The sequence below is a fragment of the Acidobacteriota bacterium genome, from assembly GCA_035529075.1.
In the GTDB taxonomy this organism is placed as follows: domain Bacteria; phylum Zixibacteria; class MSB-5A5; order GN15; family FEB-12; genus DATKXK01.
Genome location: DATKXK010000018.1, coordinates 115,344 through 173,014, shown reverse-complemented (window position 1 = coordinate 173,014; position 57,671 = coordinate 115,344). Strand labels below are relative to the sequence as shown.

50 protein-coding genes and 1 tRNA gene (2 of these 51 cut by a window edge) are annotated in these 57,671 nt (G+C 59.8%); 12 read left to right on the top strand and 39 right to left on the bottom strand.

Annotated features, from left to right (window positions below; translation table 11 throughout):
• The 4 genes from VMY05_12355 to VMY05_12340 form a co-directional block, all read left to right on the top strand.
• Positions 1-632, top strand: partial view of a hypothetical protein gene (locus VMY05_12355; protein HUV31865.1) — the 3' portion only. 172 nt of this gene lie to the left of the window's left edge; the window shows 632 of its 804 coding nt (coding positions 173-804); its start codon lies beyond the left edge, outside the window; the stop codon is at positions 630-632.
• A 169-nt stretch (positions 633-801) separates the two neighbouring features.
• Positions 802-1,443: a hypothetical protein gene (locus tag VMY05_12350; GenBank protein HUV31864.1), complete on the top strand. Its 642-nt coding sequence runs from the start codon at positions 802-804 to the stop codon at positions 1,441-1,443.
• 64 nt (positions 1,444-1,507) lie between these two features.
• Positions 1,508-1,783, top strand: coding sequence for a hypothetical protein (locus VMY05_12345; protein ID HUV31863.1), 276 nt, complete (start codon positions 1,508-1,510; stop codon positions 1,781-1,783).
• Positions 1,784-1,943: 160 nt separating this feature from the next.
• Positions 1,944-2,168 (top strand): helix-turn-helix domain-containing protein, encoded by a 225-nt coding sequence (locus VMY05_12340; protein ID HUV31862.1) that lies wholly within the window; start codon positions 1,944-1,946, stop codon positions 2,166-2,168.
• Here the strand turns inward: VMY05_12340 and VMY05_12335 are convergent.
• From VMY05_12335 to lpdA, 3 genes are all read right to left on the bottom strand, one after another.
• Positions 2,161-3,255 (bottom strand): site-specific integrase, encoded by a 1,095-nt coding sequence (locus VMY05_12335; protein ID HUV31861.1) that lies wholly within the window; start codon positions 3,253-3,255, stop codon positions 2,161-2,163. The genes VMY05_12340 and VMY05_12335 overlap by 8 nt on opposite strands.
• A gap of 102 nt (positions 3,256-3,357) precedes the next feature.
• A tRNA-Met gene (locus VMY05_12330) sits at positions 3,358-3,431 on the bottom strand.
• Positions 3,432-4,486: 1,055 nt separating this feature from the next.
• The gene (gene lpdA, locus VMY05_12325; protein ID HUV31860.1) at positions 4,487-5,953 is read right to left on the bottom strand and encodes a dihydrolipoyl dehydrogenase; all 1,467 of its coding nucleotides are present in this window, start codon (positions 5,951-5,953) and stop codon (positions 4,487-4,489) included.
• Positions 5,954-6,247: 294 nt separating this feature from the next.
• On the opposite strand from lpdA, the gene VMY05_12320 reads away from it, so the two are divergent.
• The 4 genes from VMY05_12320 to speE are packed head-to-tail and all read left to right on the top strand — an operon-like array spanning position 6,248 to position 9,332.
• Positions 6,248-6,787: a cupin domain-containing protein gene (locus VMY05_12320; protein ID HUV31859.1), complete on the top strand. Its 540-nt coding sequence runs from the start codon at positions 6,248-6,250 to the stop codon at positions 6,785-6,787.
• Between the two features lie 35 nt (positions 6,788-6,822).
• Complete coding sequence (speD, locus tag VMY05_12315) at positions 6,823-7,239, top strand: adenosylmethionine decarboxylase (protein HUV31858.1); 417 nt, start codon at positions 6,823-6,825, stop codon at positions 7,237-7,239.
• Positions 7,240-7,252: 13 nt separating this feature from the next.
• The gene (locus tag VMY05_12310; GenBank protein HUV31857.1) at positions 7,253-8,422 is read left to right on the top strand and encodes a type III PLP-dependent enzyme; all 1,170 of its coding nucleotides are present in this window, start codon (positions 7,253-7,255) and stop codon (positions 8,420-8,422) included.
• A 7-nt stretch (positions 8,423-8,429) separates the two neighbouring features.
• Positions 8,430-9,332, top strand: coding sequence for a polyamine aminopropyltransferase (speE, locus tag VMY05_12305; GenBank protein ID HUV31856.1), 903 nt, complete (start codon positions 8,430-8,432; stop codon positions 9,330-9,332).
• 87 nt (positions 9,333-9,419) lie between these two features.
• Here speE and VMY05_12300 read toward each other — a convergent pair whose 3' ends face one another.
• Positions 9,420-10,649, bottom strand: coding sequence for a hypothetical protein (locus VMY05_12300; protein ID HUV31855.1), 1,230 nt, complete (start codon positions 10,647-10,649; stop codon positions 9,420-9,422).
• 393 nt (positions 10,650-11,042) lie between these two features.
• Entirely contained in the window at positions 11,043-11,852 is an 810-nt protein-coding gene (gene mazG, locus VMY05_12295; protein ID HUV31854.1) for a nucleoside triphosphate pyrophosphohydrolase, read from the bottom strand.
• Between the two features lie 153 nt (positions 11,853-12,005).
• Here mazG and VMY05_12290 point away from each other — a divergent pair, with 153 nt between their 5' ends.
• Positions 12,006-14,684, top strand: coding sequence for a valine--tRNA ligase (locus VMY05_12290; GenBank protein HUV31853.1), 2,679 nt, complete (start codon positions 12,006-12,008; stop codon positions 14,682-14,684).
• 193 nt (positions 14,685-14,877) lie between these two features.
• On the opposite strand, the gene VMY05_12285 is transcribed toward VMY05_12290, so the two are convergent.
• The 13 genes from VMY05_12285 to serS all read right to left on the bottom strand — a co-directional run bounded on the left by VMY05_12285 (position 14,878) and on the right by serS (position 28,459).
• Positions 14,878-15,330 carry a hypothetical protein gene (locus VMY05_12285; protein ID HUV31852.1) on the bottom strand — a complete coding sequence of 151 codons (453 nt, stop codon included), beginning with the start codon at positions 15,328-15,330 and terminating at the stop codon, positions 14,878-14,880.
• A gap of 283 nt (positions 15,331-15,613) precedes the next feature.
• A complete protein-coding gene (locus tag VMY05_12280) occupies positions 15,614-17,035 on the bottom strand; it encodes a sigma-54 dependent transcriptional regulator (protein HUV31851.1) in 1,422 nt (473 codons plus the stop codon).
• 100 nt (positions 17,036-17,135) lie between these two features.
• Complete coding sequence (locus VMY05_12275) at positions 17,136-19,277, bottom strand: GAF domain-containing protein (GenBank protein HUV31850.1); 2,142 nt, start codon at positions 19,275-19,277, stop codon at positions 17,136-17,138.
• Position 19,278: 1 nt separating this feature from the next.
• A complete protein-coding gene (locus VMY05_12270; protein HUV31849.1) occupies positions 19,279-20,664 on the bottom strand; it encodes an ATP-binding protein in 1,386 nt (461 codons plus the stop codon).
• On the bottom strand, positions 20,661-21,581 hold the full coding sequence (locus VMY05_12265) for a Mur ligase family protein (GenBank protein HUV31848.1): 921 nt from the start codon (positions 21,579-21,581) through the stop codon (positions 20,661-20,663). The genes VMY05_12270 and VMY05_12265 overlap by 4 nt, the downstream gene beginning before the upstream one ends.
• A complete protein-coding gene (locus VMY05_12260) occupies positions 21,581-21,937 on the bottom strand; it encodes a hypothetical protein (GenBank protein ID HUV31847.1) in 357 nt (118 codons plus the stop codon). Before VMY05_12260 ends, VMY05_12265 begins: the two co-directional genes overlap by 1 nt.
• A complete protein-coding gene (gene accD / locus VMY05_12255; protein HUV31846.1) occupies positions 21,937-22,779 on the bottom strand; it encodes an acetyl-CoA carboxylase, carboxyltransferase subunit beta in 843 nt (280 codons plus the stop codon). Before accD ends, VMY05_12260 begins: the two co-directional genes overlap by 1 nt.
• A gap of 2 nt (positions 22,780-22,781) precedes the next feature.
• Positions 22,782-23,270, bottom strand: a complete 489-nt coding sequence (gene rimI, locus VMY05_12250) for a ribosomal protein S18-alanine N-acetyltransferase (GenBank protein HUV31845.1) — start codon at positions 23,268-23,270, stop codon at positions 22,782-22,784.
• On the bottom strand, positions 23,245-23,934 hold the full coding sequence (gene tsaB / locus VMY05_12245; GenBank protein ID HUV31844.1) for a tRNA (adenosine(37)-N6)-threonylcarbamoyltransferase complex dimerization subunit type 1 TsaB: 690 nt from the start codon (positions 23,932-23,934) through the stop codon (positions 23,245-23,247). The genes rimI and tsaB overlap by 26 nt, the downstream gene beginning before the upstream one ends.
• Complete coding sequence (tsaE, locus tag VMY05_12240; protein HUV31843.1) at positions 23,931-24,362, bottom strand: tRNA (adenosine(37)-N6)-threonylcarbamoyltransferase complex ATPase subunit type 1 TsaE; 432 nt, start codon at positions 24,360-24,362, stop codon at positions 23,931-23,933. The genes tsaB and tsaE overlap by 4 nt, the downstream gene beginning before the upstream one ends.
• Before the next feature lie 7 nt (positions 24,363-24,369).
• On the bottom strand, positions 24,370-25,929 hold the full coding sequence (locus tag VMY05_12235; protein ID HUV31842.1) for a response regulator: 1,560 nt from the start codon (positions 25,927-25,929) through the stop codon (positions 24,370-24,372).
• 2 nt (positions 25,930-25,931) lie between these two features.
• Positions 25,932-27,194 (bottom strand): HAMP domain-containing sensor histidine kinase, encoded by a 1,263-nt coding sequence (locus tag VMY05_12230; protein HUV31841.1) that lies wholly within the window; start codon positions 27,192-27,194, stop codon positions 25,932-25,934.
• Positions 27,194-28,459 carry a serine--tRNA ligase gene (gene serS / locus VMY05_12225; protein ID HUV31840.1) on the bottom strand — a complete coding sequence of 422 codons (1,266 nt, stop codon included), beginning with the start codon at positions 28,457-28,459 and terminating at the stop codon, positions 27,194-27,196. Before serS ends, VMY05_12230 begins: the two co-directional genes overlap by 1 nt.
• A 201-nt stretch (positions 28,460-28,660) precedes the next feature.
• Between serS and rpmB the strand changes: the two genes are divergently transcribed.
• A complete protein-coding gene (gene rpmB / locus VMY05_12220) occupies positions 28,661-28,882 on the top strand; it encodes a 50S ribosomal protein L28 (protein HUV31839.1) in 222 nt (73 codons plus the stop codon).
• Between the two features lie 176 nt (positions 28,883-29,058).
• On the opposite strand, the gene VMY05_12215 is transcribed toward rpmB, so the two are convergent.
• From VMY05_12215 to mraZ, 15 genes are all read right to left on the bottom strand, one after another.
• On the bottom strand, positions 29,059-29,826 hold the full coding sequence (locus VMY05_12215; protein HUV31838.1) for a flagellin: 768 nt from the start codon (positions 29,824-29,826) through the stop codon (positions 29,059-29,061).
• A 327-nt stretch (positions 29,827-30,153) separates the two neighbouring features.
• Positions 30,154-31,419, bottom strand: coding sequence for a cell division protein FtsZ (gene ftsZ / locus VMY05_12210; protein ID HUV31837.1), 1,266 nt, complete (start codon positions 31,417-31,419; stop codon positions 30,154-30,156).
• Positions 31,420-31,451: 32 nt separating this feature from the next.
• Positions 31,452-32,672: a cell division protein FtsA gene (gene ftsA, locus VMY05_12205; GenBank protein HUV31836.1), complete on the bottom strand. Its 1,221-nt coding sequence runs from the start codon at positions 32,670-32,672 to the stop codon at positions 31,452-31,454.
• Position 32,673: 1 nt separating this feature from the next.
• The gene (locus VMY05_12200) at positions 32,674-33,393 is read right to left on the bottom strand and encodes a hypothetical protein (GenBank protein HUV31835.1); all 720 of its coding nucleotides are present in this window, start codon (positions 33,391-33,393) and stop codon (positions 32,674-32,676) included.
• Complete coding sequence (gene murC / locus VMY05_12195) at positions 33,390-34,769, bottom strand: UDP-N-acetylmuramate--L-alanine ligase (protein ID HUV31834.1); 1,380 nt, start codon at positions 34,767-34,769, stop codon at positions 33,390-33,392. The genes VMY05_12200 and murC overlap by 4 nt, the downstream gene beginning before the upstream one ends.
• Positions 34,770-34,815: 46 nt before the next feature.
• The gene (murG, locus tag VMY05_12190) at positions 34,816-35,973 is read right to left on the bottom strand and encodes an undecaprenyldiphospho-muramoylpentapeptide beta-N-acetylglucosaminyltransferase (protein HUV31833.1); all 1,158 of its coding nucleotides are present in this window, start codon (positions 35,971-35,973) and stop codon (positions 34,816-34,818) included.
• Positions 35,970-37,067, bottom strand: a complete 1,098-nt coding sequence (ftsW, locus tag VMY05_12185) for a putative lipid II flippase FtsW (protein HUV31832.1) — start codon at positions 37,065-37,067, stop codon at positions 35,970-35,972. Before ftsW ends, murG begins: the two co-directional genes overlap by 4 nt.
• On the bottom strand, positions 37,048-38,439 hold the full coding sequence (murD, locus tag VMY05_12180; GenBank protein ID HUV31831.1) for a UDP-N-acetylmuramoyl-L-alanine--D-glutamate ligase: 1,392 nt from the start codon (positions 38,437-38,439) through the stop codon (positions 37,048-37,050). Before murD ends, ftsW begins: the two co-directional genes overlap by 20 nt.
• A complete protein-coding gene (gene mraY / locus VMY05_12175) occupies positions 38,436-39,524 on the bottom strand; it encodes a phospho-N-acetylmuramoyl-pentapeptide-transferase (protein HUV31830.1) in 1,089 nt (362 codons plus the stop codon). Before mraY ends, murD begins: the two co-directional genes overlap by 4 nt.
• Positions 39,524-40,918, bottom strand: coding sequence for a UDP-N-acetylmuramoyl-tripeptide--D-alanyl-D-alanine ligase (murF, locus tag VMY05_12170; GenBank protein HUV31829.1), 1,395 nt, complete (start codon positions 40,916-40,918; stop codon positions 39,524-39,526). The genes mraY and murF overlap by 1 nt, the downstream gene beginning before the upstream one ends.
• Positions 40,915-42,381, bottom strand: coding sequence for a UDP-N-acetylmuramoyl-L-alanyl-D-glutamate--2,6-diaminopimelate ligase (locus VMY05_12165; GenBank protein HUV31828.1), 1,467 nt, complete (start codon positions 42,379-42,381; stop codon positions 40,915-40,917). The genes murF and VMY05_12165 overlap by 4 nt, the downstream gene beginning before the upstream one ends.
• Before the next feature lie 28 nt (positions 42,382-42,409).
• A complete protein-coding gene (locus VMY05_12160) occupies positions 42,410-44,470 on the bottom strand; it encodes a penicillin-binding transpeptidase domain-containing protein (protein HUV31827.1) in 2,061 nt (686 codons plus the stop codon).
• Between the two features lie 11 nt (positions 44,471-44,481).
• The gene (locus tag VMY05_12155; protein HUV31826.1) at positions 44,482-44,976 is read right to left on the bottom strand and encodes a hypothetical protein; all 495 of its coding nucleotides are present in this window, start codon (positions 44,974-44,976) and stop codon (positions 44,482-44,484) included.
• A 3-nt stretch (positions 44,977-44,979) separates the two neighbouring features.
• Positions 44,980-45,924 carry a 16S rRNA (cytosine(1402)-N(4))-methyltransferase RsmH gene (gene rsmH / locus VMY05_12150; GenBank protein HUV31825.1) on the bottom strand — a complete coding sequence of 315 codons (945 nt, stop codon included), beginning with the start codon at positions 45,922-45,924 and terminating at the stop codon, positions 44,980-44,982.
• On the bottom strand, positions 45,905-46,378 hold the full coding sequence (gene mraZ, locus VMY05_12145) for a division/cell wall cluster transcriptional repressor MraZ (protein ID HUV31824.1): 474 nt from the start codon (positions 46,376-46,378) through the stop codon (positions 45,905-45,907). Before mraZ ends, rsmH begins: the two co-directional genes overlap by 20 nt.
• A 424-nt stretch (positions 46,379-46,802) precedes the next feature.
• On the opposite strand from mraZ, the gene VMY05_12140 reads away from it, so the two are divergent.
• Positions 46,803-49,100 carry a C25 family cysteine peptidase gene (locus VMY05_12140; protein HUV31823.1) on the top strand — a complete coding sequence of 766 codons (2,298 nt, stop codon included), beginning with the start codon at positions 46,803-46,805 and terminating at the stop codon, positions 49,098-49,100.
• A 127-nt stretch (positions 49,101-49,227) separates the two neighbouring features.
• Positions 49,228-51,051: an asparagine synthase-related protein gene (locus tag VMY05_12135; GenBank protein HUV31822.1), complete on the top strand. Its 1,824-nt coding sequence runs from the start codon at positions 49,228-49,230 to the stop codon at positions 51,049-51,051.
• Positions 51,052-51,057: 6 nt separating this feature from the next.
• Here the strand turns inward: VMY05_12135 and VMY05_12130 are convergent, their stop codons facing one another.
• The 6 genes in view from VMY05_12130 to lnt are tightly spaced (each overlapping or abutting the next) and all read right to left on the bottom strand, a layout consistent with a single transcriptional unit that may run on beyond the window.
• Complete coding sequence (locus tag VMY05_12130) at positions 51,058-51,972, bottom strand: glycosyltransferase family 2 protein (GenBank protein HUV31821.1); 915 nt, start codon at positions 51,970-51,972, stop codon at positions 51,058-51,060.
• On the bottom strand, positions 51,969-53,207 hold the full coding sequence (locus VMY05_12125; GenBank protein HUV31820.1) for a hypothetical protein: 1,239 nt from the start codon (positions 53,205-53,207) through the stop codon (positions 51,969-51,971). Before VMY05_12125 ends, VMY05_12130 begins: the two co-directional genes overlap by 4 nt.
• A complete protein-coding gene (locus tag VMY05_12120) occupies positions 53,204-54,283 on the bottom strand; it encodes a glycosyltransferase (protein HUV31819.1) in 1,080 nt (359 codons plus the stop codon). The genes VMY05_12125 and VMY05_12120 overlap by 4 nt, the downstream gene beginning before the upstream one ends.
• Entirely contained in the window at positions 54,271-55,206 is a 936-nt protein-coding gene (locus tag VMY05_12115; protein HUV31818.1) for a GNAT family N-acetyltransferase, read from the bottom strand. The genes VMY05_12120 and VMY05_12115 overlap by 13 nt, the downstream gene beginning before the upstream one ends.
• Positions 55,203-57,437 (bottom strand): gliding motility-associated C-terminal domain-containing protein, encoded by a 2,235-nt coding sequence (locus tag VMY05_12110; protein ID HUV31817.1) that lies wholly within the window; start codon positions 57,435-57,437, stop codon positions 55,203-55,205. The genes VMY05_12115 and VMY05_12110 overlap by 4 nt, the downstream gene beginning before the upstream one ends.
• Positions 57,392-57,671, bottom strand: the 3' end of a protein-coding gene (gene lnt, locus VMY05_12105) for an apolipoprotein N-acyltransferase (protein ID HUV31816.1). 1,244 nt of this gene lie beyond the right edge of the window; the window shows 280 of its 1,524 coding nt (coding positions 1,245-1,524); the start codon falls outside the window, past its right edge; it ends in the stop codon at positions 57,392-57,394. The genes VMY05_12110 and lnt overlap by 46 nt, the downstream gene beginning before the upstream one ends.

Below are 57,671 nucleotides of genomic sequence, written 5' to 3'. Positions count from 1 at the left end.
GCAGGGGGCGGGCCAATTTTCACTTCCACAAGTTATTCCCGCAGATCGAGCTTGAAGCCGTGCGCGTCATCACCACGTACTTCCAGCACACACCTTTTGTCGCAGTCTCGCCGACGTCCGGGCGATCGGTTGAGAAGGCTCAACGCCACGAACAGGTAGTGCAGCACTACCTGGAGCACGCGCCGACGTTCTTTCTCGAGGTCTGCCGGCTGGTGAAGTACTCCTTCCTGTACGGGACGGGGTTCATGATCCCGAGCTGGCGACGGGATGTAGGCAAAGTCCATCGGAAGGTACCGGTGGTGCTGTCGGGTCAGCACGTCGGGACGGTTGACCACGAAGTCGATGAAGTTCTGTACGAGGGGCTGTGGTTCAAGACGTTCAGCCCGTTCGACGTCTTCCCGGCTCCGTTCTCGTCCTGGATCAGCCAGGCGCCCTGGGTGATCGTGGTGGAGTTTGTCCCGGTCGGTGAGCTCGTCAAGCGGGCCGAAATGAAAGTGTACGACAAAGCCAAGGTGATGAAGGTGGCGCTGAACTGCCACGAGCAGGAGGAATGGGAGATCAGCTGCCCTTTTGAGAATGCTGACCGAATACGTCAGAGACGGCGAATCCTCGGAGCGGAGTATGCGGCGTAAGGAACGACAAGAGGCGATGACCCCGGTTGTCCGGCGTAACGACACGTCCCACCGATCCGGGCAACCAAAGCCTGACGTGATCACACCTGACATGACTCTACAAGGGTTAGCAACCTCCTCACATTTGTCCCGCACTATCGACCATCCGGGCCAGGACATCCGACCGTGTGTGGCCACCCTGGCCGACACCCCTCTATCCAAAGGAGAATTCCCCGATCGGAACACATCGGCTGTGGTTATAGCATCGGAGTTGAAGCGAGTCGGCAAGAACTACGAATTCATTGCTGATTACCTGACAAGGTGGAATCGATTCAACCATCCCCCGCTGACACCGACTGACCTCAACAGAGCTGTAAACAACAGTTACGCCAGCGAATATAACTACTCGTGTACCAACGCGATACTACAGTCGTTTTGCGTAGGTGAGGACATGTGCCCGTTTGCATCCCGCGTTCTATCGAAAAGAAAAGCTTACAGGAACTTCACCTTCATTGACTATGGATGGCAGAAGCACTTAACCAACCTGCAGGTACTCGTCTACATGGTGGCACTCCCCGGCCTTGAAGTCAAACGTCGGGTAGGGCCCGGTGGGCTGATTCACGCCGGCCACCGCGAGATCGCCGACGCCTGCGGCTGTACACCACGTCGCCTTGGGACGCTGTTAGAGACGCTTGCAGCGGTCGGCCTCGTCGAATACCAGCCCGGCACTCCGCGCAGGTGGGAGGTCAAAGCATCCACGGTCCGCAGGATTCTCCCCATCCCGAGGCCCACTCGCGAGGCGTTAATTCGCGTGACGAAGAAGGCAGGTTAGCAATGGTATCAGATACTCTATTCATGTGGCGACAAAACGCAGTTTCATGTGGTGACAAAACGACATGAAAGCCGACATCTGGAAATGGTTCGATGATAAGTACAAAGTGCATTGCTGCAGCAGAGATGACTACGATCACATCATACGCTGGCAGCACAGCCGTCCCGGCGGCGTCTACTACATGCCGGACGGCTCACACGAATACGACGTGATTATCCCTGAGGAACATGTTCAGCGGGCCGGAGCCTTGGTGCAGTCAAACAAGCAGTCTCGGACCCCTGAAATGGGGACAAATCGCACATTGAACGACAACGACTTACGGGAAGTGAAATCGCCGTAGAGCGACGATATTTCGATTTAAGAGATAAAGCATGGGCAGACACAAAAAACAGGCTCAGCATCGATTTCGCAGAAACCTGGCGCACGAGCGAAGCTGAGCCAGACCTAAGGAGTTTTGACGGCTACTGGTGACAGATGCTGCCAACAGAGACACTGCACCTATGGAAAGGCTCCTGACACCGGATGAGATAGCGCGACTTCTGAACGTCCAGAAGGCCACCATCTACGCGTGGACCCATTTCGGGTTTATCCCGCACATTAAGGTCGGGCGTTTGCTCCGATTCCGGGAGAAGGACGTGCTCAAATGGCTTGAGGCCCGATCGACTAAAGGCAGTAAGTCACGCGTACCAGATCTGCGTATTGTTGAGAAGCGAAAAATCAGCTGAATGACAGCTTCTCGACGGCCCCGGAAAGGTGATCAGGTGCTAGATGGGAGTAAATCATAGTCGTTTGAATGTCGGAATGCCCGAGCAACCGCTGGACAGTCGGCAGGTCGACACCGCTCATGACCAGATGGCTGGCAAAAGTGTGGCGAAGGCTGTGAATCTTCGTAAGATCGTCAAGACCTGCCCTCCGGGCGATTCGAATCAGAGCCTGACGCAGCTTGGCGCCAAGTTTGCCGCCGTCGCGACGCGTAAAGACATAGGCATGCTTGTCGGCCTTTTTGGGCTTCAGGCTCGTCAAGAGCACGATCATTTCGGAGTTGAGCGGGATGTCTCTTTCCCCCGACTTGGGTTGCCAATCTTTCTTTTTCCGAACCCGCAGGATTCGGCGGCTAAAGTCGATATCTCGCCACTGAAGATTGACCAGCTCTCCGAGCCTAAGACCGGTGTTCAGGAACGTGAAGAAGACCGCGTAGTATTTCTTATCCGAGTTCTCGAGGAGCAGCTTGCACTCCTCCTTCGTGAGAAACCGCGGCTCCCTGGAATCGATCACCTTGAGATAGGTCAGACCTTCGGTGGGATTCTCGTGGCAGAAGCCCCGCTTCTTGCCAAAGTTGAGAATCAACCGGAGAGTTTTCAGCTCATAGTTTATGGTCCTGGCCTTTCCCGCAAGAACGTTTTGCGGGACCTTCTCCTGATATTCGTCCGGTACTCTGACCGTCCTGGGGTCAACCATCCGGCGGTACCGCTTGTACGCTTCGAGGAGTTCCAGCTTGATCTGCGAGATCTTTGTAAGCTCCGGGTACTTTATTGCCAGAAAGAGCCGGAAATTCTGGATCACCTGCTGGTACCGGAGCGTAGTTGTCGGCGCATGGTTGGTCTCGGAGTATTCCATGAAGGCCCGGAACAGATCATCGATCCGACCGTCGGGCACATCCAGGTTGAATTCCTTGCGTACGATCTTGACCTCGAGATCTTTGAGAGCCAATTCCGCAATCTTCTTGGATCTGCCGACCCGCCTGCGGACCCGTTTTCCGTCGGAGACGATGTTGATGTAATAGACTTCGTTTCTTTTGTAGACTGTGCCCATCCATTATCCTCCCCAAAAACGGCGTCACAAAATCGTCACAACGCCTTTTTGAGTAAAATAGTGGCTTTGTAATGTATTGTCAATAGGGAAGTTAAAAAAATATAGCGGTGCAGGGACTCGAACCCCGGACACGCGGATTATGATTCCGCTGCTCTAACCAGCTGAGCTACACCGCCATACTCTACAGCCTGCAGGAGATTGAATCTAATAAAAACCTCCGGCAAGTCAAGAGGTTCCGCACACCATGCATGTAAGATCGGCCGAGCACGCCAACAGGTTTACCGACCAGCCAACATCTCAGGACCAGCCTGAATCTCGACCGGCAGCGTGCCGACACCAGGCTGCATCGCGACAGGCAGCGTATCAGCTCGAGATCGGACATCCGCAGGCAGCATTCCCGGGCGGGATCAAATACCGACGGACTGTGTCAGCGGACCAAACCCGTTATTGTCCGGCGGAGCGTCGGCTCGAGACCGAGTGCCGACCGCCCGTGTTCCAGCGTGAAGCCGAATATTATCCGGCGGAGCGTCGGCTCGAGACCGAGTATTGACGGATGGCATTCCCGGACCAAACCGGATATCGCGCGGCAGGGCACCGATTAGCAATGCGCCGGCACCAGACCTGATCGTGTGCGGCAGGGCTCGGTAGAGGTGGCAGTCGCCGTCGAAGGGGCAGGACTCGGCGGCGGTCGTCGACACAGGCAGGCGACGGCGGTATCGAGCCGTCACCACCGGGAATCAACTCCGTGCGGCAGGATCAAAGCTGGAGAGTCATCGGAAGAGGCTTGTGGGGCCGCACACGGCCTCAGTCAGCGTGCAGCAGAGCACGTGAAATAAAAAAAGGCGGCTATGCGTAACCGCCTAAGAAAAAGGAGCTCCCCCTCACTAGGAACTCCTTTGTCCCCACCTCTTACGTACCCTTCACCGCCATACTGCGTATATAAGAGTAACTAACTACGTGCGTATGTAAGAACAACATTTGTGCCGATCTCCCACTCTTCGGGGTTGTTTCCTGTATCTGGTTGCAGCCTGATACGATAAGTGCGCCAGCCTGTATTCATCCGGTGGGCACTACCGTCCAGTAACGCAGTTTGTGCGCCAGCGTCGGCCTGTCCGCTTACGATACAGTGACGCAATGCTTTGTCTAACAATGAAATGCCCCGCGCAGAAAGTGCGAAGGGCCTTTTGGGCTGAAACGGGGCGCCTGGACGCAGAGCCGTCAAAAACTGCGCCTAGGACTTTTTTCGAGCCAGATGTACCGATGTCCCGTGAAGATCATGGGCCGCCTCCATAATCGCCTCCGAGACTACCGGGTGGCCGAATATCAGCCTGCCCAGTTGCGTCACCGTCAAACCGCGATTTATGGCCAGAGCGGCGACATGGATTATTTCGGTGGCATGGATGCCCACAATGTGGACGCCGAGCAGTCGGTCGGTCTTCCTGTCACCGATTACCTTGACCTCGCCGGCGATTTCGTTTTCGGCGTGCGCTTTGCCCAGCGCCCTGAGGGGGAATTTGCCGACAGCAATGTCGTACCGGGCAGCGGCCTGGTCCTCCTGAAGCCCGACCGACGCGACTTCCGGGTGGGTGAAGATCACCGAGGGCACACCGCTGTAGTCCTTTTCGGCCTTTTCCCCAAGGCAGTTGTCCACGGCCACGGCACCGTCGTGCACGGCCGTATAGGCCAGCAGGATTTCGCCCCGAACGTCACCCACGGCATAGATATTCTCGACGCTGGTCCGCATATCGCCCCCGGTTTTGATGGACCCGTTCTCGTTGAGTTCAACGCCCACGTCATCGAGACCTATCTCCTCGGTGTTGAAGGCCCGACCGACCGCCACCAGCACCTGGTTGGCGTCGATCGTCTGACCATCGGACAGCCGCGCCTGGACACCGCCTTCACCCGGCACGACCGACTCCACTCTGGTATTAACGTGAAGCGACACTTTCCGCTTTTTGAGTTCACGTTCTATCAACTTCGAACTGCCCTTATCCTCCATCGGCAGGGCGCGCTCGAGCATCTCGACCATGTGGACCTCGACATCGAGCAGGGACAGCATAAAGGCCCACTCGCAGCCGATCACCCCGGCACCGATAATCAGCATCGACTTTGGCAGATGGTCCAACTCCAGCAGATGATCCGAGGTCAGTATACTCCGGCCGTCGACCGGGAAAGCGGGAATACTGATCGCGCGGGAGCCGGTGGCGACGATGATATTGTCAGTCTCGAGGGTGATCTCCCGGTCGTTCTCGTCCACAACGGTGACGTGCCGGGGATTTTTGATCGTGCCAAACCCGTGGTAATGCGTCACGGCGTGCGATTTGAAAAGCTGGCCGATACCGCCCACCAGCCCGCTGACAATCTTGTCCTTGCGGGCCCGCATAGCGAGCCAGTCGTACACCGGCGGTGAGCTCAGCCTGATTCCGAAGCTGTCGGCGTGTTTCATACGCTGATACTGGGCCGCCGAGGCAATCAGCGCTTTGGACGGGATGCAGCCGCGGTTCAGACACACGCCCCCGAGATCGCGCGATTCCACCACCGCCACCTTTGCGCCCTTGATCGCCGCACGTATCCCGGCCGTATAACCTCCCGGGCCACCGCCAATTATGACGATATTGTACTTTTCTATGCCGACGCCTCCTTTCGACTGGACCGCATGATATGCGCACCAATTTAGTCGAATCTGCCTGTTGCGCAAGCCTCCCCCCTGAAAAAGCGGAATGTAGCCGGCGGTTCGCCGGTGCCGGGCGCAGGCTGTCCCCGGCGGCAAAAGGGCCGTTTTGCACCGGAGGCTCGACCGGTCGCCGTCGCCCCGGGCTTCCCTCCCGATTCAGGCGCGAGCCTGATGTGCCGCTGCCGGTGCGCGTCACGAAAGAAATGGTCAGATTCGGGTAAAAATGGCTTGACATTTTTCGGCACGGGATTATACTGTGCCCCACTTATTAAACAAACAGTTAGTCTTTATTAAACTCGGTTGTGAAAGGCGGGCACGCTGGATCTTCATATTGGCGAGAAAATACGAGCCTTACGGTTGGCTTCGGACCTGACCCAGGCGGAGTTGGCTGACCGGGCGGGGCTCACCAAAGGGTTTATCTCGCAATTGGAGAACGACCAGACGTCGATACAGATCGATTCGCTGGCCGGCCTGCTCGAAGCGCTCGGCGTGACGTTGCCGGAGTTCTTCAGCGACGCCGTGACCAAAGTGGTCTTTTCTCCGTCCGAGCGCGTGGAGCTTGAGAGCAGAGGAGTCAGCAGGTTCGATCTCCTTATCCCGGGTTCGACCAATTACCTGATGGACCCCATCATGCTCGAGCTGAAACCCGGAGAGCAGCTCGACGAACAGGAACCGCACCCCGGCGAGCAGTTCGGATACGTACTTCAGGGGACGGTCACGCTCCGGCTTGACGGCAAGTCGTACAAAGTAGCCAGAGGACACTGCTTTTACTTTGAAGCGGATAAAACCCAGCAGTTGAGCAACGAAGGAAAGACCGCGGCCAGACTGCTGTGGGTGGTGGCCCCACCCCAGATGTAAACCATCAACCCTGAAACCATGAAGGAGGGATCAAAATGAAGACGCTCGGACGCCATCTCATTGTCGAATACTCTGAGTGCGACAGGGCCGTGCTGGACGATGAGCACCTCATTGAAGAATACATGAACGAGGCTGTCCGACAATCCGGCGCCACTGCCGTCGGCTCAGTCTTTCATCGGTATTCCCCTCAGGGTGTTTCCGGGGTTGTGGTGATTGCCGAATCGCACATCTCCGTACACACGTGGCCGGAGTATGGATATGCCGCGGTTGATTTCTTCACCTGTGGTGACAGCGTAGATCCCTACAAGGCCCACGAATACATACGCGAAATGCTCGGCAGCAAGCACCCGGCCGTTAGCGAACTGAAGCGCGGCATCCCGTCCGAAACTGACGAGATCATCGACCACAAGCCGGTATCACCGGCGGTAGGCATCACCTCTTCACCTCTCTAACGAGGAGGTCACTGTGACTCATGCCGTCAATGTCAGCAGTATGACGGGGGCTCCCGTCTCGCGTCATCTGGACACCGAACTGATCCGGGACCTGTTCGCCTCAACGAGTGCCGCCACGCCGGCCCTGCTGCTATCCCGTTCGGGGGTCCGTCGCAACTGCCGGGCTCTCCAGGCGGCGCTTCCGCGAGCCGACCTCCACTACGCCGTCAAGTCCAACGACCACCCGGCCATCCTCAGGCAGGTGCAACGGTGCGGCGGCAGTTTCGACGTGTGCTCGGTGCGGGAGATTGACGCCGTCCTGGCCACCGGTATCGACCCGGCGCGTCTGATTCATTCGCACCCGATCAAGTCGCTCCGGGAGTTTGACCAGGCCGTGGCCAAGGGGGTCAGGGTCTTCGTGGTGGATAATGTCGACGAGACCGAGAAGCTCCGGCGCTACACAAACGAGAAGCTCAGGATCCTCATACGCTTTCGGATAAACACCAATACGACCGCCGTTGTCAACCTGCAGTACAAATTCGGCTGCACGGTCGACGAGGTCCTGCCTCTTGCCGAGAAAATACGGGCAGCCGGCCACGAATACGACGGACTCTGTTTTCACATCGGCTCGCAGTGCATCTACCCGGAGAACTACGTAAAAGCCATCCACGCCGCGCACTTGCTGATTCACCGGCTGGACCTGGCGGGTTTCGACACCACCGTTTTCGACATCGGCGGCGGCTTCCCGGTCGAATACGTGGAGCCGGTGCCGGCTATCGACGAATTCTGTGCGCCTATCGCGGAGGCGCTCCAAAAGGAGATCCGTCCGGGCATCAGGGTTATCTGCGAACCCGGACGGTACATTTCAGCCAGCCCGGTGACGCTGCTTTCCACCATCATCGGCAAATCATCTCGGGACGGGAAAACGTGGTACTATCTGGACGACGGCCTGTACTCGACGTTCAGCGGAATAGTCTACGATCAGTGTCAGTATCCCGTGATCAGCCGCGGTGAAAGGCGGGAGTTGCTGTCGGTTCTGGCCGGCCCGACCTGCGATTCGTTCGACGTCATGTATGACGGGCTCATGATCCCCGAACAGCAGGTCGGTGATATGCTGGTCTTTCCGCTGACGGGGGCGTACTGCGCGGTTTCCGGCTCCACCTTCAACTCGCTGGCCAGACCGGAGTACAAGGTCATTGACTGAGGCAGATATGGCGGAGAACAAGAACAGCGAGGGCAAGCGCGTGGCCGTCCAGGAAATGGACGACCTCTGGAACGTGTGGTACTCGGAGCTGCACGACGGCTGCTGCGGGCTGACCCTGAAGGTCGACCGCATTCTTGAATCGTCGGAGTCCCCATTCCAGCGGATCGACGTAATCGAAAACCGGTTCTTCGGCAAACTCCTGGTCCTGTATGGATCTCTCATGGTAGCCGAGAACGACTGGAACGCCTATAACGAGATGATCGTCCACGTGCCGCTGTTCACCCATCCGGATCCCAGACAAGTGCTGATCGTCGGCGGCGGAGACTGCGGCGCGCTGACCGAGGTGATGAAGCATCCCGAAGTCGAGCGGTGCACCATGTGTGAGCTTGACGAGCAGGTGGTCGAGACGTCCCGGAAGCACTTCCCGCGGCTGACCGCCGGGCTCGAGGATCCGCGGGCCGAACTGGTTTTCCGGGACGGCAAGGAATTCATCTATCGCGGCACCGACAGGTACGACGTCATCGTTCTTGACCTTTCCGACCCGGTCGGGCCGGCCGCCGAGCTGTTCCAGAAACCCTTCCACCAGGCGGCCTTCGACCGCCTGAACGACGGCGGGATTCTCGTGGCCCAGGCCGAGTCACCCTATTTCGACCGGGGCACGATCGCCGCCATGCACGCCAATCTCGCCGACATCTTCCCGGTCGTACGGTTGTATACCTGCTTCATGCCCATATACCCGTCGGGTTACTGGGCGTTCATGTTCTGCAGCAAGGGACCGGACCCGCTGGCTGACCTGGACGGCGAGCGCTGGGATCGACTGAAACTGACGACGCGTTACTACAACCTGGAAACGCATCGCGCCGCCTTTGCCCTGCCTCAGTTCGTACAGGAAATGATCGCGCAAAAGTAGACTCCGGCACACTCCGGACGTGACAAAGAAAAAGCCCGACCGCCAACGGGGTCGGGCTTTTCGTATCCGTGTTGCAAATCCGGATGATCAGAACATCTCGTACAGCGCGCTCACCATGAAATTCATATTCCTGGTGGTGGAATCGTAGTTGCTGCCCGAAATGAAGTTGAACCCGTCAATCACAAGTTCCGGATCGGTATACGTGTCGACGTGGAGCCGGCCCCAGTGGAAACCGAACCCGAGGTAGGTGTCGTTGCTGGCGTAACTGCGCTTTGCACCTTCCTCCTGCTTGAAGCTGGTCCAGTTGGAGATGGCGCCGAACCGCACGTCCATCCATGAAAACACGTCCGCTTCCAAACCGATCTTCCAGAACGGCAGAACAAGTTCATTCTGCTTGACTTCGGATGTTTTCGGATCGGCAGCTTCGTGATTATCGGTCTTCTCGTTCTTCTTGGAGTCGAGCTGGAAGCCGAAGTCCAGAACGGCCAGGACGTTGCTGGCCGGGGTGTAATGCATGCCGACACCGAGCTCGAACATCGTATGCGAACTCTTCAGCGCGGTGGAGTCAAGGGCCGGATCGATCGCCGGCGGAGCCGCCAGTTCCGGGTATACCCGTCCCCGGCTGCCCATCGTGACCTCGCCGTGCGGCACAAACGTGAGGGTGGGATTATACTGGTAGAAGAACCGGCCGCGCGCATAGAAATCCGTGTATCCGTCGGCTTCGGTCACGTCGTCGCCGGCCGCGTCCTTATCACTGAACGAGCCGAAGTATGCGGCCACGGCCAGATCCCAATCACCCTTATCCGAGGTGAGACCGAGACCCACCTTGTACTGGTTGAACTTCTCCTCGGACTTGTCGTCAGTCACGTCGGAACTGCGTGAGCTGTTAATGTAACCGAGGTAGAAACCGAAATTGACCGTGCCGAGCAGCCGGCCGTATAACAGATCGAGGCGCCTGTTATATGGTAACCCCGGCGGGGTGCCCATGTCCCAGGTCACCAGATTGTTGCCGTAGTAGTCCATGGGATTCGCCGCCGCCTCGGTGGAGAAATACGTGCCCAGCACCCACGGCTTGTCTTCGCCAAACTTCCAGTTGATCCCGAAGTCCAGCATATCACCACTGGGTTCACCAGGGACAAAGTCAGCCACGGCGATATCCGGGTAGTTGAACGTCCGTCCGTAGAACTCCATCACGTTGGCGTCGTCCACCAGGATGGTTCCATTCTGACCCATCGTCAGCACACGAGTCTGGGTCGCGAATGAACTGGCGCTCATTACGAGCAACAAAACGAATCCGACAGTTAGTACTCTCTTCATACCTGATCCTCTATTTACTGTGAAGCTTTGGTTTTCGTGTTACGAAGCAGCCGAACAGCACCACCGGCCTATCACTTCCAGGGGCGTCTGACTGCATGGTGTCTTGCACATTTGCGTTTACTACGACACATCATACCATAGGCATCCCTCCTTGGCGCGTAACGTCAGCGCGCCTCCGGCATATCTTCATCCGTGAACAACGAGTATCCTGATAATGTATCAACAGAACAGGTCACGCCCTTTGGCACCTACGTATTTTCCGCCGGAATAAAAAGGCCGCCATGTGTCAAAACAACTAAAAAATGCGCCATTTTTGAGATCCGCGCCCTCGGTTGCGACCGACCAAAAGCGGACTTTATAACAATATATGGCCCATTATTGCCACCGGCTGCGTCACTCGGTCCGCTTCAACTCCTGCCACAACTGCTCCAGCTGTTCCAGCGTGTACTCATCAAACGTCCCGCCCCGACTCGCGATCTCCCCCTCCATACGTTCAAACCGGCGGCGGAATTTGTCCAATGCTCGTTTCAGGGCCAGTTCCGGATCGACGCTCAGCTTGCGGGCAAGTGAAGCCGTCGCAAATAACAGGTCTCCGACCTCACTCTCGATGCGGTCGCCACCCTCACGTGATGGGGAAAAAATTTCCTGCCTGAGCTCCTTGAGTTCTTCCTCTACCTTCTCCATCACCTCAGTCGGATCAGACCAGTCGAAGCCGAATCCACCCGCTTTCTCACCCATGCGAAAGGCCATCGTCAGGGCGGGCATCGACCTCGGCAATCCTGACAGCACTGATGGCTTCTCCCCGGAGTTGACCTTGATCTTTTCCCACTGGTCGCGTACCTCCTGTGGGCTGAGATCGCGCGGCCGACCGAAAACGTGCGGATGCCGGCGAATCAGTTTGTCCACGAGGTGAGTAACGGCATCATCAATGTCAAACTCACCGCGCTCGCGGGCGAGTTGGGCATGAAAAACCACCTGGCAGAGGAGATCGCCGAGTTCCTCCTTCAGTTCCGCATATCGTTGATACGCAATGGAATCGACTACCTCGTACGTCTCTTCGATCAGGTACGGCAGAAGAGTCTCGTGGGTCTGTTTTCGATCCCAGTTACACCCCTGCGGCGAGCGCAGCATTTCCATCAGAAGCGTGAGCCGCTTGAACGGCGGCAGGCTTTTGTCCAGCACTTGCGCTTTCAAATCTGACATTTTTGCCGATACAACCTTGTGTTCAGCCGAATAACCAGCAAGCCTCCCCGAAAGTTTCAGGCCTTGACAAAATCACGGGGAAAGGCCTATTATGGAAAGCTTTGCCGGCCAGGCGGATTGTTCCGGTCGGCCAATATATGGAAATAGAGCGGCATGGGCAAGAATAACGGCAAAACGGCTAAGAAATCGGCGGCATACAATCCGGCCGAGGTCGAGGACAGGCTCTACCACGAGTGGGTTGAGGACGGCTACTTCCACGCTGATCCCGGCTCCGGCAAGGAAGTCTACAGCATCGTCATCCCGCCACCGAACGTCACGGACGTCCTGCACCTCGGCCATGCCCTGAACAACACCGTGCAGGATATTCTCATCCGCCGGCACCGCATGCAGGGGTACGAAACCGAGTGGCTGCCGGGGTCTGACCACGCCGGGATCGCCACCCAGGTGATCGTCGAAAAGCAGCTTATCAAAGAGGGGACAACGCGGCGCGAGATCGGCCGTGAGAAATTCCTGGAACGGACCAGGGACTGGGCCTATCGAAACAAGGACATCATCCTCGGCCAGTTGCGCAAAATCGGTTGCTCCTGCGACTGGGACCGCACTCGCTTTACGCTCGACGACGGTTTGTCGCGAGCCGTGGCCGAGGTCTTCATCCACCTGCATAATAAGGGGTGGATCTACCGCGGCCACCGGATCGTCAACTGGTGTCCCTCGTGCAAAACGTCGCTCTCTGACGACGAAGTCGAGCACAAGACTTTCGACGGGAATCTCTGGTATATCAAGTATAAGATCAAGGGCTCGGACGACTACCTGACGGTCGCCACCACCCGTCCGGAAACGATGCTTGGAGATACGGCCCTGGCCATAAACCCCAAGGACAGCCGGTACAAGAAGAACATGGGCAAGACCGTTATTCTGCCCATCCTGGAACGAGAGATCCCCATAGTGGCCGACAGCTTTGTCGACCCCGAGTTCGGCACCGGCGTGGTTAAGGTTACGCCGGCTCATGACCCCAACGACTTCGAGATCGGGAAGCGGCATGACCTCCAGGAAGTAAACATCCTCAACACCGACGGGACGCTGAACGAAAACGCCGGCAAGTACAAGGGCCTGGACCGTTACGAGGCGCGCAGGCAGTTGGTCGCGGATCTTCAAAAGAAAGGCTTGCTGGAGAAGACCGAGGAATACGAACTCTCGGCCGGGACATGTTACCGCTGCCATACGGTCATCGAGCCGTACCTCTCCGAGCAGTGGTTTGTCAGGATGAGTGAAATGGCCAAGCCGGCCATCGAGGCGCTCAAGTCCGGCAAGTTGCGCTTCTACCCGGATTACTGGTCCAAGACCTACCTGCACTGGATGGAGAATATCCGGGACTGGTGCATATCACGGCAGCTCTGGTGGGGGCACCGCATCCCGGTCTGGTATGCCGAGGACGGTACCATGTTCGTTTCCGTTGCCCGCCCCGCCGCCGAGCAGTGCCCGGGGTACGACCCGGCCTCGCTGGTCCAGGACGAAGACGTTCTGGATACCTGGTTTTCATCCTGGCTCTGGCCGTTCTCGACGTTCGGCTGGCCCGACAGGACACCCGAGCTTGAGAAGTTCTACCCTACCAAAGCCCTGGTGACGGCCTCGGAGATTATCTTCCTGTGGGTTGCGCGCATGATCATGGCGGGGTACGAGTTCATGGGCGAAACGCCGTTTAACGACGTATACATTCACGGCACGGTGCGGGACGCCAACGGCGTGAAAATGTCCAAATCCCTCGGCAACGGGATCGATCCGCTCGAGATCATCGACAAGTACGGCGCCGACGCCCTGCGTATTTCACTGGTCCTGGCGACACCCGACGGCCAGGATCCGTGGATTACCAAGAACACCTTTGAGACTGGCCGGAACTTCGTCAACAAGCTCTACCAGGTGTCCCGTTTCGTGATGATGCATCTTCAGGGGCGCAAGCCGGTGCTGGAGGAGCTCGATGATACGGATCTCGTCATATTCGATCGGTGGATACTGTCAAGGCTGGAGGGCACTATCCAGGCGGTGGACAAGGCCTTCGCCGAATACCGGCTCTCGACGGCTGCCAAGACGCTTTACAATTTCGCCTGGGATGATTACTGCTCGTGGTACATCGAGCTGATCAAACCTGACCGGCCGGGAACGCCGATCCGGGAAAACTCGCTGAACGTGGCGACGTACGTCCTGCACCGCATTCTCCGGTTGATGCACCCGTTCACGCCGTTCGTGACCGAAGAGATCGCCCGGCAACTTTCAGGCGACGCTGAGACGGGCCGGAGCGCAACGATCTGCTTCGGCCCCTGGCCGACCACCAAAGGTGAGCACGTAGATAACTCGCTCGAGGACAGCCTCAAACAGATCCAGGAAGTCGTGACGGCCGTAAGGTCCGTGCGGGCTGAATTGAACGTCCCCCCGGGCAGGAAGTCCGACCTGTATATCCGCGTCAGCCACGAGTCTTTCGGCCGGCTGCTCCAGAACCATATCGAGTACTTCCGGTCACTGGCCCGGGTGAAGGACCTGCACTGTAGCGTGGACGTGAAAAAACCGCCGCTGTCCGCCTCGGCCGTCATTTCAGGCGCGGAAATATTCGTTCCATTGGAGGGCCTGATCGACATCGAGGTGGAAAAGGCGCGGTTGCAGAAGAACCTGGACAGTCTCAAGGCACAGCTCGAGAAAATCTCAAAGAAGCTGGCCAACGCTGACTTCCTCGACAACGCCCCGAAAGAGGTCGTCGAGCGGGAAAGGGCGAAAAAGGAAGACTACCAGGAACGTATCGAACGGCTGAACAAAAACCTCGAACAGATCATGGGCTGGTAGGCAAGCCGGACAACAGCCGAAACAAGATGTTATTTAGGGCCGCGGATATGTTTCTCCGTGGCCCTTTCTGCCGGGTCCTGCTCAGCCCGGGCAAACTCAGACCGGCCCGCCTCATCGGGGAAAAAAGAAGAAGGCCATCCAGAGGGGTGGACGACCTTCTTGTGGGAATGGGTCTTAGCAGGCCCAAGGCTTTTCAGTTTCTGGCGCGGTGCTGCAACTCCTCCAGAAAATCCTCGACCGTCCTGGCCCCCGCCGCGTCCGGATACGATGACAATTCCACGGGAATCACCTGATCGATTGTCTTGTCCGTCCGGCGGGCCAGCTCTTCGCGGATGGAATCACCGATCCGCCGAAGGGCGACCTCGGCTCCCTGGCGCGACGTCTCGGGAAAGAGCAGGCAGACATGATGCGGCCCGACGAGCGATACGTAGTCACACGCTCGGACGGAGTTACGCGCGACGCCGAGAATGCCATCCATCACCGGGGCATACTCAACTTCGGTGAAGAACTCCTTGGTGAACTCCATGTCCAAAACGGACAGGGCCACAAATACTCGATACCGCTCAGCCCGTTTCAACTCGATGCCGGCGCGCGCAACAAATGACTCAGACAACTGACCGAGCGGCTCTCTCTGGCTGACCATCATATGGGTGTGCCTCTCAACTCTCAAATCCGCATATTGCATACAGCACCTTACTGGTAAGCAACTATCATTCCGATAGTTGTGGCGGGTATGAGGACCTGTCAGCTTTCTATGCAGCAGGCACTAAGGCGGCGTTACTCCTGAAAAGACCGGGGCATAGAGGTGAGGTTGTGGTCCGATTGGCGCCGGAAGACCGGCTCGTGAAGCGCAAACCAAGTCACAACTGTGCAACCGACTGCTCAAAAAATGCACAGACTTCCAACAGGTCGGATCAGGTGAGCGTTGCTTACTTGGCAGCGTTAAGCTGGTAGTCTTTGATTTTGTACAGAAGGGAGCGGTAGCTGATCTGCAGCAGATCGGCGGCCTTACGCCGATTCCAGTTGGTCTTGCCCAGGACTTCGCTGATCATCCGCTTTTCCTCGGCAGCAATTGTCCTGCTGACGCGGTGCTTCAGCGAATAGTCCTGCTGCGCCGGTTCCGTGGTCAATGCCGGATCGGCCGGCGGCGAAGAGGACCCGAAGACCGATTCCGGCAAATTCTCGCCGGCTAATACTATCAACTCGGCAATAATACTCTCATCTCCCCTGACCACCACCTGCTTGATCATGTTCTCCAGTTGCCGGATGTTGCCCGGCCAACTGAACTCGGTCAGCCTGCCCATGGTCTCGGGCGATACGGGGGGCTGCTGCCGCGTATACTGGTCGTTGTACATGTCGAGGAAATGTTCGACCAGAAGCGGTATATCCTCGGGGCGTTCTCGCAAGCCGGGCAGGAAGAGCGTAATCTCGTTGAGCCGGTAGAACAGGTCATCGCGAAAAGCCTGCACTTTTATGGCCTGCTCGAGATTCTTGTTGGTGGCACAGATGATGCGCACGTCGACGTGGATGTTTTGGATGCCGCCGACGCGCACGAACTCCTGTTGTTCGAGCACCTGAAGGAGCTTGGACTGCAACTCCATGGGCATGTCGCCGATTTCGTCAAGGAAAATTGTACCCTTGTTGGCCAACTCGAAACGGCCCTGCTTGTTCTTGTGCGCGCCTGTAAACGCCCCCTTCTCGTACCCGAACAACTCGGCCTCCAGCAGGTCCCGAGGGATGGCGGCGCAGTTTACCTTCACAAACGGCTGAACCTTCCGGCTGGAAAGAGCGTGAAGTGAACGGGCGGCGATCTCCTTGCCCGTTCCCGATTCTCCACGAATGAGCACCGTAAGCTCCGAGTCTGCCACCTGTTCGATGATCCCCTTGACGCGCGCCATGGCCTGGGAATCACCGACGAAACTGCCGTAATGCTCGCGGACCTGAAGTTCCTTCTTCAGGTCAGTAACCTCTTTCTTCAGGCGCATCCGTTCAAGCACGCCGTTGATGTGTATCTCCACCTCACGGACGTCGAACGGCTTGTCAATGAACTCTGCCGCCCCCAGCTTCATCGACTCTACCACGTACTTGGTGTCCCCGTGGCCGGAAATCATTATCACTTCCGGGCGGTTCTCGAGCTTGTTGAGTTTCTCGAGGACTTCCAGCCCGGTCATTCCGGGCATCTTGATATCCAGAAGAACCAGGATCGGCTTTTCCGTGGAGATCATTTGAATGCCCTCGACGCCGTCACGCGCCGAGACAAAATTGAAACTGGAGTCGAGCCCCTCGGAGAGAATCCAGGAGACCTTCGGGTCATCGTCGATAACAAGGATTTTAGTCTTTTCTTTTGCCATCTTCTGGGGTCCGGCTTGTCTAAGTATCGGCAGAGAGCCTTAGAAATCAAGCTGGTTCTTCAGTTATTTTGCGGATTTTCGGCAAAATTCTGCAGGGGTTCTAGGAGACCAGGGGGAAGTACACGGAAAAGGTGGTGCCCTTGCCCAGGCTCGACTGTACGCTGAGGGTCCCGTTGTGGGCCGCGACAATGCGGTTTACCACCACCAGGCCGAGGCCGGTCCCGGTTTCCTTGGTCGTATAGTAGCGCTCGAACATGCGGGCCTGTTCCTTCTTGCTCATCCCCTTGCCCGTATCGATGACCTTGACGGCCAGGTACTTTCCCTTCTTGTATTCGGGCTGTTCCACGAGACCCCTGACGCTGAGGGTGCCGCTGTCGGGCATGGCATCGATGGCGTTCATGAAGAGATTCAGGAACACTTCGAGGATCTGGTTCTTGTTGACGATTACCTCCCAGTCGGCCTCGTCGAATTCGCACTCGAACCGGATGTGGTATTTGCGAAGATCCGGCCCGACGAGCTCCGAGGCCCGAAGGACCACCTGGCGGAGATCCAGCTTGGTCGTCTCGTACTTATTGGGGTTCGAGAAGTCGACGAGTTCGCGCACCATGTCATTCATCCGGTGAACTTCCTCTTCGGCGGTTTCGAACAAATCAGACTTCTCGGCGATACTCGGCCAGCGTTCGCGAAGAATTTGCAGGGCCCCCCGGATGGAGGTCAGCGGTTTTCGCAGGTCATGCGAGATTTCCGAGATCATGTTGCCCATGGTGAGCAGTCGCGTTGCGTTCAGGAGCGCCCGTTCCTTCTCGAACAATACGGCCGCCTGGTTGATAACCAGCCGGGCCAGTGAGACGTCATCTTCGCCGTAAGCCCGGTCGCTGTCGGCGCCGAGACAGAACACGTGGGCCAGTTCGCCGCTGCGAACGATGGGGACCGCCATGAAGGCCCCACGGGGGCTGGTGTAATGCTCGTTGGAGCGAAGCTTCTCGCTCAGAAAGAGCGTGAGGGCGGGCGTATCGCGCGGATCCAGCTCATGGAGGTCGATGTCATGAAGAGAAACCTCGGCCCGGTCGACTTTCGACAGGTCTATGCGGCCGCTTTCCGTCAGCGGGATGTCGCTCCGTCCGACGGCACCGTCGGGTACCAGCCGCCTGGCCGAGCGGTCGACGTTGAACCAGATGGCGTAGTCAATGGGGAAAACCAGCCGCAACTTTCTGACGAGAATCCGCCTAAAGCTGGCCAGCGAGGCCAGAGTATGCAGCTCGGTCTGAATCTCGTGCAGAATCTCGAACTCGGTCAACCGGCGGCGGCTTTTCTCAAACTGGTAGGCGTCGTCCACGGCCACGGCCGCCTGAGAGGCGAAGGTGGTCAGCAGGCGCAGGTCGTCCTCGGTGAAGGATCCGCCATCCTCCTTGTGGGCCATGTTGATGACGCCCAGGACGGTATTCTTGATTTTCAGGGGCGTGCACAGCAGTGAGGCCGCTCCGTACCGCTCGTTGTTGATCCGTTGAAAGCGTTCGTCGTGCTCAACGTCTTTAACTATCAACGCTTCGCCGCTCCTGGCAACGTAGCCGGCGATGGAGGCGCCGATCGGGAGCTGCGTGTTCTGTACGATCTCCTCATCCAGGCCGATGGCCGCCTCGATTGTCAGATGCTCCCGGGCTTCGTCAAGCAGCATGATCGAGCCGATCCTGGCCTCGGTGACGGTCGAGGCCAGCACCACGATCTGGCGAAGCAGTTCAGAGAGGTTAGCCGACGAGCCGATCGACTTGCCCGCCTCGTACAGGGCGTTGAGTTCACCGACGCGCCGCTGGAGGATCATGTTGGAGAGCTTTAATTCTTCCATCAGGCGCAACTGCGCCAGCTCGACCCGCCGCTTCTCCAGCGCCCTCTTGACGGCAAGCTCCAGTAGATTGAACTCCACCGGCTTGAGCAGGTAATCGTACGCCCCTTTGGCGATTGCCTCCAGGGCCGTATCCAGCGAGGCGTACCCCGTCATCAGGATGACCGGAATCCCATCATCGATCTTCTTGACCTCGCGGAGGATTTCCAGGCCGTCCATTAGCGGCATCTTGATGTCGGTTATGACGAGATCCACCCTCTTGCGCCGGATCGCCTCAATGGCGTCGGCGGAATTCTGGAAACTGGTCACCTCGTAACCGTTCCCCTGAAGCAGGGCTTCGAGGGAATCACACATCCGCTTCTCGTCGTCGATAACGACAATCTTTTCGGCAGGCGCCGCCATGTCACTCCTTCTCCGGGCCAGCCGGCAGCCGGATTTCAAAACAACCGCCGGACTCGAGGTTCTTGAACGTTATCGACCCGTTGTGATTGCGTATGATGCCGTAACAGACGGAAAGTCCCAGCCCCGTTCCGCGGCCCGGCTCTTTGGTGGTGAAAAACGGCTCGAAAATCCGCGGGATAAGTTCAGGAGATATGCCCGGCCCCGTGTCCGCAATGCCGATGATGACCTCGCCCTGCTCAGCGCCGACGGACACGGTCAGGCAGCCGCCTTCACTCATCGCGTCGCGCGCGTTTATCACAAGATTCAGCACGACCTGCTTGAGGTTCTCCGGGGAACCCTGCACGTGTGCACCCTTCACGTCGAAATCCCGACGCACCTCGATTCTGCTCGACGCCAACTGCCGCTCCATCAGGACCAGCACCTCGTCGATCACGCTCGCCACGTCTACGCGCTTCCGGGTAACGCTGCGGGGCCGATGGAAGTCCAGAAGCTGCTTTACTATGTCGGCAATCCTGTTGATCTCCTGTCCGACGACTTCGGCATACTCGCCCTCCGGTCTGTCTTTGCCCACCGAACGCTGCAGCAGGGCGACGTAGTTCTTGATGATCCCGAGCGGGTTGTTCACTTCGTGCGCGATTTTCGCCGACATTTCACCCAGCGCGGCCAGACGCTCCGAATACAAGAGTTGCTGCTGAGCGGCTCGAAGCTGCTGGATGGCGTTCCTTTCCCCCTCGTACAGGCGGGCGTTCTCGATGGCAACGGCTATCTGATTTCCGAGAATGGACAGGAATTCGATGTCGTCGACGTTGAACTCCCGCCCGGAGATCTTATCGGCCATGGCAAAGATGCCGCTGAGTCGCGTCTGGTAAATCAGGGGGACGACAATGCCCGACTCAAACGACTGAAGAATTTCCTGCTCGCTCGTGGTCGAGATACTCTTGAGCAGGTCCCCGGTCAGAGACGGTCGATTCAGTTTGGTGAGGTATCTGGCCAACTGCGAATCGGCGGAGAAGTACTGATCCGGTCCCGGCAGGTCTCCCGAGCCCTTGGACTTGGCCGGATAGAACCGGTCCGACTGGCCGTCGCGCTTCAGGAAGATAGTCCCCTTGAGAGCTCCAACTTGGCCGAGACAGGTGAAAATGAAGCTGTCCAGCAGCGTTTGGTAGTCCAGGACAGCGTTGAAATTCCGGCTGATCTCGAAAATCGTGTACAGGTCGAATATCTTGCGCTTCAGTTGCCGGTTGGTGGCGCTGAGCAGCCCGACCTTCTCCTCCAACTGCCCCTTGAGGTCGGCCACCGACTCCACGGCCGCAGCGAACTTAGCCTGATCCCGTGACACGGCCTTTGGCCCGGTCTTCGCAGGTTTCCTGGACGATTTCTTCTTCATACTCGCATATAATCCCGCAGCAGTTCACCTACCAGATAGTGAGAGCCTGTCACCGTTATAATATCGTCTGACCCGGAAGATTTCAACAGATGACCGTAGGCGGTGCCCAACCGGCCGTATGCCCTGACGGGGATTGAAGTCCAGTCAAGTTGGGCCAGGAGTTCCCGGGGATTGGTCGAACGCTTTGTCCTGAGCGGGACAAGGGAGAAGTCTGCGGCCACGCGCGAAAGTGCCCTGACGATCAACTGGTGCTCCTTTCGCTTCACCAGGCCGAGGATGATCGAAGTCTTACGGCCGGGAAACTGAGCCGCGAAGGTTGCCACAAAGGCTCGTGCCCCGCCGGCGTTGTGGCAAACGTCAAGCACCAGGGTCGGCCGACCGTCACGTCTCACCACCTGGAAGCGGCCCGGCCAATCGACGGCTTGAAGTCCCCGCCTTACGGCGCGACGCGTGAATTTGAAACCGCTGCGGCACAACACGTCGACCGCCGCCAGGGCAAGAGCACAGTTGTAGAGTTGATGTTTGCCGGGCAGCGGCACCGACAGCCCGGCCGCACGAAACCACCGCCCGTTGAAATCCACCCGGCCCCGGGCGCTGTCTGCCCCGAAGTCGTACGTTCTCAGACTATGAAAGGGCGCATCCAGCTTTCGGCAAACGGTACGCATGACTTTCTCGGCCTCGCCCGGTAGGATTCCGATCAGGTGAGGAACCCCGGGCTTGACTATACCCGCCTTCTCCCCGGCGATGCGCCTTAAGGTGGCGCCGAGAATCTCGACGTGGTCACGGCTGACGTTGGTGGTCACGGTCAGGCATGGCCGCAGCACGCTGGTGGCATCCAGCCTCCCGCCAAGACCGGTTTCCACGATCGCAACGTCCACCTGCGTTCGTGAGAAGTAGTCCAGGGCCAGAGCGGTTATCAGCTCAAAGAACGAGAGTTTTTTTTTACCAGGGTTTTGCGATACCGATCGATGAACGAAATGACGGCATGTCTGGTTATCCGCTCACCGTCGACAGTTATCCGTTCGCGGAAGTCAACCAGATGCGGCGAGGTGAACAGGCCCGTCCGGTACCCGTTGGCCCGCATCACCGAGGCCAGCATGGCTGCCGTAGACCCCTTACCGTTGGTGCCCGAGATGTGGACGGCGGGGTAGGCGTCCTGGGGACGGCCGATCAGGTCGGCAAACTCGGTGATGTTCTGCAGACCCAGCTTCATGCCGAAGAACTCCCGCGAGAGGATAAAGCGTTCAGCCGCCGCATAGCTGTGTCGTGCCATCAGCCCTTCCCCATATAGCGCAACAGCCGGATGACGGTTTCACGGAGGTCCTTGCGGTCGACGATCTTATCGAGGAATCCCTTCTCAAGGAAGAATTCGGAGGATTGGAAACCCTCGGGAAGATCCTGCCCGATCGTCTGCTGGATCACCCGCGGCCCGGCAAATCCGAGCAGGGCCTTAGGTTCGGCAATTACAACGTCGCCGAGCGACGCGTACGAGGCCATAACGCCGGCCGTAGTCGGGTTGGTCAGGACGGAAATGTAGGGAATCTTCCTCTCAGCCAACCTGGACAGAAGCCCGGAGGTCTTGGCCATCTGCATGAGCGAGAGGATGCCTTCCTGCATGCGTGCGCCGCCGGAGCAGGAGACGATAACCAGCGGGATCTCGCGCTCGACCGAGCGCTCAATCGTCCTGGCGACCTTCTCGCCTACCGCCGACCCCATGGAGCCGCCTATAAAGGTGAAGTCCATGATCGCAAACGACACCTCCATCCCGCCGATTTTCGCCAGCCCCGTGATCAAACCTTCAGTGCCGCCGGATTTCTCATTGGCCGCCTTGAGACGATCAACGTACTTCTTGGAGTCACGAAACTTCAGCGGGTCAATCGACTTCAAGTTCGTGTCCAACTCTTCGAGATGCCCGTCGTCAAGCAGCAACTGTATGTATTTGCGGCTGCTGTAACGAAAGTGGTAGTTGCAGCCGGGGCAAACCCAGAACAGTTGCTCCATCTTCTTGCTGTATACGATCTCGCCGCACGAGGGACACTTCGTCCACAGTCCTTCGGGGATATCTCGCTTTTCCTGCGCTACGAGACCTGATTTTGCCTTTTTAAACCACTCCATGGTCACTCACTCTTCGTAGGTGCTTCCAGGGGTTTGACCATTACCAGTGCATCCTCCTGCGGCTGTTGGTAATACTCGGGCCGCTGGCAGAGCTTTTCAAAACCATACCTCCGGTAGAAGGCGATCGCGGTCTCGTTGGACACGCGAACCTCGAGACGTATGAGCTTGCACGCGTTGTCAACAGCGACCTGAAAGATACAGAACAGCAACTGTTTAGCAACCGATTTCCGTCGGTGCTCCGGATCGACCGCGATATTGATAAGGTGACACTCGCCGATGGCAACCAGGTAGCAGGCATAGCCGACCAGCCGGCCCTCGTATTCGGCGATAACGGCACCCCAACTCTCATCGCCCGGCTGCCGGGCAAAAGCCGAACGCGGCCAGGGATCCGGGAAAATCTGCCTCTCCAGCCGAACCACGGAAGCCAGGTCGCCCTCGGTCATGCGCCGAAGAACAACGGCCAGTTCATTTTCGTTTCCGGCGTTCTTCAAACCGTATCTCCGCTTGTGACTTCTGCAGGTAGAGGGGTTCCAGGCGCGTGACGTCGTCAGGCCCGCCGGCGGCGAGCTTGCGCAGCCCGACGTGCAGCAGATCGGCCGCGTCATATTCCAGCACTTCGGCGTGCGCGGCGGCGGCCGCTTCGGTTGACATCGCCGCCGGATCGACACCCACCAACCTGACCTGCCCGGCCGAGACAACCTTGCCGACGTCCCCGAGTGGCACAGTTTTTACCGTCTCCATGGAGCAGGCCCCGTGTTCGACGACAGCGGTAAAGAATTCGTCCCGACGATGCGGCAGCAGCAGAATCACCGGCGTTGCCACGTCGCGGAGTTTATAGGCCGACAGCTCAAACAGGTCCACGCCGATTACGGGAATGCCCAGGGCCGCGGATATCCCCTTGGCTGCCGCCAGGCCGATCCGCAGCCCCGTAAAAGAACCGGGACCGCGCGAGACGACAATTACGTCCAGCATTTTCTTCGCCAGCCCGGCCGAGAGAAAAAGCTCGTCTATTTTCTTCATGATCATCTGGCCGTGAGTGCGTTCCATGCGGTTGTCTGATTTCACCAGCCGGTCGGGGCCGAAGGCCAGCGCGAGTTTCAGGCGCATCGTGGCCGTATCGATCGCCAGCATGTTCCTGTACTCGCGCCCGGTCATCTTTGCACCAGTGACAGGTCTATCTGCCGCTCGTTGACACTGAGGATGGCAAAAGTGACCAGATAGTAGCGGTCGGGCAGGTGGTCACCGGCTCGCTCTCCCCATTCGACGACGATCAGACCGTCTCGCGAAAGGTAGTCGTCCCAGCCGATTTCACGCAGTTCCGACGGGTCCGACAGACGGTAGAAGTCGAAGTGGTACAGTGGCACCTCGGCCGGATACTCGTTAATGAATGTAAACGACGGCGAACTCACGAGGTCTTCACTGATACCGCGGGCGGCCGCCAGTCCCCTGACAAAAGCGGTTTTGCCGGCCCCGAGCTCGCCGGTAAGCACGACGACATCCCCGGACCCGAAGGATGGGGCCAGCCTGGCGGCAAGGCCGAGCGTCTGCTCCTCCGAATGCGAAACGATCTGAAGAGCCCTCACCGGAACTCTACCTCGGGGTCAAAACGGCCAGCGGCACGACCATCTCATCGAGCGAAATGCCGCCGTGCTGGAAGGAGTTCTGAAACAGACGCACCATCTCATTGTAGTTGTTGGGGTATACGAAGTAGAAATCTTCCTTGGCGATGATGTAGGTGGTGGCCAGAGTGAACAGCGGCAACCGCCATTCAGCCGGTTTCTTGATGATCAACGACTCTTTCGGGTCGGAATTCAGGTTGTCACCGTACTTGTAGCGCAGGTTGGTCGAGGTTGAACGCCGCCCGTGGGCCATGGTGCCTCGCTTGCACAGGACCGAGCCGTGGTCCGAGGTCAGGACGACGGTAAAATCGCGCGAGGCAAAAGCCTTGAGGATTGCAAACAACGGCGAGTGTACGAACCAGCTTTTCATCAAAGAACGGAACGCAGCGTCCGTACCCGCGATCTCCTTGAGAATGACGTTGTTCGAACGACCGTGCGCAAGAATGTCAAGGAAGTTGAACACGATGGTGGCCAGCGAGCACTCGAAGTAATCGGAGATGCGCCTGGCCAGTTCCTCCCCCTCGCTGTTGCTGAAGATCTTGGTATACCGGACCTGCCGTTCCGGGCGAACACCGTGACGGGCGAGGTTATCGAGAAGGAACTTCTCCTCGTACCGGTTCAACGAACCCTCGTCCTGTAACCGGTAGTTTTCGGGGTACGTTCTGGCGATATCATCCGGGAACAGTCCGGCAAAGAGCGCGTTGCGGGCAAACGGCGTCGCGGTGGGAAGAATGGAGTAATAGTAGTGTCGCTCGATATTGAAGAACTCGGCCAGGAGCGGCTCGACAAGCATCCACTGGTCCAGACGAAGACAGTCGACAACGATGTAGAGCACCTGCTGGTTCTTTTTCAACCTCGGAACGACAAAACGGGTGGTGACGTCCGGTGACAGGAGGGGCCGCTGCTCGCTATCGAGCCAGTCCCTGTAGTTGCTGAGCACGTATTTCGTGAACTCGATGTTCCACTCTTTCTGGGTTCCCGTGTGCGTGTGCTGGAGGCCCTCGTCGTTGCTTTCATCCAGCTGCAGATTCCACGAGGCCCCGATACGTGCCGCCTCGTGCCAGTCTTCCGGTGCCATGTGACCGTAAAGGCGCTGGTTGAACCGGTTGATCTCAGTGATATACCGGCGCATGGACGAGGAATCGATTATTTTCCTGGCGTCCAGCAGCCGCTTTATGACCAGGAGAATCTGGGACGGGTTGACCGGCTTGACGAGATAGTCATCAATCTTCTGGCCGATCGCCTCCTCCATCAGGCTCTCTTCCTCCGACTTGGTGACCATGACCACGGGAAGGTACGGACGGATATCCTTCATTTCCTCCAGCGTTGTCAGACCGTCCTTGCCCGGCATGACCTCATCGAGCAGAACCAGGTCAAACAACTGCTGCCTGACAGCCATGATGCCGTCATCACCGGACATGGCCGGTACCACCTCGAAGCCCTTGTTTTCCAGAAAGAGAATGTGAGGCTTGAGCGAGTCGATCTCGTCATCCACCCACAGAATGCGCTTCTTATCCGACACTGTCGTCATCGTTATCCTTTTGCGTTATTCCTGACCGGCAGTAGTATTTCAAACACCGTCTCGCCGGGTTTTGATCGCTTTAAGTCGATGTGGCCGCCGTGATACTCTTCTATTATACGCTTGACAAGGGTAAGGCCCATTCCCCAGCCGCGTTTTTTCGTGGTGAATCCCGGCCTGAAGATCTTTCGGGCCGCCGGTGCCGCTATCCCCGGGCCGTTATCCTTTATTTCCAGGCAGACGTCCGTGCCTTCGGAGCCGGCCGCGGTGGCAACCACGATCCTGCCCGACATGGAATCCACAACTTCCAGACTGTTCTTTATGAGATTTTCAAGCGCCCAGCCGAACAGTTCGGCATTGGCGTGCACCTGCGGCAATTCTCCTCGCTCAAACCGAATCTGAATCCCTTTCCCCTTGAATGGCACACGCCGACGGTAGTACGAGACTGCTTCCTGGACCAGTTCGTTCAGATCGCAGGGGTCCAGGTCCGGTATCGATCCGATCAGCCCGAAACGGTTAGCCACCCGCTGCAGTCGCTCTACGTCGACCTGCATATTCTCCGCCGTGCTCGCGATAAGCTCCTGCTGGGCCTGTGAATCCATCCTGGAACGATTCTCGACACCGATAACCTCCAGCCAGCCCAGCAGCGACGAGATGGGGGTGCCGAGTTGGTGCGCCGTCTCCTTGGCCATGCCCACCCAGATATACCGTTCCTCGCTGCGCCTGATGTTCTGGAAGCCAATTATTCCCACGGCCAGAAAGGCCAGGACAATACCAATTTCGATAAAAGGCATCAGCGTGAGCTGGCTGATGACCCGGGAATCACCGTAGTAGAAATAATTGACGTGCTCGGGGGTTATATACAGCGGGTATTCCCCGTTATCCGCCCGCATTTTTTGTGTCACTTCCTCCATTTTCAGGCGAGTCGCAAGGGCAGTGTCACCGGGCAGAACGCCGGGGATGTTGCGCCACGAGTGCGGCACACGCGCACTGTCGCAGACGACAATCGGAAAGCTGGCTTTCAGGATGACCTCGTCGAAGATAACCTGCAATTCCCCGCTGGAGGTCGGCGAGTTGGCGACCTCCTGCCAGAGCTTGACGTACAGGTCCACCTGGCGGCGCGTATCCTGCTTCAGAACGTCAATAACGGAGAACGTATACCAGATGAACACCACCGAGACCGCCGCCACCCCGACCAGGAGAAACGTCTTGAACAGGGTCGACTTGCCGATGTACAGGTCTGACGTGCGGTTTATGATCTTCCGCTTTGCCGCCATTACGTGATCCGCTCAGCTCCATGCATGTAGGGTCGAAGAACCTCGGGGATGGTGATACTCCCGTCAGGGTTCTGGTAGTTCTCGAGAATAGCCGGTATCAGGCGGGCCAGGGCCACCCCGGAGCCGTTCAGCGTGTGAGGATAGTGCAGCTTCCCTGTCTCGTCGCGGAAGCGGCACGCCATTCGCCGGGCCTGGAAATCCTCGAAATTGGACACCGAGGAGATCTCCAGGTACCGCTCAACTCCCTCCGACCACAATTCCAGATCGTAGCACTTGGCCGAGGCAAACGACAGATCGCCCGAGGCCAGCATGCAGACGCGATACGGCAGTTGCAGCCCCTGCAGGACCTTCTCAGCCTGCGCGACCAGCGACTCCAGTTCCTCGTACGAGTCCTCCGGGCGAACCACCTTCACCAGCTCCACCTTGTCGAACTGGTGCACGCGAATCATGCCCCGAGTATCCTTTCCTGCCGCCCCGGCCTCACGCCGGTAACAGGGGGAATGGCCGACCATGCATACCGGCAGGTCCTCATGGCCGATGACCTGCTGTCTGAAGAGGTTGGTGATCGGAACCTCTGCGGTGGGAATCAGGTAGAGGGATTCATCAGCGGTCTTGTACATGTCGTCGTCCAGCTTCGGAAGCTGCCCGGTGCCGAACATCGTTTCGGCCGTCACCAGGTGAGGGATGTGAACTTCCGTAAAACCGTCGGCGACGTGCCGGTCGAGCATGTAGTTTACCAGGGCGCGCTGAAGACCGGCGCCCAATCCCTTAAGCACGTAAAAGCCTGCTCCGGAAACCCGGGCGGCCGCGGCCAGATCAAGAATCCCCAGCTTTTCGCCGATCTCCCAGTGCGGCAGGACCTTGAACTCCGGCTGCCGTATCTGCCCCCACTCGCGGACGACCACGTTGGCGGCCTCGTCCCTGCCTATCGGCACCGATTCGTGCGGCAGGTTAGGTACCCACGTCAAGGCGGTGTCAAGGTCGGCCTGGATCTGGTGTAACTGCTTATCCAGTTCAGCTATCCGGTCGCCCACGGCGCGCATCTGCGCAACCGCCTCGTCGGCCGGCTGGCCGGCCTGCTTCTTTTTGCCTATCTCCGCCGAGGCCCGGTTGCGCTCCGCCTTGAGCCGCTCGACGGAGCGTATTATGTCCCGACGGTGCTCATCAAGGGCAAGAATCCGGTCGATGTCGCACGTCTCGTTCTTGTGGGCTGCTCCGGTCTTTACCAAGTCCGGATGCTCCCGGATGAATCTGAGGTCAAGCATAGAGTATCCTGCCAAGTTGCCGATTATACGCGCCGGTCAAAACAGGTATCCAAGTTAGTATAAGCCAGCCGGAAACGCCAGTCAAACACACGGCCCATATGTCCGGCTGCCCCCGGCGCGGCCGGATCTCCAGAAAATGCTTGCCTTTTGAGCCGCAGGGCGTACCTTTATGGCCACATTACCTTAGGAGTCGACAGTTTTATGGCTAAAGTATGCGAAATCTGCGGCAAGAGGCCCATGACCGGACACAGCGTCTCTCACGCGCATAACCTTACCAAACGCCGCTGGATACCGAACCTTCAGCGGGTCCGGGTGGTGGTCGACGGTACGCCGAAGCGAGTATCCGTATGTATGTCATGCCTGAAAGCAGGCAAAGTCACCAAGAACGTCCAGCGCAAAAAGCCCAAATCAGCCTCGGCGTGAACTAAAGCCTTCGCGCCGCGCGCCCCGGCAAAGGGCGCGTCCGGCGGTTCTAGGCTCACCGCCCCCAGGGGCGGTTTTTTTTTGAGTTGCCTCCGGGCATAGAAAAGCCGCCGGGAGGAGCCGATCCCGGCGGCATGCGCAACATAACCATCCAATGGATGAGGGGGAGACCGACACTACAGGCCCATCAGGCGCACCACCCCGGCCCCGTTAAGGGCGGTATGAGCCACCATCGCCATCGCCACCTGGGTGCGGATCATACTGCTGACGAATCTCGCGTATTCCATACCGTAATCCGCGTCCCGCACCTGTGATTCCGCCGCCACCAGGTTCTCACGAGTCACCTGCAGAGAAGCCCGGCGGCTTTCCAGCTCATTCTTCTGGGTGGCGCCCAACTCCGTCTGGACGGAGTCAAGCTCGGCGCTGGCGCCATCGATCTGTTGAATCGACGATGCCGCGGCCTGTGGTGTCGACAGGTCGATATCCGTCAACTCGGAGACCTCGGCCAGTGACCCCTCCGACCCGTCGAGCGTTCGCGAACCGTTGAACTCGGCGTTTTGAGCGGTCGAGTTGAAGGTGTTCACGATTGCCCCGGCAGCCGTATTGTACGCCTGCTGGGCCTCTTCGCTGTTGCCGCCCTCGTTGGCCGCGGCGACGGCCAGCGCGCGGAGGTCGGTAAGCTGCGAACGAAGCTCGCCGACGGTCGAGGAGACCGTCTGATACTTGCTGATGACTGACGAAATATTGTCGATCTCGCTGTTCAGCGATGCAATCTGGGAGCGCAACTGTTCGGATATCACCAGCCCGGCCGGATCATCCGAAGCCCGGTTGATGCGCAATCCGGAAGCCAGTCTCTCCGCAGATTTGTACAACACCGACAGGTTGCTCGTCAGGCTCAACAGGCTCAGCCCGTTGGTAAGATTGGAATGTAACGTGATACCCATGTCACCGTTCCTGGTTCAAAATAGAACTTAGCTCTCAGGGTGCTGTTCTGCAAAGAGCGTGCCGTTCGCGCAGTCCTGGAATCCGTTGCGGCATAACACGTTGAACTCAGGCGACGGGGTCGTGATCTGCGAATGCCGCCGATACTGGGGCAGCCGCCCCATACGATAGCGGACGGACCGATGACCGGCACAAAATAATGCCGCCGGCAGGGTAGTTTAACCGGCGGCATTGTGGAGGAACCAAGAGTAGCGCGAAACTGCAAACTTTTCTCTATCGCGACTCCTGCGCTATGGTTTTCACGGCCCGTTCTCTATCTTGTCACGACGCTATTCACTTTCATCGAGTCGCCTGATGTAGGCGGGAATGGTTCGATCATCCTCGGAGAAGATCGGCACGCGCGCCCGCACTTGATTCCCGTTACCGTTCCCGTTACCCGGACCCGGCTCGTTGTCTTCAGCGGAGAGGTAACCGGATTGTACCTGGGCCACTGCGGGGGATGCCTCCTTGGGACTCGGCGACCGCACGACCCTTCGCGCCACGTCCTCGGGGAACAGTGACATGGCACGGGCCGGCGGCGCGCAAGTGACCTTCTGCTCCTGCTTCTTTGCCGCTTCGGCGCGATGCCCAAAGCCGGTGGCTATTACCGTAACCCTCATCTGATCGCTCATGACGGGGTCAATAACGGCGCCGAAGATGACGTTGGCGTCGTCACCGGCTTCGTCGTAGATGAGCGAGGTGGCCGTGTTGACGTCAAACAGCGACATATCCTCTCCGCCGGTGACGTTGATCAGCACCCCTCGCGCCCCGCTGATTGACACGTTTTCCAGCAGGGGTGACGATATGGCTCCGCGCGCGGCATCGATCGCCTTTTCTTCCCCTTTGCCACAGCCGGTACCCATGAGCGCGTCGCCCATCTCGAGCATGACGGTCCGCACGTCGGCAAAATCGCAGTTGATAAGCCCGGGTATCGTGATCAGATCGGAGATGCCCTTGGTGGCCTGGTGCAGCACCTCGTCGGCGGTGGAAAAGGCCTCGCTGAGGGTGGTTTTCCTGTCCACGATTTCCAACAGTCTTTCGTTGGGAATCGTTATGAGCGTGTCCACCTTCGCCTTCAGGTCGGCCAGTCCCTGCTCGGCGCGTTCCTTGCGTTTCCGCCCTTCGAAGCGGAACGGTTTGGTCACAACTGCCACCGTCAGGGCTCCGGCCTCCTTGGCAATCTCGGCCACGATCGGCGCGGCGCCGGTGCCGGTGCCACCGCCCATGCCGGCAGTGATGAAGACGAGATTGGGATTGCCCATGATCTCGCTGACCTCCTCACGGCTTTCCTCCATGGCGCGGCGACCGGTCTCGGGGTTGGCGCCGGCGCCGAGGCCGCCGGTAATCTGCCCGCCGATCTGAACCCGCTTTTCTGCGCAGTTCTGGTCGAGCACCTGGGCATCCGTATTGATGGCGACGAAATCGACACCCTGCAATTCCGCCGCGATCATACGGTTGATGGCGTTGCCGCCACCGCCTCCGACACCCACCACCTTGATCTTTGCGTGGTTTGAGTAGCCGGAAGCAAAATCAAACTGATGCTTCGCGCTTGACATCCTCAGTTCCTCCTTGGACGTCTATGTGTTGACTACAATTTCTTTGTTATCCATTGCTCAATCCTTCTGAACAACCCGCCCAGCGCCCCCGTCTTGGCGCCGACCGGTTCGTAGGCAAACCCGTAGACCAGCAGCCCGTGCGCGGTAGCAAACGGGGCGCTGTCCAGTTCCTCCGGGGTATGCTCGATACCCCGCAGTTGAGCCGCCCGCACGGGCATGTCAAAAATCTGTTCCGCCAGCTCCAGCGTGCCCGGCAGCAGCGAACCGCCGCCGGTCAGAAGCATACCGGCGGTGAAGGTGTCGAGCCGGTGAAGCTTCCGGAGTTCCTTGCTGACCAGCGAGAATATCTCCTCGACGCGTGGTTCGATAATGGACGCCAGGACATGGCGTGAGATTTCGCGGGCCGGGCGCCCGGCGACCCCGGGCACTTCGATCATCTCTGACGGGTCCACGGACGAAGCCAGGGCCGCGCCGTGACCGAGTTTCAACCGCTCCGCCTGTCCCACCGGCGTGCGCAGGCCGATGGCAATGTCGTTTGTGACGTTTCGGCCACCCAGCCCGATAACCCCGGTGTGGCGTATGGCTCCGTCGTAAAACACCGAGGCATTGGTGATGTCCCCGCCGATATCGACAACTAGGCACCCGGCTTCCGTGTCGTCCTCGGCCAGCAGCACGTGGGACAACGCAAGAGACTCGAGAACCATGTGGTCCACGCCCAGGCGGCACCGCTCCAGGGCACGAAAGATATTCCTGGCCGAGGTCACCAACGCCGTCACGATGTGCGTCTCGACCTCGAGCCGGACCCCCGACATGCCCACGGGGTCCTTGATGCCGGACTGATCGTCCACCGAATAACCCTGGGGTATGACGTGGATTATCTCGCGGTCCACCGGTATCGCCACCGCGCGCGAGGCTTCGATAGCTTTCCGGACGTCGGCGGCGGTGATTTCGTTGTCGGTGCGGCTGACGGCCACGACCCCATGGCTGTTAATAGACCTGACGTGTTCTCCGGCTATGCCCACGGTGACGCGATCGATTTCCGTCCCCGAGACAAGCTCGGCGTCGTCGATGGCCTTGCGGATTGATTTCACCGTTTTGTCCATGTCGACGACCATACCGCGTCGCAGCCCGTCAGACGGCGCCCGGCCGTGACCGATTATGTACATGCCACCCTGGTCATCCATCTCGCCGATCAGTGCGAGCACCTTGCTGGTGCCGATATCGAGCGCTGCCACCATCCGATTCCCGGCCATGCTACTGCGCTCCACCTTCCTTGATGATCATGTTGTCCAGGCGCAGGTCCAGGGCGTCAGCGGCCTTCAGGTCCGCATCGAATTGCTCGAGGAACGTCACATATTCATTAATCTGACTTTCAAACTGCGCGGCGTCGACTTTCAGCCGGTACGGCAGCCCGGCGACGGTGACGATCAGGCAGTCCGTGCGACCGAAATCGACTTCGCTTATCAAGCGGTAAAGATCCACGTTGTCCCCGCGCAGCTCGATCAGTTGCGGCACAATAATCCTCACCCGCGGGTCGTCGCAGTAGTCGTACAGGCGGTCGGCCGTCACGTTGGTCAGCACCGGGTGTTCCCAGTCGGCCACCGAGGGACCGAGAAGAACCACGCGGGCCGTCGCGTTCAATCCCTTCAGCCGGCCGCTCTTTTCGTCCACCACGAAACAGGCGGGCGTAAAGTTGTTGGTGCGCACATCGATGGCGTGCATCAACTGGTAGTCGACGTCGACTTTGAATACGCCCTCTTGGTCAAGCAGGGCGGTCACGAGCTTGTCCACGGGCTGCCGCAGGATCATTCTATCCTCGGACAGGCCGTACTCGTCCTGCCAGTTCTCAACCGGCTCGCCGTTGAGCGTCACCGCCTCCAGGTGGCACACGTCAGTGACGTTGATGGTCACGGCTGCGGCGGTGAGCGCCACGGCCAGCACCGCCAGCACGATGCGTCTGCGGTTCACGGTCATTTGAACTTACCTCCCAGCCGTTCGAGCACCATGCCGCGAATATGCGTTATCGAACCGGCGCCGATGATAAGGATGACGTCGCCCGGACGGGCAATTCGTTCGATCTCGTCTACGGCATTCTCTTTAACCCCGACGTACGTGAAATCACCGCCGCCCGCGGCCTGCGCCGCCTGCCTGATACGATCCGAGGTGATACCGGGGATCGGTTCCTCCCTGGCCGGGTAGATATCCGTCAGGATGCACTTGTCGGCCGCGGCCAGGACTTCCGCAAACTCTTCGAGGAAATCGCGCGTGCGTGAGTAGAGATGCGGCTGGAAGACGGCGACCAGGCGGCCGGTGTAGTTCTCGCGCGCCGTGCTCAGGGTCGCCCTGATTTCAGAGGGGTGATGCGCGTAGTCATCAATGACGGTGATATCATCCACCCGGCCGACAACTTCAAAGCGGCGTTCCACTCCGCTGAAGGATCGGAGGGCATCGGCGATGGTTTCAAACGGAACCTCCAGTTCGGTGGCGGCGGCAATGGCCGCCAGCGCATTGGCCACGTTGTGGCGGCCGGGCACGCGAACAATGATCTCGCCGAGAAGGTCACCGCGACGATAAACGGAAAAGATCGTGCGCCCGGATTCGGCGCGGATATCGAGCGCCCGGTAGTCGGCCTCGGTCGAGAAGCCGAAAGTGGCATAGGGCCGGGTGATCCGCGGCCGGAGTTCCGCGATGTTGCCGTCATCGGCCGATATGATGGCGGAACCGTAAAACGGAACGCGGTTGATATACGTGAGAAACGCTTCTTTCAGATCATCGATACCGTCATAACAGTCCAGGTGGTCCGGTTCGATATTGAGCACCACGGCCATGGTCGGAAAGGTGGCCAGGATCGAACGGTCGTACTCGTCCGCTTCCGCGACCAGGTAGTCCCCTTCGCCGAGCGAGGCGCCGGTGCCAAGCTCAGACACGATGCCGCCCACGATCAGCGTGGGATTGAGGTTGGCCCGACGGAGTATCATGCCGACCATCGACGTCGTGGTGGTCTTGCCGTGGGTTCCGGCCACGCCGATCGAGAACTTGAGCCGCATGAGTTCGCCCAGCATCTCGGCACGTTTGATGACGGGAACTCCCAGGCGCCGCGCTTCGACCACTTCCGGGTTGTTCTCCCCTATGGCCGACGAGATGACCACGACGTCGATATCCTCGAGGTTGGAGGCTCGATGCTCGTCGAAAACCCGGATGCCGAGCGAGCCGAGATACTCGGTGACTTCGCTGAGCGTGCTGTCGGAACCGGTGACATGGTAGCCCAGGTTCTGGAGAATCTCCGCAATGCCGGACATACCGGCTCCGCCGATACCGACGAAATGCAATTTCTTGAATCGTCCGAACATCACCATGCCGCGTACAAATCCTCTGGTTTTGACATCCGCCGATAGCTCACGAGTCAACGCCGCCCTCCCATGCCTGTTGCTGTTCCAGCAAGTCGATCAAATCCTCGGCGATAATGTCCACCGCCGGTTTTCTATCGGTAGTCGCCCTGATGATACTCTCCCGCATCCGGTCCGCCCGACCGGATCGACAGACGGTGACAGCCCGTTCGAGCAGATCGCAGCGGTCGAGTTCCGCCTGCTCGATAATCTCGGCAAAGCCGCTGTCGGCAACCTCGCGGGCGTTCTTGATCTGATGGTCGCCGGCCGCAAACGGGTAAGGAATCAGAATGGCAGGGATATGGCAGGCCTGCAGTTCGGCCAGCGTGAGCGCTCCGGCGCGCGCAATGGCCAGATCGGTCGCCGCGTAAACCAGGTCCATGCGCTCTTCAAAAGGGAAGAGGGAGTGAGGTTCTACCTTTTCACCCGCTTGCGCGATCACGTCCTTGTAACCCCTCTTCCCCGTCTGCCACAACAGTTGGTAACCCTCGGGCAGTGAAGCCGCCTTCAGGCCTTTCAAAATCGCCGCGTTCAGGTCACGTGCTCCCTGGGAGCCGCCCAGAACCAGGATCGTTTTCTTCCGCGGATCCAGTCCGAAAACTCCGACAGCCTCTTGTCGATTGCCGCTCGTGATCGAACGGCGCACGGGATTACCGGTCACCATCACCCGTCCCCGCGTACGCAGGTGCCGCCGCGCGCCCTCGAACCCGAGATAGACGCGCGCCGCGTGAGGCGCAATCTTGCGGCTGGAAATGCCGGGATAGGAATTCTGCTCCTGCAGGACGGTGGCGATTTTCGCGGCCGCCGCCATCCTGAGAACCGGCAGCGATACATAGCCGCCCGTGCCGACGACGACGTGGGGCCGGAAACGGTTGAGCAACGAGCGTGCCTTGATCATCGCCCCCAGCAGCACGAACGGCACCAGCAGGTTCTTAATGGTGAGTGAACGTGCCAGTCCTCGCACGCTGATCACGTCCAACGGATACCCCAGTGATTCCCTGATCCGGTACTCCAGGCCCCGTTTCGTCCCGACCAGGCGAATGTCTATGCTCCGTCCGGCACCGAGCAGCTCAGTGACACGGTCCGCGATGGCGATGGCCGGGAACAGGTGTCCACCCGTACCACCGCCGGCGAACAGAAGACGTGCCGATCTCGCCGCGCCGGTCATCGCGCCACCCTCCGCGAAAGATTCAGCAGGACGCCCACCGCCGCGCTCGACATCAGAAGTGAAGATCCGCCGTAGGAGAAGAACGGCAGGGCCAGCCCCGTGACGGGAAGCAGGGAAGTCACGACGGCGATGTTGATCGCGATGTTGACAAAGAGCGACCAGGTCATGCCGGCTCCGAGCAGGAAACCGAACCGGTCCGGCTGCGCCGCGGCGATTTTCCACCCCCGCCACAACAGGAACGAGAGCAGACCCATGACGAGCAACAGCCCGAGCAGGCCGATCTCCTCACCAGTGGCCGCGAAGACGAAATCGGTATGGGGATACGGCAGGTAGAAGAGCTTCTGACGGCCTTCTCCAAGGCCGGTGCCGAGCAGGCCGCCGCAGCCGAGCGTCAGGGCCGCCTGCCTGACGTGGTAGCCGCCCTGAATGGGATCGATAACGGACGCAACGTAATCGAGGATGCGGGCCTTCTTGTATCCAAGGACAAACACAAAGAACGACGCGATCAGCGCCGGGGGAACGAGCGCCGCATACAGATGCCTCAGACGCGCCCCGGCCAGGAAGAACATCCCCAGGGCCGTCAGGCACAGCACCACGCAGGTGCCAAGATCGGGTTCAGCCAGGATCAGGGCCAGGCCCAGGCCGATTATCGGCACGTATGGAAATGCCAGTTGCTTCGGGTCGCCGAGATTCCGTTTTGGATTGGACAGCGAAAAAGCCAGGTAAGCCACAACCAGAAACTTGAACAATTCCGAGGGCTGCAGGGTCAGCGGCCCCATGGTCAACCACCGGTGAGAACCGTTTCGCGCGGGCATGACAAACACAAGCATAAGCAGGACGAAAGTCAGCATAAGCGCGGGCACCGAGTACACGGCCAGCCGTTTCAGGTCCAGCCGGTAGATAACGAACACCGTCAAAAGTGACAGCACGGTCCAGATCATCTGATGCTTGAGAAAATACAGGTGCGAACCGAAACGGCTCTCAGCGATGATCGATGAAGTCGAGTAGACCATGATCAGCCCGGCGACCAGTGTGACCAGGTAGCCGAGGAGCAACCCCTCGTCGTAGCGGTTTTCAGCGCGAGACTTTTTCATTGCTGTTTCGATTGTTTTTCAACGCCTGCACGGCGGTCTTAAAGACACGGCCGCGGTGTTCGAAATCGTCGAACATGTCAAAACTGGCACAGCCCGGCGACAGGACCACTGTCTCGCCCGGCACGGCATCTTCAAACGCTTTCCGGACGGCTTCCTCGAGGGAATCGGCGAACCGGGCGGGGAACGATCTGCCCAGGGCCTCAAATATCATGTCACGCGCCTCGCCGATGAGAACCAACCCCTTGATTCTGTTTTGCCCGGCCGCAATGATCGGATCATAACCGGCGCCCTTGTGCCGCCCGCCGCATATCAGATGGACGGGTCCCGGCAGGGACTTCAGGGCATAACAGACCGAGTCGACGTTGGTGGCCTTGGAATCGTTGACGAACGCCACGCCGGCCACCGTTCCGACCGCCTCCAGGCGGTGTTCCACACCGGGGAACGACCGCAGTACGTCCCCGATGGTGGCGGCCTCGACCTCGCACAGCGTCGCCACGACGGCCGCAGCGGCGGCGTTCTGCAGGTTGTGCGGACCGGGAATGCGAATCTCGTCGCACCGAACGACAGCGGCCGGAGCATCCGATACCTGCACGTACAAAGTGCCGTTATCAACGAAGGCGGCCACACCGTCACGCCGGCCGGTGCTGAAATACAGGCGGGACGCGCGCGACGGCGGGTCATCGGCCATGGATTCGGCATCGTCCCGGTTAAGGACGAAATAGTCGTCCGCGGTCTGGTTCTCAGTTATGCGGTACTTGATCCGTTTGTAGGTTTCGAAAGTACCGTGCCGGTCGAGATGATCCGGAGTCAGGTTAAGGATGACGGCGACGTGCGGGTGGAAGTCGGCGATGGTCTCAAGCTGGAACGTCGAGACCTCCACCACGGCCACTGACGATTCGGTCAGTGCTTCCACCACCTCGGCAAAGGGCAGGCCGATATTGCCGCATACGCGCACGTCTCGCCCGTCGGCGGCGAGGATTTCGCCGAGTAAAGAGGCGGTGGTCGTTTTGCCGTTGGAGCCGGTGACGCCGATGATGCTTCCCCGGTAAAGCCAGGAGGCAAATTCCAGTTCCGAGAAAAACGGGATACCCCTCTCGGCGGCGGCCCGCAGAATTTCCACGGTCAGCGGCACGCCGGGCGACAACACGAGGTAATCGCGGCTGAGCAGCCGCTCGGTGTGCCCGCCGGTCTCGAATTCGATTCCCGCCCGCGACAGTTCATCGGTCTGACCGGTCAGCCCGGCCGGCGGCGCGGCATCTGACACGAAGACAGAGGCGCCGTGCTTGAGCGCCAGTCGTGCCACGGCCATGCCGGAACGAGCCATCCCGACAACACCGATCTTGCGACCGTTTATTCTCTCTTCCGCCGTCATCTTACCTTCAGCGTCGCCAGAGTCAGAAGAACGCACAGCGCTCCAATGATCCAGAATCGCACAACTACCTTAGGCTCCGCCCACCCGAGCAACTCGAAGTGGTGGTGAAGCGGAGCCATCTTGAAAACGCGTTTCCCGCCTCGATACCTGTATGACAATACCTGAATGATCACCGACAGGGCGGTCATGACGAACACGCCCCCGACGATGACCAGCAGCAGTTCTTTCTTGATAAGGATGGCGATGGCGCCGAGCGCCCCGCCGAGGGCAAGAGATCCCGTGTCCCCCATGAAGACCTCCGCCGGATGTGAATTGAACCAGAGAAACCCGAGGGCGGAACCGACCGCCGCGCCGCAGAAAACCGCGAGCTCGCCGGTGCCCGGGAAGTACTCGATCTGCAGGTAGCTCGAGTAATCCAAACGGCCGCTTACGTAGACCATGCCGCCGAAGGCGACAAAGCAGAGCGCGCACAGACCGATAGCGAGACCGTCAAGACCGTCCGTGAGATTCACGGCATTCGAGGCCCCGGTGATGACGATAATGATGAACGGCACGTACACGACGCCGAGGTTCAGCACGTAGTTCTTGAAAAACGGAATACCGGTCGTGCCGTCGTACAGGCCGCCGGGAGCAACGTAGGTCAGAAGGAGGCCGAAGACGGCCCCCAGGAGCACCTGGCCGATCATCTTCTTCCTCGCCACCAGCCCCCTGGACTGGCGTCGGATGGCCTTGAGATAATCGTCCATAAAGCCGATGGCGCCCAGCCAGACGGTCACCAGAAGAACCATCAGGACATAGTAATTCGTCAGGTCGGCCCAAAGCAGCGTGGGGATGACTATCCCGGCCAGAATGATCAGGCCGCCCATAGTCGGTGTGCCTTCCTTCTTTTTGTGGCTGGCCGGCCCGTCCGGGCGAATTTTCTCCGCCACCTGGTACTTTCGCAGCAGGCGGATGAAGAACGGCCCCAGAACGAGACAAATGAAGATGGCTGTGACGGTGGCGCCGGTCGTCCGGAACGTGATGTACCTGAACAGGTTCAACCCCGAGAGGTACTGGGTAAGGGGATACAGCAGATGATACAGCATCAGGCCTCCTCCTCCCGCCCGGTCCACTGCCGGACGATCACTTCCAGGCCGATTCCCCGCGAGCCCTTGACGTAGACCAGGTCACCGTCGCGAAGTTTGGCTTTCATCCTTTCGGCGCACAGGTCGGCGCTCTCGAAGTGCTCCAATACGTTCGGAGCCACACCGACGCTGACCGCTTCGTCCACCGTGTGCCGCGTCATAGGGCCGACCAGGGCCGCGTAATCGAACGTCAGTTCAGCCAGGGCTCGTCCTATTTCCCTGTGGTACCGCTCGCTGCTCGAGCCGAGTTCGAGCATATCCCCCAGGATTATGAGCCGGCGGCCGTGATCGTTGCACTCGGCAAACGACGCCAGGGCGGACTTGACGGAGTCCGGGTTGGCGTTGTAACAGTCGACGATAAACGTGACACCGTGACTGGTCACCGTCTCACCGCGCAGGGGCACGGACTCAAAGCTGAGTGCCGCCGTATCGACGCCGTCAAGGCGACCGCCGAGCGTATGCACAACGGCGTACGCCGCCAGCAGGTTGTAGACCTGGTACTGTCCGAAGAGTGGAAGCCGGAAGGTGGCCTTGCCGATACGCACTACCGTCACGCCGGAGGCATCACGCTTTACCGCCGTCGGCGTGAACGTGGCCGGTTTCCTGATGCCGAAGGATACGTAGTCCTTGCGCAACCTGACCGTTTCCCGCACGAGAACGTCGTCGTCGGCGTTGATAATCACTGGCTGGTCGGCCGACATGGTCGGTACTACTTCGAGTTTGGCCCGGGCCACGCCCTCGACCGAATCGAGAAATTCAAGATGAGACGGGCCGACGTTGGTGATAAGCATGACGTCGGGCCGTACAATCTCCGCCAGGCGAGTCATCTCGCCCGGTGAGGAAATGCCCATTTCGAGCAGGGCAATCTTCGTCTCCTGCGGCATGGCCAGCAACGCCAGCGGCATGCCGTAAAGGTTGTTGTAGTTGCCCGGTGACCGAAACACTCCGTCCTGGACTGCCTGGAGCAGGCGGAAGGCAACTTCCTTGGTCGTCGTCTTACCGTTGGAGCCGGTAATACCGACCCGCCTGGCGCCGACGCGTTCCCGGTAATGTTGAGCCAGTTCGATCAGGGCCTGATGACTGTCCGCCACGGCCACGACAGGAAAGCGATACCGGGCCGGTGATGACCGGACGGCCTCGGACTGCAGCAGGGCGCCGGCGGCGCCGCGCTCGATAGCCTGGTCTATGTAATTGTGACCGTCGTTACGCTCTCCGGGCAAGGCCACAAACAATTCCCCCGGACTCAGCGTGCGGCTGTCAATGGAGACCCCGCGGAACGTTTGATCACCGTGAGACGCCTCGTTGAGCGCCCCACCGGTCACGCGCATAAGCTTGTCGAAACTCAGTGTGATCACTTGCCCTCGTCCGTTGTCTTTTCGTCGAGAGTCAGCGACGCAACGGCCGCCTTCACCTCGGCTACCTCGTCAAAGGGGTGTCGGGCCCCCTTGATCTCCTGGTAGGTTTCCGCTCCCTTGCCGGCCAGCACCACGGCGTCCCCGGGCCCGGCCTTGCGCACTATAGCGGCGATTCCTTCCCTGCGATCGACGTGGATCTCGTATTCCGCGCCCTTCAGCCCCGGCTTGATGTCGCCGATTATGGCCCGGGCATCCTCGCCGCGCGGGTTGTCGGACGTAACTACGATATAGTCGGCGCACCTGGCCGCGGCCCGGCCCATCATGGGCCGCTTGCCTCGGTCGCGATCGCCCCCGCAGCCGAACAGCAGCAGCAGGCGCCCCCGGCTGAGTTCACGAACCGCCTCGCACAGGCGTTCAATCGCATCCGGGGTATGGGCGTAATCGACGTACACGGCGAACGGCTGTCCGACGTCGATCGAGTTCAGCCGGCCCGGCACCGGCATCGTTCTTTCAAGGCCGGCAACGACACTGTCGAGATCGGCACCGCTGGCCAGCCCGCCGGCGGCGGCGGCCAGGGCGTTCATGAGGTTGAACCGGCCGGGCAGTTTAATGCGGACGGTTCGGTTTCCCATCGGCGTGACAAGATCGAAGATCGTGCCGTCCGCCCTGAACGCGTGCTCCCCGCAGCGGACGTCGGCCTGGCGGTTATCCAGTGAGTAGCTGAGAAAAGATGCCACCGCCCGTCCGAACAACGGTTTGAACTCCGGGACGTCGAGGTTTATCACGGCGTGCCCGAGACGGCCGTCCAGCTTGTCCAGGAGCGACGCCTTGGCCTTGAGGTACTCCTCCATGGTCTTGTGAAAGTCCAAGTGGTCGCGGGTAAGATTCGTATATACGGCCACGCGGAAATTGACGTTGTCCAGGCGGTGCATTACGAGCGCGTGCGACGAAGCTTCTATCACGACGTTGACGCACTGGTTTTTCTTCATGAGGTACAGCAGGCGCTGGAGGTCGAGCGACTCCGGCGTCGTTCGCTCCGCCGTGAACTTTTCCTTCCCCGTATCGTAGACCTGCGATGTCACCAGGCCGGTGCAGCCGTTGGATAACGCGAGAATCTCCCGCAGCATCATGCAGGTGGTCGTCTTGCCGTTGGTCCCGGTAACGGCGTACGCCTTGAGCTTCTGCCCCGGGCTGCCGTAAAACCGGGCCGAAACGTCCGCCATGGCCTTGCGAATGTCGGGGACGTGGACGTACGTGGGGATAGGGTCACCGTTGTCGCGTTCGCCCATGGCCGCAACGGCACCGTTGTCGTAAGCCTGCTTCAGGAAATCGTGGCCGTCCCGGCGATATCCTCTTACGGCAAAGAACAGGGAGTCCGGGCCGATCATCCGGGAATCGTATTCCACCCGGGCGATTTCCACTGCACCGTCGCCGTGCAGCACGGCCTCGTCGAATCCCCGTATGAGTTCTCCGAGAGTGATAGCAAGCTCCTTACCCCGGCCGGCAGTCTAGCCGACAGACCGTCGCCGCCGACAGGACATGGCCCTGCCGGACGGACTGCCGAACTACCCGGCCGTTTCCCTCTATGACAAACTTTATACCTTGATGGTGGAGAAGGGCCGCCACCTGCCGTACGGTCATGCCGCGAAGGTCGGCCATGACCCTCCGGTCCGGGTCGTGTGGCCGGACGGCGACCACCACTTCGTCTCCGGCAAAGACCAGCCGGTCCGGCGGGGGATACTGCCACTCCACCGTCCCCTCATCGACGGATGTGCGCAGCATAATCCCCCGCTGGCCGGCCATCTGTCTGGCCAGGACGACGTCACGCCCGACGAAATCCGGCGTCTCGACGGTCCTGTCGAGCCGCCTGGCGTCGGCAACCAGTGTTTGTTCGGGAACTGCAAACAGGTCCGGGTTGCTCACCGTGTAGCGCTCGGCAATGCGGCGAAAGGCCGGCCCGGCCGTGTAACCGCCGTACGTGATCGGCCTGGGGTCTTCAAGCACCACGATGCCTGCGATAACCGGCGACTCGTACGGGAAGAATCCGGCGAAGGACGCCATGAACCGGTTCTTGAAGTACCGCCCGTGCTCCGGATCAGGGATTTCAGCGGTGCCGGTCTTGCCGGCAATGGACACGCTTGACGAGTGCGCCGGCATCGCCGTGCCACGTTCCACCACGCCGCGCAGAAGAACCCGCAGTGAGTCACTGGTCGACCGGTTGAAAGCCCGCCCGAAACTCTCCGGCTCTTCCGTCGGACGCACGTATCCTTTCTCGTCCACGGTGCCAAGCACGAGTCGGGGGCGAACAAGATCGCCGCCGTTGGCAATAGCGGCAAAGCCGGCCGCCACTTGCAGCGGGCTGGCGGCCACCGAGTGCCCCATGGCGAGAGAGGCGACGTTGTATTCGGACCACCGCATGGTGCGAAGGACGCCTCCCGTTTCTCCCGGCAATCCGCATCCCGGCTTCTCCCCCAGGCCGAACCGGCGAAACGTCTCGATCAACTCCGGCCCGCCGAGCTGAATGGCACATTTGGCGACGCCGATGTTACTGGAAAGCTCGAACACCTCGCGAAAAGTCAGCCAGCTGTGCTCCTTGTCATCATGAAGCATCCGGCGGCCGATTTTCCAGCGTCCTTCCTCGCAGAAAATTGAATCATCCAGCTTGACCACACCGGCATCAAGGAGCCCGGCCGCGGTGAAGGCCTTCAGGACCGAGCCGGGTTCAAACTGATCGGTCACGGCCCGGCACTTGGTCGGATGCAGACGATCACTTTCCGTCGGGTCATAGTGAGCCATCGCCAGGACGTCACCGTTGCGGCAATCGAGGAAAACGGCTACCCCTGAGCGGGCTTGATACTCATCCACCGCCGCCTGCAACTCTCCTTCGACAATGCCCTGGAGCCGCCAGTCTGCGGTGAGCACCACCGAAGTCCCTCGCACCGGCTTGACGAGGGCCGATTCCCGGACACGGATGGTGTTGCGCAGGCCGTCGCGGAGAATGTCGGCCAGGCCGGTCTGACCGGCCAGAACGGAATCAGAGGCCCACTCAAAACCGGACTGCCCTTTGTTGTCGATGTCAGTGAATCCCAGGACCTGTTTGCCGACCACGCCGAACGGATACTCTCTTCGGCTCTGTTCACGGAGGTACAGTCCGCGGGGGGCGGCCTGCGCGATCCTCTCGGCCTCCTCGTCACTCAGGCGGCGCGTGATGTAGCGAAATTTGCACACTGACAGCCCGAACTTCCGGATGGCCGAGCCGGGCTTCAGGTGGTAGTAACGATCAAGAAAGGAAGACACCCGTTGCAGCTCGCCCGCGTCGTGGGGGTAGGCGTACAGCGCCGAACCGGCGACGTCTCTTGCCACCACGCGGCCGTAGCGATCGTAAATCATGCCGCGTGCCGCCGGAATGACAACTTTGCCGCGCGACTGGCTGTCGACGATCTCACGACACTGGTCGTGCTTGACCACCTGTAGCTGTACGAGTCGCGCCATCGCCGTCAGGAAGAACACGGCCACCAGGCAAACGAGGACACCCAGGCGTCTGTTCTCCATACGCGTCCGCTTCACCTGGCTGATCCTTCCCTGGCAACGGTGTCAAACCTGATGGGACGGAGTTCCCGGCCTGATGCCTGGGCTTCCGTGACAATCGGAAGGTAGTCTGCCACGCGCTTGATTGACGAGAACATGGCCGTCAGTTCGTCGGGGGGGATTTCCCTTTCTGACTTCTTGATCAGCGTAAAGAGGCGATCGGCCGTCACCGGTTGCAGCCCGAGGGTGTCGCGGGCGTACCGCTCAACTCGCGAGGCCATGGAGAGGGCCGCGATATCCGAGCTGGTTTTCTTCACGTCGTCGACCAGGGACCGGTTTTCCGCGCGCAACGCGGCAACGTCCTTGGCCAGCTCAATCACCATCACGCGCTGCCAGACGTGAACACAGGCGGCTGCAAGCAGGCCGAAGGCAATGGCACCGATGGGAATATACTTGTGGCAGCGCAGGCGCTGGAAAAACGCCGAGCGTATCTGAACGGTCTCCTTGAACTTTCGAACCGAGCGAGCCATCGTTTACAACTTCTCCCCCACGCGCAGACGCGCCGAACGGGCCCGCGGATTTTGTGCAATCTCGTCCGGACGGGGAGCGCAGGCGCGGCGCGTCACCGTCTTCATGGTCGGACGGGCTCCGCACACGCAGAGGGGGATCCCCGGCGGGCACGTACAACGGCCCTTCGTCTCGGCCTGGAGAAAACGTTTTACCAGGCGGTCTTCAAGCGAATGGTAGGAAATGACGGCCAGCCGCCCGCCCGGGACAAGAAACCCCAGGACCAGGGGCAGGACGCGGGCCAGTTGGTCGAGCTCATCGTTGACGGCGATCCTGAACGCCTGAAACACGCGCGCCAGGCTCTTGGTCTGGTGCGGAGGCCGGACGCTGTTGAGGACGATGTCGGCCAGCTGCAGGGTGGTGCCAATCATCTGCTTCTGTCTCTCCCTGACAATTGCCGTGGCGATCCGTGCCGCCTGCTTCTCCTCCCCGTACTGACGGATGAGTCGCGTTAGCTGCTTCTGATCGAACGAGGCAATCAGGGCCGAAGCTGGACGCCCGCACGAAGTGTCGAATCGCATGTCGAGCGGACCGTCATGTCTGAACGAAAAACCACGCCCGGGATCCTCCAACTGGTAAGAGGATATTCCCAGATCCAGCAGGATACCGCTAAACGACTCTTCCCCGATCCGACCGGCCACCGCCGCAAGATCGGCGAAGGCCGCCCGAATTATCATCCGAACATGTGTTGTCTCTTTGAGGGCCAGGGTAGCCCGGTCGACCGCCTCCTGGTCGCGATCAATACCGAACAGCCGTCCCCGGCTTCCCAGTCGTGTTGCCAGCGACTTGAGATGTCCTCCACCGCCAGTCGTCAGGTCCAGATAGGCACCGTCACGATCAGTGACCAGAAGCCCGGCCACCTCTGCCGCCATGACCGGCAGGTGGCCAACGTTACTCCGACCGCTGGTCATGGCCGGTGTACAACCGCTCAGCTACTTCCTCGTAACTTCCGGCGAATTGCTCCAGGTAGTACGCGAAGCGATCCGGGTCCCATATCTCGACCCAGCGATTGACCCCGATAACCAGTAGCTCGCGCTTGAGCCTGGCTTCCGTGACCAGATGCGAGGGGATCAGTATTCGTCCGTTACGATCGGGCGTGACAACACCTGCAGCAGAATAGAACCGGCGACTGAAAAAACGGAAGTCTTTCTGGGTGAAATTGAGAGAGGAAAAACGTCTTTGTATTTCTTCCCACTCGACCGCCGGATAAATACTCAGACATCCCTCCAGTCCTTTGGTGAGAACCAGTTCCCCTTCCAAGAGCCGCGTGCCGTCGGGCCCGGTTGCGGCTCGAAGCTTGGCCGGAATTGCGAACCGCCCTTTGTTATCAAGGGTCGTTTGAAATTTGCCATAGAGTCCGGTCAAACGTTGCTCCCCATTCTCTACCACTCTCACCCAAAAATCGTCTATAAACTCACAAATTCACCACTCGGTGTCAAGCGGTTTTTTAAAGTTCTTTCGCCTCTTAACTGAAGACACTCCAATGGGTAACAGAAGAGAAATATCGCCAATCCTGTAAGCCGTTGTGGATTGGCAAGACGTGAGGCAAAGCAGTCTTTGCTGAAACTCGCTCCAAGAACCGGTAATGTCCCACCATATATTGTCTTAATCCCACTGCCTCCGCCGACAATCAGATGGAACAATTTTCCTGATCGACCAGCCTTGTCTCCGTAATTGGCTGCCGGACATACGGTTGTAGTTCTGTCAATTTCAGGTCAAGCCCCCCGCTTTTGGGGGCAGCAGGCTTGCACGTTCTCTATCGGGTTCAACGTGAAACGAGGAACGACCGATGAAAGCCTGCCACTGGAGTCCCGTGCTTGCCTTAGTCCTCGCTGCTTACGCGCAGTCGGCAGAGAGACCTACCATCTCCTTCGCGGCATCAGACCTCAGTGTCAGGGAGAGTGTCGTCGAAGTGCGGTACGACGATTTCAGCGTCGTGCCGGTGGTTGGAACGCTCTCGCTTCCCGCCAAGAGTTGCCTGGTAGAACTCTACGGGAGGGAAACGGTGGTCGGCGTAAGGGCATTCTCCGGCCCGGCCAAGAGGATTGCTGAGTTTGGACCGGACGTACTTGCGCCGGACGTGCCGACGTCCGAAGCCGAACCCGTTGTCGCGCCCGGCTGGCTGTCGGAGGCCGGTTCCGTAACGGGCACCGCTCACGTGGCTGCGCTTGGAGAACTGGAGGTCGACGGCAGGCGGTACGCGGACCTTCTCGTGTTTCCGGTAACCGTCGACAGTTGCGGCAACGCCACCTTCTGCGAGTCGCTGTTTCTGTACGTCGGCTCCCGTCTCGTTGAACCCGACGCGCTCCTTGACCGCAGGAACGTCGCGGCGTCAACGATCTCGCGGTCATCGCGGTCCGCCGCCCTGAGTGACACGACCGTCCCCGGTTATGTCATCGTTACGTCCGGGGCGCTGGCCGATGCCTTTCGACCGCTCGCCCGCTATCGAACCGAGACGGGATACGAAACGCAACTCACGCTTATCGAGGACGTGCTGGCGACCTGTGACGGCAGGGACGACGCCGAGCGACTGCGGGCGTACTTGCAGGCATTCCATGAGTCAGGCGGCCGTTACGTGCTTCTTGGGGGAGACGAGACCGTTCTGCCCATCAGGTACGCCTATGCGTTCAACACGTACGGCACACCGTCGCTGCATTATCTTCAGATTTGTGACCTGTACTTCGCGGATCTCACCGGCGAGTGGGACGCCGACAACGACGGTGTCTGGGGCGAACCGTTGCATGACCGGCCGGACCTTTTCCCCGAACTGCTGGTCGGACGGCTGCCGTTCAACACTCCGGAAGAAATCGAAAACTACACGCGCAAGCTGATCGCGTACGAGATGTCTCCCGGGGAGGGGGACCGGGACTACCTGGCCCGCGCCTTCTTCTTCTCGTCCGACCAGATGCGCGACTACGGCCAGGCGGGGCAGCACGGCCTGATCGCGGAGGCGTTCCCGGACTGCTTTTTGATCGATACCATCAGCGGCGTGGAGCGGCTTAGCGGTGACGATGCCAACCCCACCAACCCGCCGGCGCACGATCTTGAGAGCGTCCTCTCCGAGGGGTACGGCATAGTGAACGTCATCGCCCACGGGGGCAACGATGCCTTTTGCGTCAGGACTTCGAACTATAACGAATGGCCGAAGTCGCTCTTCAACAACGACAACGTTACCGGTCTTGCGGCCAACGGGAAAAGCTCGCTGTACTACTCCCTGGCCTGCGCCAACGGGGGATTCGACAAGGATCAGCCGCCGTTTCTGGAAACGGGGCCCAATCTCGTTCAGACGTTCCTTGCGGCCGGACAGGCCGGAGCGGTGGCGTTTGTGGCGTATTCGCGCTGGGGGTGGGTCAACCTCAGTCACCTCCTGCACAGGTCCTTTTTCGATTCACTTTTCGCCCACCCGGAGTGCCCGGCGGTCGAAGCCGTGTACGCTTCCAAGGCGGCCCACTTCATGTACCGCGACCTCGTGTACGGGCAGAATTTCTTCGGCGACCCCTCCCTGAGGATATACCTGCAGGTTCCGGTGACACCGGCGGTAAAGGTAACAAGGGACTCCGGGCGAATGGACGTTGCGGTCACGTGCGACGGGATACCTGTCGATGGCTGCCGTATCGTCCTGTCCATCGAAGGTGAACTGATCGCCACGGCGATGACCGACATGCGCGGCCGGACAATCCTGGACGGCCCGGCCGATCCCAACACGGTCTGCAAACTCACCGCCGTGGCACCGGGGATGACAACGCGCCAGATTACGTGCGCCGGCTCGCTCATTACCGGGTCCGATGAAGATCAGGATGCCGCGCCGCAGGGTTTTTCGCTGGAGCAGAACTATCCCAACCCGTTCAACCCCGCCACGACCATCGCCTTTGATCTGCAGCAGCCGGCCCATGTCAGGCTGGACGTCCACAACGTTCTCGGGCAGATCGTATCGATCCTGAAGGACGAGGTAATGGCGGCAGGGCGTCACGTGGTGCCATGGCACGGCCGTACAAGCAGCGGCAACGAGGCCGCCAGCGGCGTGTACCTCTACCGCCTCGCGGTGAACGATCGCACCGCCGTGCGAAAGATGTCGCTCCTTCGATAACGCCGCCGGGCATTCGGACTGCCGGAGCACCATCCGACTGCAAACCATCCTTTACACCTCGGCCGTGATAAGGTAACTTGGCGCGAGACGTATAGCCTGCGCCGCATTGGCGTCAAGGAGACTGGTTGTGCCGGGTTTCACCTTCCTGTGCTCGCCGGGTGGTGAGCATAACGGGGCTAAATTCAGCCGGTCGCTCGACGAGTTGCTGCACGACGAGCGCTACCGGCGGGAGACGGTGTACGAATCAGGGGCCGTCCGGCTGAGCCTGACCCGTTATCCGGAGTACCCGGTCGTTATTCTGGACGAGCCGGATTATCTCGTCGTCGTCGAAGGACACGTGTACGGCTGCACCGGCGCAGATCTTCGGGCCGACGTCCTCGCGCTGGCGCGAGATATGTTCGATGACGATGCCGGCACAGCCGTCCGGATTCGGAGTTGGCTGGAGCGTCACGACGGCGCCTTTGTCGTCCTCGCCCGGGAGAAGCGGACGGGCGGCTGGGCATTCCTTAACGATACGCTCGCCAGGCTCCCGGTGTACGCATACCAGGACGGGTCGCGGTTCTGCCTGTCACGGGAAATCATGTTCTTCCCGCGGTACGCGGACGCCCTGTCGCTGGACCGAGCGGCCGTGGCTCACTACCTGCTGTTCGGGTTTCCCCTGGGCGGCAGGACGCTCCTGGAAGGCGTGCGTCGGTTGCCGGCGGCCACACTTGTTCGGTGTCACCCGCCGACCGGCGACGTCCACCGGCAGACGCTGCACCGGTTCGACCTCAGAGGCAACGATGTCTCCCGACGGGCCGCGGACGTAGTTGAGGATCTGGTTTCAAGCTTCACCGCAGCCTGCCAAAGGCAGGCCGACCCGGACGGGCATAACGTCATGTCACTGAGTGGAGGTCTGGACTCCCGCACCGTCGCGGCAGGGCTCCTGGCCGCCGGGAGCCGATTTAACGCCGTGACGTTCGACGACGGCCGGGGAAGCGCAAGCATCGATGCCGTCCGCGCTCGCGAACTGGCCGACAGCATGAAACTTCACTGGGAACTCGTTAACCTGCCGCCCCCGACCGGCCGGGAAGTACGGCAGATTTTCAATATCAAAGGCGGCCTGGTCAGTTCCGCGATGGCTTCCGACATCCGATTTCTCGACCACATAGAAAAACGGTTCGGTCGTAACGTCACTTTTTTCTCCGGGGACGGCGGAGACAAGGTGCTGCCCGACCTTCGTCCCCCCCGCCGCCTGACTTCACCTCGGGCAGTGGCAAGATACGTTACCAGCCAGTTCCGCGTTATGCCGCCGGCGATGGTGGCGGATTTGACAGGCATATCTCAGGAAAGAATCTTAGAACAGGTTGAAGCCCAGGTCGCGTCGTACCCGGAAGAATCACCCGATCAGAAGTACATCCACTTCATGTTCTACGAACACGGCGTAAACTGGCTGTTCGAGGGGGAAGATCGCAACCGCTCCGCCGTGTGGAACGCGACGCCGTTTTACGACCAGTCGTTCTTCCGACAGGTCATGTCCTGTTCCTGGGAGCAGAAGAAGAACCACCGGCTTTACGCTGCATTCCTGGCGCGGCTGTCGCCGCCTGCGGCCGCCATCGCCGATGCCACCAGAGGCGGCGTCGTAACATCGTCAGCATATCGACGCAGACTTTCGCTGATCACGCTGGTGTCCCGATACCCGTCCCTGGCCCAACGTCTCAGGGATATACGCCGGCCCGGCAGGTCGTACCCGGCTGCGTCACCGATCATCCAATGCATCGCCCGGCGGAACCGGCGCTGCGAGGCGATGTCGGACTACCTCAACCCCCGCGCCCTTGACCGGGTTGCCGCACATCCCGGGAAACTGACTCAGCAGGCTCTGCATAATCTGCTCGATATCACAACGTTGATCGAATTCATCACCGGCTCGCCGGATACCCTGGCCGACTTCGCGGACGCCGAATTCAAGTAGCAATTGTCACAAACCCCGCCAGCGGCTTCCGGGCGGCAGCTTCGCACTACTAATGGCACGCAGGAGCAGGCGTCCCAGCAGCCGCGGGACCAGGCCCAGCAGCAGCAACAGGCCGCTTAACCACAGCAACGGATACTCTCGCGCACGGGCGTACTTGGCCAGGTATCGATAAAGCGACCGGTGCGAGGAGACAATCATGCGGTAAGGCCGGGCTCCCGTCGAAGCCCCGACGTAGTGCTCCACCACGGCCTCGGGATAGTACAGCAGCCGGTACCCGGCGTCCCTCATACGCCGGCAGTAGTCAACGTCGTTCATGAACAACGGGAAGCGCTCGTCCATCAGGCCCACCCGTGCAACCACCTCCCGGCGGATCAGCATCACGGACCCCATCGGCTGATCGACGAACATCTCCGACCGGTGATCAAACCAGCCCATCTTCCAGGAGGAGAACTCGCGGTGACGGGGAAACAGCCGGTCCAGGAGAAGGGTCTTATAGATCATGTGGCGATAACTCGGCAGCGACCTGGCCGACGACTGCAGGTGGCCGTCAAAATCGTGATACGCCGGCCCGATGAGACCGATGGTGTCGTCAGCCTTCAGGCGTGCCAGTAACCGCGCGGCCGTGCCGTCGGGAAAACGCAGGTCCTGGTTCAGCACGTACAGGAAATCTCCGGCTGCGGCCTGTAACCCGATATTGACCGCCCTGGCAAAGCCGAGGTTGCGCCCGTTGTCGATAAGGGTCATCCGGGGGAACGTGCGGCGCACGAATTCCACCGAACCGTCACGCGAGCCGTTGTCGACGACGATCACCTCGTGACGAAATCCGCGCAGGTCCTCCTGTAGGGTTCGCAGACAGTCCGGCAGGAACTTCATGCCGTTGTAACTGATCACGACAGCCGAGATTTCCGGAGGCGCGGTCATGGCAGATTGTCCAATATCGAGGCGAACGATCCGGCCATCTCCTCCGAGGAGTACTTACGGGCGTAGTCGGGAAGCGGCGTGATATCACGCCCCCCGGTTTCCCTGGCCCGGATGATCTCGGTGAGAAAATCCACCGCCCGCCCAAGGCTGGACTCGTCAAAACACGCACCGCTGCCCGTGGCCTCGATCAGGCGCCCCACCTCGCTGTCACCGGGAGCACAGGCCAGGATCGGGCGGCCCGACGCCAGCAGGTCAAACACGCGGGAGGGAAGAATCTTCGCCTCCCCGACCGAGGTAGCGGTGTACATGAGCGAAGTTGCCGACAGCAGGCGGATTGTCTCCTTCCTCCCCTGCAACAGCTTCACGTCGCATCGCTCGTGCAGAGCATATTCCTTCAGTTGAGCGGCAAACCAGTCGGGATCGACCTGCCCCACCTGAAGCAGCCGGAGTTTATCAAACTCGGAAGGACTGACTTCGCGCAGGCACGACAGCGCTCGGAACAACGGCGCCACCGGCACCTCCGCGCTGAACGATCCCAGCAGGCCGATGACGAACTGATCGGCGTCAGCGGGCGGCTGCCAGTTCGCGGCCAGGTCGGCGTCATAACCGTTCGTCACCACCCTGCCGCATCCGAGATACTCGCTGACTGCCTGGTTGACGGTCGTAATCTCAGTCGCTTCGTCCACGATCGCCGCCAGCAACTGTTTGCCCCTGGTGACAAGTGAAGGTTCGTCAAACGTGTCCTCGACTTTGTAGGACGTCCAGAAGTCGCGGAAGTCGGCCACCCAGGGCAGGCCCGCGTCACTTCTGAGCTGCCGGGCGACAAGGTGCGCGGAGACGGGAGGTGATGTCGACAGCAGCGCGTGATACCTGTTTTGCCGGACCAGTTTCCGGCCCAGCCTTACGGCGGGTTTGACCCAGCCGATTTTGCTGTCAGGGAAAAACCGGGCCGAGACCTTTCGCGCCCTGTCTGCCGCCGAGTCACCGACACGACGCACCCCGGCAAGGTACAAAAGTCGCTGCGGGTCGCGCGAACCCGACCGATGGACATCTTTCGTATCCACGCCGTCAAGCAGTTCCGGTTCGTAGGCGCGATACGCGACCGGTTTGACCGTCAGGACGTCGCAGTCCCAGCCGCACGCCGGGAGTTTCTTGAACAGATTGAGAGGCCGGCCCACGCCGCCCAGACCCAGCGGAGGAAAGTAGTAACAGATCAGGAGCACCTTCCTGTTCATTTCTTCCTCCGCGCGGCAAGTTCGCGCATGATACTGATCGTCCTGGCGACGTTATCTTCGAACACGGCGTTCGCTTTGACGCGCTCGAAGTTGCGCCGTCGCATCGCCCGGAAGTCCTCCTGCGTGTCAATGAGGTGCAGGATTGTTTTCTTGAGGGTGTCGCCGACAAACGGCTCGAACAGGAAACCGTTCTGGTCCGTGAGCCACTCGTGCACACCGGGAACATCAGCCACCACCGGAACCAGCCCGAGGGCCATGGCCTCAATCAGCGACGCCGGGGACGAATCCGAACGCGCGTTGGACAGGTAAATGTCATGGTCGGCCATCATGGCAAGGAAGCCGGCTCGCGGGAGCACGTCGTAGAAGTGCAGCCGATCACCGACCACCGCACGGGATTCATGCCGGAACCGCTCGAACAGCGTGCCGAACCCCGGAAACGTCACCCGCACCTTGTCGTCCTCAATCAGCGGAGCGAGGGCCCGCACGATGAGAGTGTTACCGTATACCCGTTCGTGCGGTCTCGGCACGAGAATCCGCAGGGGCGTGTGAAAACGATAATCCCTCTTGTGCAGCGAGAGAAACTCGCTTTCCACACCCCACGGAATCACGGCGCTGGGGCATGAAAAGGCCGAGACGGATCGCGCCGTGTCCAGCAGGAAGGCCGAGTCTCCGGCCACGAAGTCGGCCCGCGCCAAACCGAGTGCAACCTTCCAGCGATGCAGTGTTGACTTTTGCGGCACGACCAGCACGTCGGAGCCCCAGAGGTTGACAAACACCGGGGCCCTGCGCCGGGCTCCGGCCAGCACCGAGATGAATCCGTAACCGGAAACGAAATGCGGGTTGACTACATCGGGCCGGAATCGCCTGATCAGCCTTCGAATCTCAAATGAAGCCAGGGCGTAGTGAAGGGACGAAACCGGGCCTCGCGACTTCAACCGAAAATGATACGTCGACCCTCGTTCCAGCGAGGCGAGCAGGATGTGGCACCCCTGGCGGCGCAACTCACGCACGTACCGCTCCGTGTGGAACGACCGGCTGTCCGCCAGCACCAGAATTCGCAGCTTTACGCTCTCCAAAGCAGCCGACTCCATCGGGACTTCAGACGATACAGGTTATAGCAGTGATCCGAGCCGCCCCACTTATGCTTGTACGCAGCGAGGCTGTCGGCGTCCGGCGGAGACGTCCCGAGGCTCAGGTACCGCATGCCGTCCTCGGCCGCCTTTTTCGCCGCCGTGTAAAGCATGTACTGGTTGGGCTTGAGAAAAGAGAAGGCTCTGTCCGAATAGACCTGCCAGTTCAGCAGCGTATCGCCCAGGACAAGGTTGACGTGTGAGGCGACCGGTTCTCCCCGGTACTCCGTATATTGCCACCTTATCCTCGCGTCCCGCTCGGCCAGCGCCGCCAGTTGACGAAAGAACCGCTCAGTATAGAGCGGTTTGTGGCTGTGGCGTTTACCCGTCGCTTTTGCCAGAGAAAGAAACCCGTCGAGATGTCTTCGCGCGTCAAAGCGTTCTACGCCGATTCCCTCCCGCTCGGCCTTGCGTACCTCGGACTGGATCTTCCTGTCCGGAGGCTGCCAGCCGGGATCCGTGATATCTACCAGGACGGTTGCGCACCCGCTGGCCTCCGCGCCCGGCAGGGGCCCAAGGTGCGACCAGTAGTCCGCAAGGTACGTTATCGCATAGCCGGCTTCCGTGAGTGCCTGTATGGTTGACTGCGCCACGGTCGGGCGGTCGATGTCCGTATCGGCGACCGTCACCAACTCGGCATAGCACCCGGCGGGCATGGCCTGAAACCTCGTCAGCGGCGCACGGCCGAACTCGACACCCGACAGCACGGCCAGCACCTGCTCCTCGCTTTGGGTGACCCAGAAGACCTCGCGACCGCCCTGCACCCGCCACAGCTCCGCGAAGCCCATCGATGAAAAAAACGATGCCGCGTTCAGGCGGTCAATGACCTCCCTGGCGAGCCGGGAGGACGTGCAGCGAACGGTTTTCATTGGTCACGGACCAGCAGAAACTTCCCCCTGGCCACTTTCCCGTCAGCATCCTTCAGGACAAACAGGTACACGCCTGACGCAACGGGCTCGCCGCGCTGGTTGCGACCGTCCCACGACTCATCCGAGAGATCGGTCACTTCCCAGACCAATTCGCCAGCCACGTTGAACACGTGCACCGTATACCGGCCGGCAAAGCTGAACTGCAGCCGATCGTCAGCAGACCTGATTACGAAGGGATTGGGATAGGCAAGCACGGAGTCAAGCACGGGTGTAAGTCCACCGGTGGCCGAAAGGTACTTCGACAGCCCCGAACCGGTGGAGACATACAGGTTGCCGGTCGCGGCATCGAGCGTCAGGTTACTGATCTCGTTGCCGACAAGGCCGCTGTTCAGGGTGTTGAACAACTCAAAGGTGCCCTCGGAGGCATCGAAGCGCACCAGACCGTTTCTCGCGCCGATCCAGGCATTGCCCCGGCTGTCAAACTCCAGGGCCGTGATTTCCGGCCCCACTCCCGCCGGCAGGTTGACATCAACCCATCGGCCGATCTCGCCGACCTGCCCCAGGCTCTCATCGAGCCGCGAGAGACCGAAATTAGTTCCTGCCCACAGCTCACCCTCGGGCGAAAACCGCACCACCTTGACCGCATCAGAAGGAAGAAACGAGTTGGCCTTCTGGAAGTTGACACAGAAATCGTCGCTCTTGTCCAACGGATCGGGGCCGATTCCGCAATAGTAGACACCGGTATAACGCGACCCCACCGCCAGGACACCGTCGTAATAGTCGACTGACTGCAGCACGTCGTTGGAAATACCGTCCTCAAGACCGAGGGAATCCCACTGCACGGGGTAGCCGGTCCCGTCAAGGCGCGCCACCGCCACCGGGTAACCGTTGTACGTGTAGTAAAGCGAGGCGAACAGGTAACCGCCGGTGATGCGCACCCCGCTGACCCACGCAAAAGAATGGGCGGCCTCGTTGCCAATGATGGTGGAATTCGTATCGTTGAAATTGATGAGTGCCGTCCCGTCGGTTCGCCAGAGTCCTCCCCCTTCCGTGCCGATCCAGGTATAACCGAACCCGTCGGAAGTGAGAACGGTGGTGTAATGGCGCGGCTCGTACGGCAGTGTGACCCACAACTCGCCGGCTCTTCTGGCCGCCCGCTGGTTCAGGAAACCGCCGAACATGGTACCGTCACGGTCAATCGCCACATCCGTCACGCGGTTGCCCGGAGTGCCGGTGTACGCGTACTGCCGGAAACTTCCCCCCTGATCGTAATAGACCCCGCGTTCACGGTCGGCAACCACCCATCGGACGTCGCCGGTATTCACTCCGGTCACCTTTGCGGTCGGCGCCCCCGGCGTCGGGATCGCCATGATGGCACCGTCCTTGATAAGCGCCAGGCCGCCGGAGTAATAGATAAAGAGTGAGTCACTATCGACGCGCATGTCATAGAACGTCTGCGAGGAAGCGAACGGAGATTCCGTGAAGGAAGTATCGGCGCCGTCAATGCTCATATGAAATGCGCCGCCGCCGGTGATCACATACAGGGAATCCTCATAGCGCGTCACGCGGCGTATCACGCTCGTGGCCAGTTCCGGGTTGGAGGCAACATCGAAAACCGTCCAGTTCGCCGGTGCCTTCAGCAGGTCGGGTTCGCGACGGTCGGCGAAGGCCAGCCCGTTGCCCGTAGCCAGCCATATCAGGCTGTCTTCGAGCCAGATGTCGTACACCGGGGGGAACGGGTTCACCAATGTGATTGGATACTTGTCCGCGAATCCCGCCCCGGCCACGCCCGCTTTGGTGAACAGAATAAGGCCACTGTCGCTGCCAAGCCAGAGGCCGTCACCGTCATCAACCACGCAGCACAGGTTCAACATCCCGTACACCGGCAGCGTGGGAAACCGCTCGGGAGAAGGGCCGCCGAACCGCACGAACTGCCCGTAGCCGGTCACCCATTTCTGGCCCTCGGCGTCAACGATGATATCCGTGATGTCCGCCGTGCCGAGACCGTCGAGATTCGTGTACATAAGGCCCGGCACCAGCGGGTCGGTGACGGCCAGGATTCCTCCGGAAGTAGCCAGGAAGAGCGTATCGTCGATCACGCGCATCCGCCGTACGTCCTTGAACGAGGTAATCGTTTCCCAGCCGAAGGGACGCAAGGTCGATACGCCGCCAAGCACCAGGACGGTCAGCGCCAGGAGGAAGCGGCCGGAAATACCCTTCTGAAAATCCATAGTAACAGCAATATACCGATCGTTGCGAGCGTTATCAAGAACGAGGCAAGCCCGACGACGTCACCGATTCGGGTGAAGACTGAGCGGCCGTCCAGCATCTCGATGCCGCCGACGAGACCGGCCACCTCATCGAGACGCAGTTCTCCCCTGATCCGCCCGTACCCGTCCACAATGTAGCTTATCCCGCTGTTGGCGGCACGAGCCATCCAGCAACGATTCTCGACCGCCCGCGTC

Bases quoted from the DNA above. Each gene is read 5' to 3' on its own strand.
- VMY05_12345 (HUV31863.1), top strand. From the start codon at position 1,508: ATGAAAGCCGACATCTGGAAATGGTTCGATGATAAGTACAAAGTGCAT.
- VMY05_12340 (HUV31862.1), top strand. From the start codon at position 1,944: ATGGAAAGGCTCCTGACACCGGATGAGATAGCGCGACTTCTGAACGTC.
- VMY05_12335 (HUV31861.1), bottom strand. From the start codon at position 3,255: ATGGGCACAGTCTACAAAAGAAACGAAGTCTATTACATCAACATCGTC.
- speD (HUV31858.1), top strand. From the start codon at position 6,823: ATGAAGACGCTCGGACGCCATCTCATTGTCGAATACTCTGAGTGCGAC.
- speE (HUV31856.1), top strand. From the start codon at position 8,430: ATGGCGGAGAACAAGAACAGCGAGGGCAAGCGCGTGGCCGTCCAGGAA.
- VMY05_12300 (HUV31855.1), bottom strand. From the start codon at position 10,649: ATGAAGAGAGTACTAACTGTCGGATTCGTTTTGTTGCTCGTAATGAGC.
- mazG (HUV31854.1), bottom strand. From the start codon at position 11,852: ATGTCAGATTTGAAAGCGCAAGTGCTGGACAAAAGCCTGCCGCCGTTC.
- VMY05_12290 (HUV31853.1), top strand. From the start codon at position 12,006: ATGGGCAAGAATAACGGCAAAACGGCTAAGAAATCGGCGGCATACAAT.
- VMY05_12285 (HUV31852.1), bottom strand. From the start codon at position 15,330: ATGATGGTCAGCCAGAGAGAGCCGCTCGGTCAGTTGTCTGAGTCATTT.
- VMY05_12280 (HUV31851.1), bottom strand. From the start codon at position 17,035: ATGGCAAAAGAAAAGACTAAAATCCTTGTTATCGACGATGACCCGAAG.
- VMY05_12275 (HUV31850.1), bottom strand. From the start codon at position 19,277: ATGGCGGCGCCTGCCGAAAAGATTGTCGTTATCGACGACGAGAAGCGG.
- VMY05_12270 (HUV31849.1), bottom strand. From the start codon at position 20,664: ATGAAGAAGAAATCGTCCAGGAAACCTGCGAAGACCGGGCCAAAGGCC.
- VMY05_12260 (HUV31847.1), bottom strand. From the start codon at position 21,937: ATGGCACGACACAGCTATGCGGCGGCTGAACGCTTTATCCTCTCGCGG.
- accD (HUV31846.1), bottom strand. From the start codon at position 22,779: ATGGAGTGGTTTAAAAAGGCAAAATCAGGTCTCGTAGCGCAGGAAAAG.
- tsaB (HUV31844.1), bottom strand. From the start codon at position 23,934: ATGACCGGGCGCGAGTACAGGAACATGCTGGCGATCGATACGGCCACG.
- VMY05_12235 (HUV31842.1), bottom strand. From the start codon at position 25,929: ATGACGACAGTGTCGGATAAGAAGCGCATTCTGTGGGTGGATGACGAG.
- VMY05_12230 (HUV31841.1), bottom strand. From the start codon at position 27,194: ATGGCGGCAAAGCGGAAGATCATAAACCGCACGTCAGACCTGTACATC.
- serS (HUV31840.1), bottom strand. From the start codon at position 28,459: ATGCTTGACCTCAGATTCATCCGGGAGCATCCGGACTTGGTAAAGACC.
- rpmB (HUV31839.1), top strand. From the start codon at position 28,661: ATGGCTAAAGTATGCGAAATCTGCGGCAAGAGGCCCATGACCGGACAC.
- VMY05_12215 (HUV31838.1), bottom strand. From the start codon at position 29,826: ATGGGTATCACGTTACATTCCAATCTTACCAACGGGCTGAGCCTGTTG.
- ftsZ (HUV31837.1), bottom strand. From the start codon at position 31,419: ATGTCAAGCGCGAAGCATCAGTTTGATTTTGCTTCCGGCTACTCAAAC.
- ftsA (HUV31836.1), bottom strand. From the start codon at position 32,672: ATGGCCGGGAATCGGATGGTGGCAGCGCTCGATATCGGCACCAGCAAG.
- VMY05_12200 (HUV31835.1), bottom strand. From the start codon at position 33,393: ATGACCGTGAACCGCAGACGCATCGTGCTGGCGGTGCTGGCCGTGGCG.
- murC (HUV31834.1), bottom strand. From the start codon at position 34,769: ATGTTCGGACGATTCAAGAAATTGCATTTCGTCGGTATCGGCGGAGCC.
- murG (HUV31833.1), bottom strand. From the start codon at position 35,973: ATGACCGGCGCGGCGAGATCGGCACGTCTTCTGTTCGCCGGCGGTGGT.
- ftsW (HUV31832.1), bottom strand. From the start codon at position 37,067: ATGAAAAAGTCTCGCGCTGAAAACCGCTACGACGAGGGGTTGCTCCTC.
- murD (HUV31831.1), bottom strand. From the start codon at position 38,439: ATGACGGCGGAAGAGAGAATAAACGGTCGCAAGATCGGTGTTGTCGGG.
- mraY (HUV31830.1), bottom strand. From the start codon at position 39,524: ATGCTGTATCATCTGCTGTATCCCCTTACCCAGTACCTCTCGGGGTTG.
- VMY05_12160 (HUV31827.1), bottom strand. From the start codon at position 44,470: ATGGAGAACAGACGCCTGGGTGTCCTCGTTTGCCTGGTGGCCGTGTTC.
- VMY05_12155 (HUV31826.1), bottom strand. From the start codon at position 44,976: ATGGCTCGCTCGGTTCGAAAGTTCAAGGAGACCGTTCAGATACGCTCG.
- rsmH (HUV31825.1), bottom strand. From the start codon at position 45,924: ATGACCAGCGGTCGGAGTAACGTTGGCCACCTGCCGGTCATGGCGGCA.
- VMY05_12140 (HUV31823.1), top strand. From the start codon at position 46,803: ATGAAAGCCTGCCACTGGAGTCCCGTGCTTGCCTTAGTCCTCGCTGCT.
- VMY05_12130 (HUV31821.1), bottom strand. From the start codon at position 51,972: ATGACCGCGCCTCCGGAAATCTCGGCTGTCGTGATCAGTTACAACGGC.
- VMY05_12125 (HUV31820.1), bottom strand. From the start codon at position 53,207: ATGAACAGGAAGGTGCTCCTGATCTGTTACTACTTTCCTCCGCTGGGT.
- VMY05_12115 (HUV31818.1), bottom strand. From the start codon at position 55,206: ATGAAAACCGTTCGCTGCACGTCCTCCCGGCTCGCCAGGGAGGTCATT.
- VMY05_12110 (HUV31817.1), bottom strand. From the start codon at position 57,437: ATGGATTTTCAGAAGGGTATTTCCGGCCGCTTCCTCCTGGCGCTGACC.